General features: G+C 34.5%; 60 protein-coding genes and 5 pseudogenes (1 of these 65 running past the window's edge). 49 read left to right on the top strand and 16 right to left on the bottom strand.

Going from position 1 to position 57,671, the window contains the following annotated elements; all coding sequences use genetic code 11:
* Positions 1-134 carry the beginning of an arylamine N-acetyltransferase family protein gene (locus AC1DKZ_RS13985; RefSeq protein ID WP_476996470.1) on the bottom strand. It extends 658 nt beyond the left edge of the window, so only the first 134 of its 792 coding nucleotides appear in the window; the start codon lies at positions 132-134; its stop codon lies off the left edge, out of view.
* Between the two features lie 214 nt (positions 135-348).
* Between AC1DKZ_RS13985 and amyS the strand changes: the two genes are divergently transcribed.
* The 5 genes from amyS (at position 349) to AC1DKZ_RS13960 (ending at position 6,489) form a co-directional block, all read left to right on the top strand.
* Positions 349-1,890 carry an alpha-amylase gene (gene amyS / locus AC1DKZ_RS13980; RefSeq protein WP_476996469.1) on the top strand — a complete coding sequence of 514 codons (1,542 nt, stop codon included), beginning with the start codon at positions 349-351 and terminating at the stop codon, positions 1,888-1,890.
* Positions 1,891-2,422: 532 nt separating this feature from the next.
* Positions 2,423-4,324, top strand: a complete 1,902-nt coding sequence (locus AC1DKZ_RS13975) for an endonuclease MutS2 (RefSeq protein WP_476996468.1) — start codon at positions 2,423-2,425, stop codon at positions 4,322-4,324.
* Between the two features lie 6 nt (positions 4,325-4,330).
* Positions 4,331-4,855, top strand: a complete 525-nt coding sequence (locus AC1DKZ_RS13970) for a GNAT family N-acetyltransferase (RefSeq protein WP_002137597.1) — start codon at positions 4,331-4,333, stop codon at positions 4,853-4,855.
* 160 nt (positions 4,856-5,015) lie between these two features.
* Positions 5,016-5,726, top strand: coding sequence for a histidine phosphatase family protein (locus tag AC1DKZ_RS13965; protein ID WP_476996467.1), 711 nt, complete (start codon positions 5,016-5,018; stop codon positions 5,724-5,726).
* A gap of 310 nt (positions 5,727-6,036) precedes the next feature.
* Positions 6,037-6,489 carry a hypothetical protein gene (locus AC1DKZ_RS13960; RefSeq protein WP_476996466.1) on the top strand — a complete coding sequence of 151 codons (453 nt, stop codon included), beginning with the start codon at positions 6,037-6,039 and terminating at the stop codon, positions 6,487-6,489.
* Positions 6,490-6,565: 76 nt separating this feature from the next.
* Here the strand turns inward: AC1DKZ_RS13960 and AC1DKZ_RS13955 are convergent, their stop codons facing one another.
* Complete coding sequence (locus AC1DKZ_RS13955; protein WP_476996465.1) at positions 6,566-7,531, bottom strand: quinone oxidoreductase family protein; 966 nt, start codon at positions 7,529-7,531, stop codon at positions 6,566-6,568.
* A 123-nt stretch (positions 7,532-7,654) separates the two neighbouring features.
* Between AC1DKZ_RS13955 and AC1DKZ_RS13950 the strand changes: the two genes are divergently transcribed.
* Complete coding sequence (locus AC1DKZ_RS13950) at positions 7,655-8,542, top strand: LysR family transcriptional regulator (RefSeq protein ID WP_476996464.1); 888 nt, start codon at positions 7,655-7,657, stop codon at positions 8,540-8,542.
* A 287-nt stretch (positions 8,543-8,829) separates the two neighbouring features.
* Here AC1DKZ_RS13950 and AC1DKZ_RS13945 read toward each other — a convergent pair whose 3' ends face one another.
* Positions 8,830-9,318: a DinB family protein gene (locus AC1DKZ_RS13945; protein ID WP_476996463.1), complete on the bottom strand. Its 489-nt coding sequence runs from the start codon at positions 9,316-9,318 to the stop codon at positions 8,830-8,832.
* 217 nt (positions 9,319-9,535) lie between these two features.
* On the opposite strand from AC1DKZ_RS13945, the gene AC1DKZ_RS13940 reads away from it, so the two are divergent.
* On the top strand, positions 9,536-9,991 hold the full coding sequence (locus AC1DKZ_RS13940) for a DinB family protein (RefSeq protein WP_476996462.1): 456 nt from the start codon (positions 9,536-9,538) through the stop codon (positions 9,989-9,991).
* A 280-nt stretch (positions 9,992-10,271) separates the two neighbouring features.
* Positions 10,272-11,308, top strand: a pseudogene (locus AC1DKZ_RS13935) (DUF4003 domain-containing protein).
* 190 nt (positions 11,309-11,498) lie between these two features.
* On the opposite strand, the gene AC1DKZ_RS13930 reads toward AC1DKZ_RS13935, so the two are convergent.
* Positions 11,499-12,263 (bottom strand): DUF817 domain-containing protein, encoded by a 765-nt coding sequence (locus AC1DKZ_RS13930; RefSeq protein ID WP_219303234.1) that lies wholly within the window; start codon positions 12,261-12,263, stop codon positions 11,499-11,501.
* 276 nt (positions 12,264-12,539) lie between these two features.
* Between AC1DKZ_RS13930 and AC1DKZ_RS13925 the strand changes: the two genes are divergently transcribed.
* From AC1DKZ_RS13925 to AC1DKZ_RS13900, 6 genes are all read left to right on the top strand, one after another.
* Positions 12,540-13,574, top strand: coding sequence for a FecCD family ABC transporter permease (locus AC1DKZ_RS13925; protein ID WP_476996461.1), 1,035 nt, complete (start codon positions 12,540-12,542; stop codon positions 13,572-13,574).
* Positions 13,575-14,591, top strand: a complete 1,017-nt coding sequence (locus AC1DKZ_RS13920; RefSeq protein ID WP_476996460.1) for a FecCD family ABC transporter permease — start codon at positions 13,575-13,577, stop codon at positions 14,589-14,591.
* Positions 14,592-14,612: 21 nt separating this feature from the next.
* On the top strand, positions 14,613-15,521 hold the full coding sequence (locus tag AC1DKZ_RS13915; protein ID WP_219303231.1) for an iron-hydroxamate ABC transporter substrate-binding protein: 909 nt from the start codon (positions 14,613-14,615) through the stop codon (positions 15,519-15,521).
* A gap of 225 nt (positions 15,522-15,746) precedes the next feature.
* Complete coding sequence (locus AC1DKZ_RS13910; protein ID WP_476996459.1) at positions 15,747-16,295, top strand: GNAT family N-acetyltransferase; 549 nt, start codon at positions 15,747-15,749, stop codon at positions 16,293-16,295.
* 79 nt (positions 16,296-16,374) lie between these two features.
* Positions 16,375-16,734: a nuclear transport factor 2 family protein gene (locus tag AC1DKZ_RS13905; protein WP_002033457.1), complete on the top strand. Its 360-nt coding sequence runs from the start codon at positions 16,375-16,377 to the stop codon at positions 16,732-16,734.
* A gap of 386 nt (positions 16,735-17,120) precedes the next feature.
* The gene (locus AC1DKZ_RS13900) at positions 17,121-17,348 is read left to right on the top strand and encodes a coiled-coil domain-containing protein (RefSeq protein ID WP_002033458.1); all 228 of its coding nucleotides are present in this window, start codon (positions 17,121-17,123) and stop codon (positions 17,346-17,348) included.
* Between the two features lie 71 nt (positions 17,349-17,419).
* Here the strand turns inward: AC1DKZ_RS13900 and AC1DKZ_RS13895 are convergent, their stop codons facing one another.
* Complete coding sequence (locus AC1DKZ_RS13895; RefSeq protein ID WP_476996458.1) at positions 17,420-18,745, bottom strand: ArsB/NhaD family transporter; 1,326 nt, start codon at positions 18,743-18,745, stop codon at positions 17,420-17,422.
* 251 nt (positions 18,746-18,996) lie between these two features.
* Between AC1DKZ_RS13895 and AC1DKZ_RS13890 the strand changes: the two genes are divergently transcribed.
* Together AC1DKZ_RS13890 and bshB2 are read left to right on the top strand one after the other, a co-directional pair.
* Positions 18,997-19,347, top strand: coding sequence for a YojF family protein (locus AC1DKZ_RS13890; RefSeq protein ID WP_000407045.1), 351 nt, complete (start codon positions 18,997-18,999; stop codon positions 19,345-19,347).
* Positions 19,348-19,362: 15 nt separating this feature from the next.
* The gene (gene bshB2 / locus AC1DKZ_RS13885) at positions 19,363-20,025 is read left to right on the top strand and encodes a bacillithiol biosynthesis deacetylase BshB2 (RefSeq protein ID WP_219303228.1); all 663 of its coding nucleotides are present in this window, start codon (positions 19,363-19,365) and stop codon (positions 20,023-20,025) included.
* A 113-nt stretch (positions 20,026-20,138) separates the two neighbouring features.
* Here bshB2 and AC1DKZ_RS13880 read toward each other — a convergent pair whose 3' ends face one another.
* The gene (locus AC1DKZ_RS13880; protein WP_476996457.1) at positions 20,139-20,882 is read right to left on the bottom strand and encodes an SDR family NAD(P)-dependent oxidoreductase; all 744 of its coding nucleotides are present in this window, start codon (positions 20,880-20,882) and stop codon (positions 20,139-20,141) included.
* A 285-nt stretch (positions 20,883-21,167) separates the two neighbouring features.
* Between AC1DKZ_RS13880 and AC1DKZ_RS13875 the strand changes: the two genes are divergently transcribed.
* Positions 21,168-21,446, top strand: a complete 279-nt coding sequence (locus AC1DKZ_RS13875) for a hypothetical protein (RefSeq protein WP_002087631.1) — start codon at positions 21,168-21,170, stop codon at positions 21,444-21,446.
* Positions 21,447-21,856: 410 nt separating this feature from the next.
* A complete protein-coding gene (locus AC1DKZ_RS13870; protein WP_476996456.1) occupies positions 21,857-22,081 on the top strand; it encodes a hemolysin XhlA family protein in 225 nt (74 codons plus the stop codon).
* A gap of 66 nt (positions 22,082-22,147) precedes the next feature.
* Here the strand turns inward: AC1DKZ_RS13870 and AC1DKZ_RS13865 are convergent, their stop codons facing one another.
* Positions 22,148-22,714 carry a DUF5823 family protein gene (locus AC1DKZ_RS13865; protein ID WP_476996455.1) on the bottom strand — a complete coding sequence of 189 codons (567 nt, stop codon included), beginning with the start codon at positions 22,712-22,714 and terminating at the stop codon, positions 22,148-22,150.
* Positions 22,715-23,079: 365 nt separating this feature from the next.
* On the opposite strand from AC1DKZ_RS13865, the gene AC1DKZ_RS13860 reads away from it, so the two are divergent.
* The 3 genes from AC1DKZ_RS13860 (at position 23,080) to AC1DKZ_RS13850 (ending at position 26,892) form a co-directional block, all read left to right on the top strand.
* Entirely contained in the window at positions 23,080-24,279 is a 1,200-nt protein-coding gene (locus AC1DKZ_RS13860) for a multidrug effflux MFS transporter (protein ID WP_476996454.1), read from the top strand.
* A gap of 137 nt (positions 24,280-24,416) precedes the next feature.
* On the top strand, positions 24,417-24,965 hold the full coding sequence (locus AC1DKZ_RS13855; protein ID WP_476996453.1) for a hypothetical protein: 549 nt from the start codon (positions 24,417-24,419) through the stop codon (positions 24,963-24,965).
* 535 nt (positions 24,966-25,500) lie between these two features.
* The gene (locus AC1DKZ_RS13850; RefSeq protein WP_219303225.1) at positions 25,501-26,892 is read left to right on the top strand and encodes an amino acid permease; all 1,392 of its coding nucleotides are present in this window, start codon (positions 25,501-25,503) and stop codon (positions 26,890-26,892) included.
* Positions 26,893-26,940: 48 nt separating this feature from the next.
* On the opposite strand, the gene AC1DKZ_RS13845 is transcribed toward AC1DKZ_RS13850, so the two are convergent.
* On the bottom strand, positions 26,941-27,960 hold the full coding sequence (locus tag AC1DKZ_RS13845; RefSeq protein ID WP_476996452.1) for a zinc-binding alcohol dehydrogenase family protein: 1,020 nt from the start codon (positions 27,958-27,960) through the stop codon (positions 26,941-26,943).
* A gap of 307 nt (positions 27,961-28,267) precedes the next feature.
* Between AC1DKZ_RS13845 and AC1DKZ_RS13840 the strand changes: the two genes are divergently transcribed.
* The 4 genes from AC1DKZ_RS13840 to aiiA all read left to right on the top strand — a co-directional run bounded on the left by AC1DKZ_RS13840 (position 28,268) and on the right by aiiA (position 31,184).
* Entirely contained in the window at positions 28,268-28,597 is a 330-nt protein-coding gene (locus AC1DKZ_RS13840) for a PadR family transcriptional regulator (protein WP_002137567.1), read from the top strand.
* Positions 28,584-29,147 carry an HAAS signaling domain-containing protein gene (locus AC1DKZ_RS13835; protein WP_002137566.1) on the top strand — a complete coding sequence of 188 codons (564 nt, stop codon included), beginning with the start codon at positions 28,584-28,586 and terminating at the stop codon, positions 29,145-29,147. Before AC1DKZ_RS13840 ends, AC1DKZ_RS13835 begins: the two co-directional genes overlap by 14 nt.
* Positions 29,137-30,009, top strand: coding sequence for a DUF4097 family beta strand repeat-containing protein (locus AC1DKZ_RS13830; RefSeq protein WP_476996451.1), 873 nt, complete (start codon positions 29,137-29,139; stop codon positions 30,007-30,009). The genes AC1DKZ_RS13835 and AC1DKZ_RS13830 overlap by 11 nt, the downstream gene beginning before the upstream one ends.
* Before the next feature lie 422 nt (positions 30,010-30,431).
* Positions 30,432-31,184, top strand: coding sequence for a quorum-quenching N-acyl homoserine lactonase AiiA (gene aiiA / locus AC1DKZ_RS13825; RefSeq protein WP_476996450.1), 753 nt, complete (start codon positions 30,432-30,434; stop codon positions 31,182-31,184).
* 41 nt (positions 31,185-31,225) lie between these two features.
* On the opposite strand, the gene AC1DKZ_RS13820 is transcribed toward aiiA, so the two are convergent.
* The 3 genes from AC1DKZ_RS13820 to AC1DKZ_RS13810 form a co-directional block, all read right to left on the bottom strand.
* Positions 31,226-31,705 (bottom strand): hypothetical protein, encoded by a 480-nt coding sequence (locus tag AC1DKZ_RS13820; protein WP_002128384.1) that lies wholly within the window; start codon positions 31,703-31,705, stop codon positions 31,226-31,228.
* Between the two features lie 104 nt (positions 31,706-31,809).
* Complete coding sequence (locus AC1DKZ_RS13815) at positions 31,810-32,274, bottom strand: DMT family transporter (protein ID WP_016100928.1); 465 nt, start codon at positions 32,272-32,274, stop codon at positions 31,810-31,812.
* A 13-nt stretch (positions 32,275-32,287) separates the two neighbouring features.
* A complete protein-coding gene (locus AC1DKZ_RS13810) occupies positions 32,288-32,734 on the bottom strand; it encodes a DMT family transporter (protein WP_476996449.1) in 447 nt (148 codons plus the stop codon).
* A gap of 108 nt (positions 32,735-32,842) precedes the next feature.
* Here AC1DKZ_RS13810 and yeiL point away from each other — a divergent pair, with 108 nt between their 5' ends.
* Entirely contained in the window at positions 32,843-33,535 is a 693-nt protein-coding gene (yeiL, locus tag AC1DKZ_RS13805; RefSeq protein WP_476996448.1) for a transcriptional regulator YeiL, read from the top strand.
* Positions 33,536-34,123: 588 nt separating this feature from the next.
* Positions 34,124-34,372, top strand: a complete 249-nt coding sequence (locus AC1DKZ_RS13800; RefSeq protein ID WP_002087603.1) for a hypothetical protein — start codon at positions 34,124-34,126, stop codon at positions 34,370-34,372.
* A 48-nt stretch (positions 34,373-34,420) separates the two neighbouring features.
* Here AC1DKZ_RS13800 and AC1DKZ_RS13795 read toward each other — a convergent pair whose 3' ends face one another.
* Together AC1DKZ_RS13795 and AC1DKZ_RS13790 are read right to left on the bottom strand one after the other, a co-directional pair.
* Entirely contained in the window at positions 34,421-35,458 is a 1,038-nt protein-coding gene (locus tag AC1DKZ_RS13795) for a serine hydrolase domain-containing protein (protein ID WP_476996447.1), read from the bottom strand.
* Between the two features lie 152 nt (positions 35,459-35,610).
* Positions 35,611-35,814, bottom strand: a complete 204-nt coding sequence (locus tag AC1DKZ_RS13790) for a hypothetical protein (RefSeq protein WP_431183177.1) — start codon at positions 35,812-35,814, stop codon at positions 35,611-35,613.
* Positions 35,815-35,996: 182 nt separating this feature from the next.
* Between AC1DKZ_RS13790 and AC1DKZ_RS13785 the strand changes: the two genes are divergently transcribed.
* Positions 35,997-36,278, top strand: a complete 282-nt coding sequence (locus AC1DKZ_RS13785; protein ID WP_404444270.1) for a hypothetical protein — start codon at positions 35,997-35,999, stop codon at positions 36,276-36,278.
* A 28-nt stretch (positions 36,279-36,306) separates the two neighbouring features.
* Here AC1DKZ_RS13785 and AC1DKZ_RS13780 read toward each other — a convergent pair whose 3' ends face one another.
* Complete coding sequence (locus AC1DKZ_RS13780; protein WP_476996446.1) at positions 36,307-36,597, bottom strand: DUF3784 domain-containing protein; 291 nt, start codon at positions 36,595-36,597, stop codon at positions 36,307-36,309.
* A 122-nt stretch (positions 36,598-36,719) separates the two neighbouring features.
* On the opposite strand from AC1DKZ_RS13780, the gene AC1DKZ_RS13775 reads away from it, so the two are divergent.
* The 9 genes and pseudogenes from AC1DKZ_RS13775 (at position 36,720) to AC1DKZ_RS13735 (ending at position 45,236) form a co-directional block, all read left to right on the top strand.
* Entirely contained in the window at positions 36,720-37,001 is a 282-nt protein-coding gene (locus AC1DKZ_RS13775) for a MazG nucleotide pyrophosphohydrolase domain-containing protein (protein ID WP_219303217.1), read from the top strand.
* A 143-nt stretch (positions 37,002-37,144) separates the two neighbouring features.
* Entirely contained in the window at positions 37,145-37,918 is a 774-nt protein-coding gene (bla2, locus tag AC1DKZ_RS13770) for a BcII family subclass B1 metallo-beta-lactamase (protein ID WP_002137546.1), read from the top strand.
* A gap of 679 nt (positions 37,919-38,597) precedes the next feature.
* On the top strand, positions 38,598-39,884 hold the full coding sequence (hcp, locus tag AC1DKZ_RS13765; RefSeq protein ID WP_002087596.1) for a hydroxylamine reductase: 1,287 nt from the start codon (positions 38,598-38,600) through the stop codon (positions 39,882-39,884).
* Positions 39,885-40,340: 456 nt separating this feature from the next.
* The gene (locus AC1DKZ_RS13760) at positions 40,341-40,661 is read left to right on the top strand and encodes a PadR family transcriptional regulator (protein WP_002087595.1); all 321 of its coding nucleotides are present in this window, start codon (positions 40,341-40,343) and stop codon (positions 40,659-40,661) included.
* Between the two features lie 75 nt (positions 40,662-40,736).
* A complete protein-coding gene (locus tag AC1DKZ_RS13755; RefSeq protein ID WP_002014108.1) occupies positions 40,737-41,078 on the top strand; it encodes a DUF1048 domain-containing protein in 342 nt (113 codons plus the stop codon).
* Positions 41,079-41,247: 169 nt separating this feature from the next.
* Complete coding sequence (locus AC1DKZ_RS13750; RefSeq protein WP_476996445.1) at positions 41,248-42,009, top strand: ABC transporter ATP-binding protein; 762 nt, start codon at positions 41,248-41,250, stop codon at positions 42,007-42,009.
* Positions 42,010-42,759, top strand: coding sequence for an ABC transporter permease (locus tag AC1DKZ_RS13745; protein ID WP_002014105.1), 750 nt, complete (start codon positions 42,010-42,012; stop codon positions 42,757-42,759).
* Between the two features lie 54 nt (positions 42,760-42,813).
* Positions 42,814-43,009 (top strand): annotated as a pseudogene (locus tag AC1DKZ_RS13740) (PRK06770 family protein); the annotation flags it as partial.
* A gap of 907 nt (positions 43,010-43,916) precedes the next feature.
* Positions 43,917-45,236, top strand: a complete 1,320-nt coding sequence (locus tag AC1DKZ_RS13735) for an aromatic amino acid transport family protein (protein ID WP_016100936.1) — start codon at positions 43,917-43,919, stop codon at positions 45,234-45,236.
* Between the two features lie 291 nt (positions 45,237-45,527).
* On the opposite strand, the gene AC1DKZ_RS13730 is transcribed toward AC1DKZ_RS13735, so the two are convergent.
* Positions 45,528-46,490 carry a helix-turn-helix transcriptional regulator gene (locus AC1DKZ_RS13730; RefSeq protein WP_326997228.1) on the bottom strand — a complete coding sequence of 321 codons (963 nt, stop codon included), beginning with the start codon at positions 46,488-46,490 and terminating at the stop codon, positions 45,528-45,530.
* A 110-nt stretch (positions 46,491-46,600) separates the two neighbouring features.
* Here AC1DKZ_RS13730 and AC1DKZ_RS13725 point away from each other — a divergent pair, with 110 nt between their 5' ends.
* From AC1DKZ_RS13725 to AC1DKZ_RS13705, 5 genes are all read left to right on the top strand, one after another.
* Positions 46,601-47,080, top strand: coding sequence for a GyrI-like domain-containing protein (locus AC1DKZ_RS13725; RefSeq protein ID WP_088293827.1), 480 nt, complete (start codon positions 46,601-46,603; stop codon positions 47,078-47,080).
* Entirely contained in the window at positions 47,067-47,576 is a 510-nt protein-coding gene (locus AC1DKZ_RS13720; protein WP_476996540.1) for a phage tail protein, read from the top strand. Before AC1DKZ_RS13725 ends, AC1DKZ_RS13720 begins: the two co-directional genes overlap by 14 nt.
* A gap of 172 nt (positions 47,577-47,748) precedes the next feature.
* Entirely contained in the window at positions 47,749-48,381 is a 633-nt protein-coding gene (locus tag AC1DKZ_RS13715) for a LysE family translocator (protein WP_476996444.1), read from the top strand.
* Between the two features lie 262 nt (positions 48,382-48,643).
* Positions 48,644-49,243: a TetR/AcrR family transcriptional regulator gene (locus AC1DKZ_RS13710; protein WP_002066410.1), complete on the top strand. Its 600-nt coding sequence runs from the start codon at positions 48,644-48,646 to the stop codon at positions 49,241-49,243.
* A 4-nt stretch (positions 49,244-49,247) separates the two neighbouring features.
* On the top strand, positions 49,248-49,793 hold the full coding sequence (locus tag AC1DKZ_RS13705) for a hypothetical protein (RefSeq protein ID WP_002137530.1): 546 nt from the start codon (positions 49,248-49,250) through the stop codon (positions 49,791-49,793).
* A 268-nt stretch (positions 49,794-50,061) separates the two neighbouring features.
* Here the strand turns inward: AC1DKZ_RS13705 and AC1DKZ_RS13700 are convergent.
* Positions 50,062-50,600: pseudogene (locus AC1DKZ_RS13700) on the bottom strand (Tn3 family transposase); the annotation flags it as partial.
* A 956-nt stretch (positions 50,601-51,556) separates the two neighbouring features.
* Here AC1DKZ_RS13700 and AC1DKZ_RS13695 point away from each other — a divergent pair.
* The 7 genes and pseudogenes from AC1DKZ_RS13695 to AC1DKZ_RS13665 all read left to right on the top strand — a co-directional run.
* Complete coding sequence (locus tag AC1DKZ_RS13695; RefSeq protein ID WP_242310317.1) at positions 51,557-52,063, top strand: hypothetical protein; 507 nt, start codon at positions 51,557-51,559, stop codon at positions 52,061-52,063.
* Between the two features lie 246 nt (positions 52,064-52,309).
* Entirely contained in the window at positions 52,310-53,467 is a 1,158-nt protein-coding gene (locus tag AC1DKZ_RS13690) for a sensor histidine kinase (RefSeq protein ID WP_476996443.1), read from the top strand.
* Complete coding sequence (locus AC1DKZ_RS13685) at positions 53,464-54,132, top strand: response regulator (RefSeq protein ID WP_476996442.1); 669 nt, start codon at positions 53,464-53,466, stop codon at positions 54,130-54,132. Before AC1DKZ_RS13690 ends, AC1DKZ_RS13685 begins: the two co-directional genes overlap by 4 nt.
* 100 nt (positions 54,133-54,232) lie before the next feature.
* The gene (locus tag AC1DKZ_RS13680; protein ID WP_476996441.1) at positions 54,233-54,691 is read left to right on the top strand and encodes a CcdC protein domain-containing protein; all 459 of its coding nucleotides are present in this window, start codon (positions 54,233-54,235) and stop codon (positions 54,689-54,691) included.
* Between the two features lie 420 nt (positions 54,692-55,111).
* Positions 55,112-56,392 carry an isocitrate lyase gene (gene aceA / locus AC1DKZ_RS13675; RefSeq protein ID WP_476996440.1) on the top strand — a complete coding sequence of 427 codons (1,281 nt, stop codon included), beginning with the start codon at positions 55,112-55,114 and terminating at the stop codon, positions 56,390-56,392.
* A 623-nt stretch (positions 56,393-57,015) separates the two neighbouring features.
* A pseudogene (locus AC1DKZ_RS13670) lies at positions 57,016-57,294 on the top strand (hypothetical protein); the annotation flags it as partial.
* Positions 57,295-57,543: 249 nt separating this feature from the next.
* Positions 57,544-57,671, top strand: a pseudogene (locus tag AC1DKZ_RS13665) (histidine kinase); the annotation flags it as partial.

The following is a 57,671-nucleotide window of genomic DNA, read 5'->3' as shown; positions in this document are numbered from 1 at the left end:
TCGAGAATATTTAAGTTTTCAAAAGGGACAGATTGTGACATTGCGTACATAATGTTAGGTAAATCTTCAAATGAAACTGTTTCTTTTTCTTCTATATTTAATCGTGCGAAAAATTGTTTTTGAAAGTTTGTCATGAAAATCCCTCCGTTATGATTTTATAGGTAAATTGTAAACAATCTTGAATAAGATGTGAAATTTAAACTATGTGGGGGTACTTGTGGAATATGTGAAGTTACGTGAAAAATAATGTGAGAGATTAAAAGATTACTACTTTACTAACTGTAGAACGAATATTATAATAATTTTAATAAATTATGCAAACGTTTTCTTGAAGGGGATGGTGTAAATATGTTGAAAAGGATTATGGTAGTCTGTTTATTGTTTACTTTACTTTTTCCTAATATATATGAGGGGAATAAGGCAGAAGCAGCAACAGTGAACAATGGAACATTAATGCAGTATTTTGAGTGGTACGCTCCGAATGATGGGAATCATTGGAATCGTTTGCGTTCCGATGCTGAAAGTTTAGCTCATAAAGGAATCACATCTGTATGGATACCACCTGCATATAAAGGGACTTCGCAAAATGATGTAGGGTATGGGGCCTATGATTTATATGATTTAGGGGAGTTTAATCAAAAAGGAACGGTGCGGACGAAATATGGGACGAAAGCACAGTTGAAATCTGCAATTGACGCTTTACATAAGCAAAACATCGACGTATACGGTGATGTAGTTATGAATCATAAAGGTGGGGCTGATTATACTGAAACTGTAACAGCTGTTGAGGTAGACCGTAACAATCGAAATATTGAAGTATCAGGTGATTATCAAATTAGTGCATGGACGGGGTTTAATTTTCCAGGGCGCGGAGATGCTTATTCTAATTTCAAATGGAAATGGTATCATTTTGACGGAACGGATTGGGATGAAGGAAGGAAATTAAATCGAATTTATAAATTTAGGGGTGTAGGTAAAGCGTGGGACTCGGAAGTGTCTAGCGAGAATGGGAATTATGATTATTTGATGTATGCAGATCTTGATTTTGATCATCCTGATGTTGCGAATGAGATGAAAAATTGGGGAACATGGTATGCGAATGAATTAAATTTAGATGGCTTTCGTTTGGACGCTGTTAAACATATTGATCATGAATATTTACGCGATTGGGTAAATCATGCCAGACAGCAAACGGGGAAAGAAATGTTTACAGTAGCTGAATATTGGCAAAATGATGTTCAGGCTTTAAACAATTATTTAGCGAAAGTCAATTATAATCAATCTGTGTTTGATGCACCGCTTCATTACAATTTTCATTATGCTTCAAAAGGAAATGGGAATTATGATATGAGAAATATTTTAAATGGAACAGTAATGAAAAATCACCCTGCACTCGCAGTTACTCTCGTTGAGAATCATGATTCACAGCCTGGACAGTCATTGGAATCTGTAGTAAGCCCGTGGTTTAAACCGTTGGCATATGCATTTATTTTAACTCGTGCAGAGGGCTATCCTTCAGTTTTCTATGGTGATTACTATGGAACAAACGGAAATAGTAGTTATGAAATTCCAGCGTTAAAAGATAAAATTGATCCGATTTTGACGGCACGAAAAAACTTTGCATATGGTACGCAGCGTGATTATTTAGACCATCCAGATGTGATTGGCTGGACAAGAGAAGGTGATGGTGTACATGCTAATTCTGGTTTAGCGACATTACTCTCAGACGGACCAGGAGGATCAAAGTGGATGGATGTTGGAAAGAATAACGCTGGGGAAGTATGGTACGATATTACGGGTAATCAAACAAATACTGTAACAATTAATAAAGATGGATGGGGGCAGTTCCATGTAAATGGAGGCTCGGTTTCCATATATGTTCAGCAGTAAATTGGTGATGAAAAGAAGAGGTAGACTGAAATATAAGTTCTCCTCTTCTTTTTTACATTCTGCATAGTTATTAAAGTATGACACCTTTACTTCTTATAAAACATATAGTATGATGATTTCAATAAATTAGATTTCAATGAACATAAAATATAAATTAATGAGAGGTGCTTTTTGTGAGTGCGGTAGGTACTAAATAGGAAAAATTTAATGAAATAAATCGGATAAGACCAGGGGATTTTTATGTACATCATACCCCTAATTTTGTCATGGATTTATTTCGAAACCTATGAAGATACCTACAATACTTTATAAAGCGTGTAATAAGGGGATTGCCATCTGTTTTTTTATGGCTTATTTCCTCATATATTATTACACTTGCCTTGTAAATGTAAAAGCTGCGGTATTCCCGCAGCTTTTTTGTATATGTTTTTAATGTGTAAAAATGGTAATTGGATAATATAGAATTCATTGGAATCTAATGAGTAGGTATCTTCATTGATGATAGAAATCAATCATAGTGAGGAGAAACAAAATGAATACGATGACTTTTGAAAAGTTACAATATAACGAATTAATGGAAATAGTGAAATCATATTGTGTAAGTGGATTAGGTAAGGAATTATTAAATAAATTAGAGCCGAGTACGAGTATAAAAGTAGTGAGAAATCGCTTAAATGAAACGACAGAAGCACGAGCTATAGTAGATGCAGAAGGACATGTGCCTTTCTTCGGTATTTCAAATATTGCTAGTACAATTCAAAAATTAGAAAAAGGGATGATTTTAGACCCAGCAGAGTTAGTGAGCGTTTCAGACTTTTTACGTGGGTGCCGAAAGATTAAAAAGTTTATGCTAGATAAAGAATTTTTTGCGCCAGTATTAGCTTCTTATGCAAATTCAATGACTGAATTTAAAAGTATTGAAGAGGAAATTAACTTTTCAATTAAAGGAAATAGCATTGATGCAGCGGCTAGTAAAGAGTTAAAACGAATTCGAAATAACATTGATTCTGTAGACGGAAAAATAAAAGAGCGCTTAACGAAGTTTTTAAATAGTAGTGCAAATAAGAAGTATATTCAAGAGTTCTTTATTAGTAAGAAGGATGATAGGTATACAATTCCAATTAAATCTTCTTATAAAAATCAAGTTGCGGGAAGTATAGTTGAAGCGTCCGCTAAAGGCTCTACTGTATTTATAGAACCACATACGGTTACAAAGTTAAATGCGGAACTCGCAAGTTGGAAAGCAGAAGAAGCGATGGAGGAGTATCAAATTTTAGCGACATTATCAGGAATGGTATTAGAAAACATTTATCATATAAAAATTAATATGGAACTAATTAGCCAATATGATATGGTATTTGCGAAAGCGAAGTTTAGTAAATCAATCGATGGAATAGAGCCGAAGTTAAATGATCATGGCTACATTCATTTAGTAAATTGTAAGCATCCGCTTTTAAGTGGGAAAGTAGTACCGTTAAACTTTGAAATCGGTCAAGAATACCGTAGTTTAATTATTACAGGACCGAATGCAGGCGGAAAAACAATTGTGCTAAAAACAATAGGATTGTTAACATTAGCGACGATGTCAGGTTTGCACATCGCTGGAGATAAAGAAACGGAAATTGCTATTTTTGACAACGTATTTGTAGATATTGGTGATAATCAAAGTATTGAAAATGCACTAAGTACATTCTCATCGCATATGAAAAATCTATCCGAGATTATGAGGATGTCAAATAATAATACATTACTACTATTTGACGAAATAGGAAGCGGTACAGAACCGAATGAAGGTGCGGCGCTTGCGATATCTATTTTAGAAGAATTTTACCTTGCGGGATGTATTACAATTGCGAGTACGCATTACGGTGAAATTAAGCGTTTTTCAGAAATGCATGGTGATTTTATGAACGCAGCAATGCAATTTAATAGTGAAACACTAGAGCCACTTTATAAATTAGTGATCGGTAAATCAGGTGAAAGTAATGCACTTTGGATTGCGAATAAAATGAATGTGAGAGACCATGTACTGCAAAGAGCGAAAGAGTATATGGCAAATAAAGAATACGCTCTAGAAAAAGTGAATGAAAGTAAAATTAGAAAACCAAAATTCGTGCAAGAAAAAAGAGAAAATGACTATGAATATAAAATCGGTGACCGTGTGAATTTATTGGATCATGATGATTTTGGTATCATCTATAAGGAAAGAGATAATTTCTATAATGTCGTTGTATATTATAACGGTGAATTCGTTGAAGTGAATGTAAAACGTATTACTTTAGAGGTAGCGGCGAAAGAATTATACCCAGAAGGATATGATTTAAATACACTATTTGTCGATTATAAAGAAAGAAAAATGCAGCACGATATGGAGCGCGGATCGAAAAAAGCGCTTCGTAAAATTGAAAAAGAAATAAGAAAGAATAGAGGATAATATAGAATGGTAACGATTAGACAAGAACAACAAAATGATTGTAGTAAAACTGAAGAAGTTGTAAAACAAGCATTTTCAAATGAAGAATTTAGTGATAAAAAGGAACATGAACTTGTAAAACGTATTAGAGAATGTGACGCGTTTATTCCTGAATTATCAATCGTTGCAGTAGATGAGGAAATAGTCGGGCATATTATGTTATCAAAAATTAAGATAGAACAAGACGGAACTTCTGTAGAATCATTAGCACTCGCACCAGTTTCAGTTGCTAGGGGCCATCAGAAAAAAGGAATTGGCGGAAAACTTATCGTAGCTGCTTTAGAAAAAGCGAAAGAACTAGGATATGAATCTGTTGTGGTATTAGGACATCCAGAGTACTATCCGAAATTTGGATTTAAAAAAGCAAGTGATTGGAATATAAAAGCACCATTTGAAGTGCCAGATGAAGTGTTTATGGTGATGGAGTTAAGAGAGAATGCTCTTCAAGGTGTAGAAGGAGTTGTACAATATTCGAGTGCTTTTGCTGAGTAGGAGAATCGATTAAGAAATGTAATCATAAAAGATGCTATCTTTTTGTAGGGATATACAGAAAGATAGCTTTTTTTATTAAGCAGATCTACTTACGTATATTTTGCTCAATGAATAATTGAGATGGTAAAATTGATATAGAAATGTAAAGGGAGAGAATAGAATGAAGAAGCGAGAAACAGATAGCAATGAGAATGTAGTTACGTTATATGTTACAAGGCACGGTAAAACAATATTAAATGCGAATCATCGCGCGCAAGGTTGGGCAGACTCTCCGTTAGTAGAAAAAGGTGTGGAAGTTGCCTCTAATTTGGGAACGGGATTAAAAGATATTCATTTTATGAATGCGTATAGTAGTGATAGCGGCCGAGCGATTGAAACTGCTAATTTAGTATTAAAATATAGTGAGCAATCAAAATTGAAACTTGAGAAAAGAAAAGATTTACGAGAATTAAATTTTGGTATTTTTGAAGGTGAAAAACTTGAAAATATGTGGGATGTGGTTGGAAAAGCTGCGGGCGTTGCATCTCCAGAAGAACTCATGAAGTTTTCTATTCAAGAAGTGATTAATCTTATTAGAGCAGCAGACCCTACGAAACAGGCGGAAGATTGGGAATTATTTTCTACTCGCATAAAAACAGAGATTGATAAAATTAGTGAAGAAGCTGCTAAAAATGGAGGTGGCAACGTTTTAGTTGTCGTTCATGGGCTTTTGATTACTGCCTTAATAGAAATGTTAGACAGTGCCAAAACAAAACTTGGAGTGGAAAATGCAAGTGTGACGAAGATTGTATATCAAGATGGGAAGTACACAGTCGAATCAGTTGGGGATATGAGTTATGTTGAAAAAGGAAAAGAAAGTGTGGAAATATAATTAAATCTCAAATAGAAATAAGAAAAAGAAGCTAGAAAGATCTTAACGAGATCTCTTTAGGGTGAGTTTTACTCAAAATAACAAATAAGATCGTATGCCTTTTCGCATAAGCGGAAGGGTCTTTTTTTATTGATTTAAATCATATTTCGTTGACTTTGTACCAAAAACAGTACCACTTTCAACATAAAGTCAGAGTGCACAATGATTTATGTTACAGTTGATTAGAATAGGTGTATAAAATCTTGTTTGAGCAGTAATGTAAAGAGACTCGCAACTGTTTCAGATAGATTTTCAAAATGGGGGGGGAATAATGGATTTTCAAGATTTGATGGAATTTAAAGGATATATATATTTAAACAAATTGATTGAACCTGAAGGGAATTCACTGAGGGTACTTATTGATAGGTGCAAAGTTAACAAAACTAAGGGACTCATGAAAATTACAGGTGAGGTGGAAATAGAAGCATCATCCATTGATGTTGATGACAATCTGCCAATTGTGCAATTGGATTTTGAAACGTATGTTGCTTACTCCATTACTAATGAATCGTTTACTGTAATGGATGATTACGAAATTTCAGAAGGTAGAATTTTTAGGATTTACTCAAAATCAAGATATTTGGATTTCATTAAAACAGGAACAATTGCTGAATTTATATTTCCTGAAGAGCAGTTCGTTCACTATCAAATTCCTTGTTTGAACCATATAATCGACATTATTTCATATGATGAGCCGAAAATTACTGGAATAAAAAGAAACTAATAAAATTCCATAATAAAAGAGCATCGGAATCGATGCTCTTTTATATGCTTATCTTTTCTTTTTTTAAGTGGAACGATTACGGGATTAATAAAATCTTCCCAGTACTTTTACGGCTCTCTAATAATTCATGTGCAAGAGCACCATCTTGTAAAGCGAATGTAGTTGGACTCGCGATATTTAATTCTCCTGCAGTGATCCAATCAACTAATTGAGTAGAGCGTTGCTTGCGTTCTTCATACGTAGTAAGAACGTTCCAAAGGTCTCCGCCAGTTAAAGTTTTTGAAGTATCCATAAGCATACGTGGATCTACAGGCGCGGGATTCCCGCCAGCCATTCCATAGAATACAACGGTACCACCAACTTTAGTAGCTTTAAAACTTTCTTCTAAAGTAGAACCTACTGATTCATACACAACATTTACTCCGGCACCATTAGTTAATTCAAGTACTTTCGTATGCCATGCTTCAGTATATAAAAATACGTGATCAGCACCAGCTAACGTAGCTACTTGTGCTTTTTCTTTTGATGATGTAAGACCGATTACTGTTCCGCCCAGTAGTTTAATCATTTGAACGAGAAGTTGACCAACGCCACCAGCTGCAGCGTGTACTAAAGCTATATCGCCTTGTTTTATTTGATAGCTATCTTTCGTTAAATAATGTGCTGTTAATCCTTGTAATAAGACAGAAGCGGCTGTTTCAAAAGAAATAGAGTCTGGAAGTGTAATTGCTTTTTCAGATGGAACGGCAACTAATTCTGCATTTGAGAATGGAACGTCAGCAAATGCAATGTGGTCTCCGGGATTGATAGTAGTAACGTTAGCTCCTACTTTTTCAACAATACCAGCGCCTTCATAACCTAATATATAAGGCGGGTTACCAGCGAGGTGATAATCGCCGCGGCGTCTATAAATATCAGCGAAATTTAAACCGATTGCTTGCATGCGAACAAGAATTTCATTTGGATTTATGATTGGATCAGGTATTTCTTTATATTGTAGTACATCAGCGTCTCCGAATGTTTCGAAACAAAGTGCTTTCATATGGAATACCTCCATTTATATTGTTTGTCGATGTTCTTTATCATACAATACAAATATCAATAGACAAAGAGGATTATTTCGATGAAATCAATCGGAAATATCGATTGAAAAGAGGGATGATAAATGGAGATAAAACAATTAATTACATTTAAAGTGGCTGCAGAAAGCTTAAATTTTACACAAACTGCGAAGAAATTGAATTTTGCTCAGTCGAGCGTGACAGCGCAAATTAAAACGTTAGAGGCTGAGCTCGGTACGCCGTTATTTGAGAGATTAGGAAAACGTCTTTTCTTAACTGAAGCAGGAAAGAAGTTTCAACTATATGCCGATAAGATGATTGCGCTTAGTAACGAAGCAAAAATGGCTGTGAAAGATGATGAGGAAATAGCAGGCACGTTAATAATTGGTGCGCAAGAAAGTCAATGTACATATAGGCTTCCATCTATATTAAAGAAATTTAAAGCACAATTTCCGCAAATAAAACTTATATTTAAACCAGCACATTCCAATAAAGATGCGAAGGAACAATTGATGGAGGGGAAAGTAGACCTTGTATTTATTTTAGACGAATGTAAAACAGAAGATGTTTTACATGTGGAGCCACTTATGAAAGAAGAATTAAAAGTAGTAGCTGCTCCGGGGCATCGTTTACTTGAACAACCTTCCGTTTCTACAAAAGATTTAGAAAGTGAAACACTTTTACTAACAGAACTAGGCTGCTCGTATCGGACTTTATTTGAAGAGTTATTTCGTACAGAAGATGTATACCCAGCAAATAAGATTGAATTTGTTAGTGTAGAAGCAATTAAACAATGTGTCATTGCCGATTTAGGTATAGCAGTTTTGCCAGCAATAGTAGTAGAAAAAGATATACGAGAAGGAACGATAAAAGAGTTACATTTAGAAAATACAATTAGTCCGATTTATACACAAATCGCTTGGCATAAAGATAAATGGATGACATCGCCACTGCAGCAATTTATTGAGGTGACGAGGGAGTCTTTTAATTAACGGGTGTTATAAGTGAGGAAGTAATATAATAAACGATTAACTTATTTACGGAAAGAAAGAGCATGTTTTGAAAAAGGTTAATCAAAACGTGCTCTTTCTTTTTGTGTTTATCCCGCTATTTGTGGGCAGTAAGACTCCCACCTTAAAATTTGGCTGGAGCAAAGAAGTTAGGTGGGAGATCAACTGCCCGTAAACGCCCGATTGGTGAAGGCTAATAATCAGTGGAGGACGAACAAAGCCCCCACTGATTAAAGTTTCACTTTATTAAGTTCAGTTGCAGTAATTAACTAACTAAGGTCTGTGTCAGGAGGAGTGTATCCGAGGTGACGAGCCATTGATACAATTTGACCTTTATGATGAAATTCATGTGTTTCCACATGAGTTAAAAGCCATAGCGGAGTTGTGCTCCAAGGTTCTTTTTGCCATTTCACTTCATTTGCTATATTTTCGAGCCAACGGTCATTGTATTCATCTAAAAAACGCATTACAACCTCATCGACTAACTTAAATCTAGCACGAACTTTCTCGACATCTGCATGCTCAATTTCATAATCACTAGCGAATGAAAAATCTGCTCGTTTTTGCTTGAATGCGAATGATCCAAGCCAGTATCGGTAGCAATCAGCTACATGAATATGGGTTTTTAAAATGCTGCCACTTCCGAAATTAGGAACTATGCTGTGCAATTTTTCTCGTGGAATTTCTTCCAAAAATGTAAATAGATGTTCCCTTGTAGCACTAATAAGATTATATTGTTGTTTTAAAACATCTACCATGTAATTACACTCCTCTTTTGTTTACTAAAATATTTGCGCTGTAAGTAATTCTATATTTACGGGGGTTGTACCTTTTTAAAAAAACATATTTCCGAAGTGCGTTAAGCATATTAGATGTTTTTCTTAATTGTTTCTGATAGATTAAACAAGGTGAAACTTTAATAAGTTTAACATCCTTAGTTCATAATAAATTGTACATAAAAAAGGGGACGATAAAATGAATAGAATAATTGGTTTAAAACAATTTGAAATAACGCGTGGGGCATTACTTAAATTTATGGAAACGTTAGATGACAAAACTGCGGATACGCAGCCGGAGGGCTTTAACAATACAATTCGCTGGCATATCGGTCACGTGTTAACGGCGGCAGAAGTTTTCATGTTTGGAAAAGAATTCAAACAATTACCAACTGAATATCCAGGTATGTTTGGGTATGGATCAAAACCGTCTAAATGGAAAACAGAAGGGCCATCATTAGAAGTGTTAACGGTTCAATTAAAAGAACAAGCGAAGCGCATTCAAGAAATTCCAGCAGAAGTATTTGAAAATAAACTTCCAGAGCCATTTTTAGGGTTGGAAACAGTTGGAGAGCTTTACGGTATGATGCTTTATCATGAAGCAGACCATATTGGGCAAATGAAGGCGATGGAACGTATTATTAAGGCTCTTTAGTTTTTGGTAATGTTAAATAATATATAGACAAAAAAGGGGTAGATAATTTATTATCTATCCTTTTTTGTTGTTGAACTTCTTGAAGGATTAAGGATTATGAACGCTAATCATCGTGATGCTGATGAAGAAGGAAAGAAAACCAACCAATTAGGATAAAGAAACATCCTAAGTTTTATGGTAGTTATTATTTTTTCTGTATTACTTAATAGAAAAATATTGAAAATAATACAGAAGAAAGTATAAGGTTGCAAAATCTGTATGAAATAGGGTATTCCTAAATATGGAATATACGTATAATAAAAGAGAGGAACTAGAAAATGGGGGAATACTATGATTACATTGGAACAAAAGTTGGAGCAATACACACATATATATGCACAGTTAAAGGGAGAACTAAAATGGAAAACGAGTGATTCTCGAACAGGTATGATGATTGCCGCTATGTATGCAGGTAGTGATAAACTGTTTGATCTCGGACGTTTTTTAGAAATTAGTAGTTATATTAAGAATCAGGTAGGGATGTTTTCATACTTAAAGTCTTATCATCGCTTTGTGGTGGCCGCAACATTAGATATTCACTTTACAGATTACAAGGAAGCTTTTCGGAGGTTTTTAGATTTATATGAACAATTGGTCGCTGGTGGCTTTAGCCGGAGTATATTTACTTATCTCGCAGCAGCTGTGCTTTTAACAGAAGAAAATGAACAGCATGGCACGCACATTCAGCGTTCGATGCAAGTATATAAACGGATGAAAGAGGATCATCTTTTTCTTACAGGTACAAATGATTATCCACTCGCGGTTTTACTAGCAGGACAATCAGAGAATGTAGAAACACTTATGGACCGGGTAGAACGTCTTTATCAGAAACTAGCGAAAGCTGGTTTGCGTAAAGGGAATGATCTTCAGTTTTTAAGTCATATCCTCTCACTAAAGAAGGATGTCCGTGAAGAAATGTTAGTTGCAACATGTACAAACATATGGAATTTGTTAAAACAAGAAAAGGTAAAAGTGAAACAGATGCATTATCCAGCTATCGGGCTACTAGCGGTACTTGAGGATGGAGAAAAAGAGATTCATTCTATTAAAGCGTTGATTGAAAAATTGCAAGGGGAGAAATTTTTCCGTTGGCATACAGATACGAATATTCTTATTGCTATTCAACTGTTCGTAAGTCAGAAAGGTGAGGAAAGTAAAGCTACCAACGCAGGTTTACAAACAATGATAGAAGTCCTCATACAAGCACAACAAGCAGCTATGATAGCAACGATTGCCGCTTCATCTGCAGCAACCTCTTCTGCTAGTACTAGTTCATAATGTGTAACTGCTTATGCGCTTGTAAATTATGATGAACCTATAACCTCTTTGATGAGAACGGTTTAAAAAATATTAATAAAAAAGGCCCATCACTCTCTAATGAGTGATGGGCTAACTGTTTTTACAGAGTGGATTTTTTTATTGGGTAAGGAAGATAAGTTGTTATTTTAATGTTTTTACATAATTAGCATTATCTTTTCGACTGCTTAAAATGTTTGAGTTGTGTAACAATCATAATGCTAATAACAACGAGTAAAAACCATGAGCTAATTTTGCTTAGGTGAACGAGATTCCACGTTTCCTGTTGATTTGGATATTGCCATGCTCCGAAAAATGTTGCAATGTTCTCTGCAATCCAAATAAAGAAACCGATAAGGAAAAAGGAGAGAACGAGTGGCATTTTATATGTAATGCCTTGTAATGAAAATTCCACAAATGTGCGAAAGAATACAATGAATAAAAGTAAGGTTAATACCCATCTAAAGTCATATAGAAAATGATGTGTGAAAAAATTGAAGTAAATCATAGCTCCTAACGGTATTGCAAAAATAGCCCTCGGCCAATTATACATTTGTAAATGCAATCTTCTCCACGCTTGGCATATGTAACTAGCAACACTCGCATACATAAAACCGCTGTAAAGCGGAACTCCGAAAATTTTTGAATATGCCTCTTCAGGATAACTCCATGAACCGAAATGTACTTTATATATTTCTAGTAGAAGGCCGATGAGGTGAAAGACAGTAATTACTTTTAGTTCGTCTTTTGTTTCAAGACCAGTCTTGTACATAATCCACTGCATAAGAAGACATACGATGAGTATGAAATCATATCGGTACAGCCCTGGAATCGAAATGATTTTTGAAAGAGCAAGTGTTAAAAAAATAACGACAGGGAACAAACAGGATAATGCTTGTTCATAAGTAAAATAGAGTAGTTGTTTTACATAAAACATGTTTTCACCTTCAGGGTTATTATTTGAAAAATCAAAATAATAACTTAGTATACTACAAATTTGAAAATAAAACAGTACGTCATTTTGCATGTATTTGGAAGTTTTAGAAGGGAATTGTAATAAGTATTTTGATAGTTTAACAAAGTAAAAAAATAGTTTGCTATTTAAAAAAAGTGGAGATATAATATCTGAATGAAAATGATAATTATTATCAATAATGATTATAAATAAAAAATAATTATAAAAAAGAACTGAATATAAAGGATGAAATGAAACATGTTACATAAGTTTACTGTACATGCTGGCAATAATCGCTGGATACATATTAAGTTCGTATGTTTCATGAGCTTAACAATTTTATGTTTAATCGGATCTATATTTTTAGCTATTGCATTCGGGGCAAAGGATATTCATTTGCAAACGGTGTGGGCAGCGGTTTTTGATTATAATCCGAAATTAACACAGCATCAAATTATTTATGAATTAAGGCTCCCAAGGGTAATTGGCGCAGCAGTTGTAGGAGCTGCTTTTGCAGTCGCCGGAGCTGTTATGCAAGGGGTAACACGAAATCCTTTAGCTGATGCAGGTGTACTCGGAATAAATGCAGGTGCGATGTTTGTAGTAGCACTTAGTTTTGCTTTTTTCCCGCATATGCCGTATTCCTATTTAATGATTGTCTCCTTTATTGGAGCAGTTTTAAGTACAGTACTCATTTTTATTATTGGATCAGCAACATCAGGCGGTTTAACGCCGATGAGGTTAACGATTGCAGGGGCAGTTATGGCCGCGCTTTTACATTCGTTAAGTTCAGGTGTCGCGATTTATTATGACTTAAGCCAAGATTTAGCATTTTGGTATGCTGGTGGTGTTGCGGGGGTTAAGTGGGAATACTTGAAATTTTTAGTGCCTATTATTCTCATAACAATTGTTTTTGCGACAGCGCTAGGGCGATCTATTTCACTCATATCGATGGGGGATGATGTCGCTACAAATTTAGGTGTAAAAACGAACCGAACGAGAATACTTGGGATGATTATGGTAGTGATTCTAGCAGGTGTTTCTGTTTCAGCTGTTGGTTCCATTGGATTTGTAGGACTAGTCATTCCGCACATTGCTAGAAAATTAGTAGGTGTTAATTATCGACTAATTATTCCTATGTCAGCATTATTAGGAGCTATGTTATTAGTTTTAGCTGATTTAGGGGCAAGAACAGTAAATCCTCCTAAAGAACTTGCGATAGGGATTATGGTAGCTCTTGTTGGAGTTCCGTTCTTCCTCTATATAGCACGTAAAGTTGGGAGTGAGCTATAAGTGAAGAATCTTTTTAACACGGATAAAAAGAGGGCTATTACTGTAACTACAATTTTCGGATGTATAAGTATCGCTGTAATTTTGATTAGCTTAAATACGGGAACGTTGAGCATCGCGCCGCTCAAAGTAATTCAAACGCTTTTTGGCTATGGTGATTTTGAGAGTGCAACCGTGCTATACGATTATCGTATGCCAAGAATTATAATCACAATGTTAGCAGGTATTGGCCTTGGAGTTTCCGGTGCGATTTTGCAAGGGCTATCTCGTAATGCACTAGCAGATCCCGGTATTCTTGGATTACATTCGGGTGCTTCTTTCGGGCTTATTGTATTTGTTACTTTCTTTCATTCTATTAACGAGAGTGCATCGATTTTAATACCGTTATTTACATTTGGCGGAGGAGTGCTAGCTGCATTTCTTATTGTTTTGCTTGCGAGTGATCGGTCAAAAGGTTTACTTCCCATTAGACTTATTCTTGTTGGTATTGCAGTTTCAGCTGGTTTTAGTGCACTTTCGTTATTTTTCTCGCTCAAGTTAAATGATGAGACGTATACATTCGCTTCTAGGTGGTTAGTTGGTAACGTGTGGGGAAGAGATTGGATTCATGTCCTAGCATTATTACCTTGGATTTTGATACTAACTCCGTACGCATGGCTGAAATCCAAAACGTTAAATGCACTGTCACTAGGTGATAGTGTAGCAGCAGGACTTGGTGTATCTGTTCAAAAAGAACGGTTACTGCTTTTAGCTACAGCGGTAGGATTGTCTTGTGCAAGTGTATCAATGGCAGGGGGAATTGGCTTTATCGGCTTAGTTTCTCCGCATATCGCAAGAAAGTTAGTAGGTAGTACATATCAACATTTTCTTCCGTTAGCTGGCATAATTGGAATGATTATTTTAGTACTCGCGGATACGATAGGACGATCTTTATTTGAGCCAAACTCTATTCCAGCTGGCGTAGTAGTAGCGGCTTTAGGTGCGCCATATTTTCTTTATTTACTTACAAAAACAAAATAAATACTTCAAAGAGGAGAACATATGAAAAAGAAACTTACTATTTTATTTAGCATTATGTTTATTTTAGTATTATCAGCATGTGGTCAAACGAAATCTAGTGAAGAGGCAACTAAAAAAACTGAAAAAAGTAATGATCCAAAAATTGCTTCTATGTCTATTCATTTAACGAATAACTTACTTGCATTAGGAATTACACCGGTAGGTTCTGTAATTGGTGGAGATTTAAAAGATTTCTTACCTCACGTGAAAGAACAGTTGAAAGATACGAAGAAACTTGGCGTTGTAACAGATCCGAATATGGAAGCATTACTACAATTAAAGCCATCTGAAATTTATGTGGATGAAAAATATGCTGGCAAAGATTTAGCGAAATACGAAAAAATTGCAAAAACACATTCTTTTAATTTAGATGAAGGTACGTGGAGAGATCATTTAAAAGAAGTTGGTAAGCTTGTAAACCGTGAGAAAGAAGCAGATAAATATATTCAAGATTATGAAGAGCAATCAAAACGAGTAAAAAGTTTAATAGATAAAGAGCTAGGTAATAATGAGAAAGTAATGGCAATTCGCGTTACTGCAAAAGAATTACGTGTATTTAGTACGAAAAGACCGATGGGACCAATTTTATTCCAAGACTTAGGATTACAACCTGCAAATGGTGTAGAGAAAATTGATGGAGACCGTCCTTTCGAAGTCATTTCACAAGAAGTATTACCTGACTTTGATGCGGATGCTATTTTCGTTGTTGTAAACAGAGACGATAAAGCGAAAGCAGCATTTAAACAACTTCAAGAAACACCAATTTGGAAAGACTTAAAAGCTGTTAAAGGCAAGCACGTATACATTATCAATGACCAACCATGGCTTGACTATTCTGCTTTAGGCAACAAAATGGCAATGGATGAAGCGGAGAAAATGTTTACGAAATAATACAGTTTTACTATTAGGAAAGGCCCTCTAAATTTGGAGGGCCTTTTTATTGTTGTTATTGTTAGAATAAATGAAAAATTATACAATGAAGTTAATTCAATGCAAGGGAGATGTGCCAATGTCAGCGCTTATTGTGAGTATCCCGTTAATACAACAGTTCAAAGGACAAGGGGATAATAGGCCAGAATAATTGTCCCCGCTATTTTAAAAAAAGGGGAGTTTTAGATGACAATGAATCTTTTTCAAAATAAAACTATTAAATTATCAGCTATTAGAGAAACAGATGCTAAAGTAATGGCTATGTGGCAAGAGGATAGTGAGTATTTGAGAAATGTAGATACAGACTTAGCATTCCCGCAATCTTTACATGAAATAGAAAATGATGTATTAAAGGGACGGAGATCGAATAGTGTTTCTTTCATGGTAAGGACAGTTCAAGATGATCGCTTAATTGGTTTTGTTGCAATTCACGGCATAGAGTGGAATAACAGAACAGGTCTATTAGCAATTGGTATAGGAGAGGCAAATGATAGAGGGAAGGGATATGGGAAAGAAGCGATACATATTATTCTAAAGTATGCGTTCTATGAAATGAATTTACACCGCGTCGGTCTCGATGTTATTTCTTATAATAAAGCAGCCATTGCGTTGTATAAAAAGATGGGTTTTCAGATGGAAGGGTGTATGAGAGAAGCAGTTCAGCGAGACGGAAAGTGTTTTGATCGTATGATTATGGGGATATTGCGGGATGAATGGATAGAGCTGCAGAACTAGCAAAAACATACAGAATAATTGTGTAGTGTAGAGTGAAAAGTTGTAATATTTGGGTAATGATGAGCGGAGGAGTGTACTAATGGAAGGTTTATCTTCATTAAGAGAGTGTTTATATCAGCTAGAGGAACGATTACTTAAACCAGGGGTTCGCACATCTCAAAAGGAGCTTAAAAAGATACTTGCCGCTGATTTTTTTGAGTTTGGGAGTTCTGGTAAAGTTTTATATAAAAATGAGGATATCGATAAAAGTGGAATTGGTGTGGTAAAAATGACTTTGAGTGATTTCGAAGTACATCCATTATCCAAAGATGTAGCATTAACTACTTATCGAATATTCAATGAAATAAATAATCAACACTCGTTACGTAGTTCGATATGGAAATTTAGAGAAGGAAGATGGCAAATGTATTTTCATCAAGGTACACCTGCTAAATTTTAGTGAAGCTTTTTGTATGAAAAAGAAACTATAAAGAATAGAATTGTTGAATATATTAGTCCTTTATATATATAAAGAACTAATGAAAGTTGTCTTTTTAAAATATCTAAATTTGTTCTTAAAAGGGTCTTGTTAATAAAGGTACATTCCATATTATATATGTAGTATGCAGGAGATATAACGATAATTGGCGAAATTTTACAGTGAACTGATTGAATTTATCCCGCATTAACGGGCAGTAAAATTCCCACCTCAAAATTCAGGTGGAGCGAAGAAGTTAGGTGTGAGATCAACTGCCCGTAAACGCCCGATTGGTTCAACTAATAATCAGTGGGGGATGAACAAAATCCCCACTGATTAAAGTTTCACTTTATAAGGAGTTATGCGAGATGAACTTAGAAAAAAGTAAGCCAGTAAACGAAGAGGTCGCTGAATTAAAAGAACTAATTAAAGAACTACACGGAAGTGTACATCAACTTCAAAGTGAAGTGCAGCAACTAAGGCACGAAAGACCAGTTGTTGAAGTGAGAAAAGGTGTTCAACTATCACCAACAATCATCGGACAAATTGGTGGTATGATTTTAGGTGGATTAGCAATTATAGGTATATTTTGGTGATGAAAAAAGGTTTGTAGCATAGTGCTGCAAACCTTTTTTATTTGACGACATAATTTCATGCAATACAACTTCTACATTAAATAACGTAAATAAATGTAAGCATGTGATAACAATAGCGCAATGATCGTTAAGGGGAAACCGATTTTTAAGAAGTCCATATAAGAGAACCCATGTCCTTCACGTTTTGCAATACCAGCAACGACTACGTTTGCTGATGCTCCAATTAATGTTCCGTTGCCTCCTAGGCAAGCTCCAAGTGATAACGCCCACCATAGTACTTCAATTTGCGGAGAATCGACAGATAGTCCGAGTCCTGTAGCTAAATCTTGAATAAGTGGAATCATCGTTGCGACAAATGGGATGTTATCAATTGTCGCAGATGCGATGCCAGATACCCATAAGATAAGTATAGCAGCGAAACCGATATCGCCATTTGTTACGTCGAGTACTTCTTTTGCGAGTGAAGAAATAAGTCCGATATCAATTAATCCGCCAACGAGAACGAATAGTCCAGCGAAGAAGAAAATTGTTACCCATTCAACGTGGGCAAATACATCTTCAATATCATGTTCTTTCACACCGATTAACATAAGAAGTGTAGCACCTGTCATCGCAATAACGGCAGCGTCTACATGAATAATAGAATGAAGTACAAAGCCTAAAATAGTTAGTCCTAAAATCGTAATGGATTTTAAAAGGAGGCTCTGATCTTTAATATAATCTTTTTCATTTAATGCCATTAGCTTTTCGATTTGCTCAGGCGTTGTTTTTAGTTTGTTGCGATACATGAAGTAAATAATGCCAAGTGTAACGATAGAAATAATGATTACAATTGGAGCTAAGTTTAGTAAAAAGGCATTAAAGTCTAAATGCTTATTAGCTGATCCAATCATAATGTTCGGCGGGTCACCAATTAATGTTGCTGTTCCACCTATATTTGAAAATAGTACTTCTGAAATCAAATAAGGAACAGGATTTACTTTTAAAATACGTGTAATGGATAGTGTAACAGGTACGATTAATAATACGGTTGTTACGTTGTCCAAAAATGCAGAACCGACAGCGGTTAATAGGGATAGTAATAATAAAATGCGGATTGGTTTTCCGCCAGCTGTTTTTGCTGCTTTAATGGCTACAAATTCAAATACGCCTGATTGACTCGTAATATGTACGAGAATCATCATCCCAATTAAAAGGGTGATTGTTTCCCATTGAATATGTGATGTGAAAGCAGTATGTAAATCTACAATTCCAAAAATAATCATAATAGCAGCACCGAATAGTGCGATTACAGCACGATTCAATTTCTCAGAAATAATAAAACCGTACGTGACTAAAAATACGGCAATTGCAAAATAATATTGCCAATTTGCTACTTCATGTGCTGAATATTCCAAACATGTCACCTTCTTTAAAGTATGTATTCAATTGTAAAAATGCATCCCTCTGCGTAATTTATATTGTAGCAAATTCAAAAAAGAAAGAAAACCATTTAACAAAGTGAAGGAAAAAACATCAATTCTACATATGATATAAAAAAATAAAAAAACACAGTGCAAATTATTAGGAAAAGTGAGCGTTGTCCTCTAATATAGAGATAGCAATTTACATTATTTTTGCGTAAAATGGTTTAAAGAGGTGAATTCCGATGGAAATAGTAAAAGATAGTTCTCTTATTCAAAATGAAATCGAACGTTTTGTAAATAAAGATGTATATATTCATTTAGAAACGACAAACGGAGCGTATGCATCACACATAAATGAAAAGATGATGACAGTTGGAGCATTCATTCGAAATGCAATTATCCGTTTTGAGCGCGGGAAAATAACTGGAACAAACCCATACCGAGTTGGTCTAAAAATGGATCATGGCTGGGTATATGCTGAAGGTATTACGCATTGGGAAGTAGATGATCAAGAGCGTTTATTATTAGCTGGACATGATAATCTAGGCCGCCTAGCAGTTGCGCTTGAATTAAGCTTAACACCATTTAAGTAAGAAGGAGGGAAACTTATGGAGAGACATGTACTTGTTGTATTTCCACATCCAGATGATGAAGCATATGCTGCGGGAGGAACAATTCGCTTATTAACAGATCAAGGAGTACCTGTAACGTATGCATGTGGTACTCTTGGACAAATGGGACGTAATATGGGGAAAAACGTATTCGCTAACCGTGAAACGATTCCAAATATTCGCGAGAAAGAATTGAAAGAGGCTTGTGAAGCGATGGGCATTCAAGATTTAAGAATGCTTGGTTTCCATGATAAAACGTTAGAGTTTGAAGATGTTGATTTCGTTGCAGACAAAATTGAAGCAATCATTCAAGAAGTAAATCCATCTCGAATTATTACATTTTATCCTGAGCATGGCGTACATCCAGACCATAATGCATTTGGCCGTGCTGTCGTTCGCGCTGTATCACGTATGCCAAAAGAAGGGCGTCCAGTCATTCATGCAGTTGCAATTACGAAAAATCGTGAAGCAGTACTCGGTGAGCCGGATGTTGTAAATAATATTAGTGAAGTATTTGAACATAAGTTAACCGCACTAGGTGCGCATCGTTCACAAACAGAAGCGATGCTGGAAGACACGCATGCAAAAATAAAAAATAAAGATGCAGCAACATTAAAATGGCTGCAACTTGAACAGTTTTGGACTTATAAATGGGAGTAGGCTAGAAGGGTATCTTCTAGTAGCTCTTACATATAAAAAGCGCCGTCACTTGTGATGGCGCTTTTTCTGTTAAAGACTATATATTTCTTAGAGCCGTACTTCAAATTTTAAAATTAGCGTGCAGTATAGCCTCCATCAACAAGAAGTGTTGTACCATTAACAAAGCTAGCATCATCACTTGCTAAAAATAAGACAGCTTTGGCTACTTCTTTTGGTGTTCCAAGTCTGCCTTGGGGATGAAGTGAAGCTAAATATCCTTTCTGTTGAGGATTAACACTACCAAGTAAAGGGGTGTCAATATAGCCAGGGCAGACCGCATTAATACGTATTCCATATTTAGCGTAGGCAGTACATAAATTTTGAGTTAATAGTTTCACACCACCTTTTGCAGAGGAGTATGCTGTTGGGGTAGGTAATGAAACAAAACTATGAATCGAACCAGCGTTAACGATGACACCGCCTGTACCTTGTTTAAGAAATTGTTCAATCGAATATTTATCAGAAAGGAATACCCCAGACAAGTTAATATCAATGGTTCTTTTCCATTTTTCATAGGACAGTTCGTTTGCCGGTGCATCATCAGCAACGCCGGCATTGGCATACATAATATCTAATTTACCGTATTTACTTACTGTCTCATGGATTAGCTGTTTAATATCTGCTTCTTTTGTTACATCAGTTTTAATAAATAATGTATTATATCCATGTGCATTCAATTCATCTGATAGGCCTTTTCCACGTTCAGAAAAGTCAGCAATAACTACTTTTGCACCTTCTTCAATAAAAAGGCGAACAGTGGATTCACCAATTCCACTTGCACCACCAGTTATGATTGCTACTTTGTCTTTTAATTTCATATAAACCTCTCCATTCATCAATGAATTTAAGTCGAATTTTTTAATCTGGTTATATCACTATTAACCTTAAATAATAAGTAGATAGAAGAAAAAATTAGAGTTTACTTAATTGTGAGAGTACTAATTTTTTTCTTTATTTACTTTCTTTCTTTTTTGCACTTAATCCTTTTAGAAATGATATTTAGTAATAGTGTATAAGAAGCGTATATTTTGAATCATTTAATCAATATATATATATATATATTGATTAAATGATTTTAGTTTGTTAAAAATGGGGAAATCGATATGAAGATTAAATTTGCTGTAATAAAAGATGAAAATTTTGATTTTAGTCTATTAGAAACAAAATTATTGAAAACCTTTAAAGAAGTGGATAGTAAAGCTGATATTGTAAAAGTTGAGGATGAAATTTTTGAAAATAATGCTATTCAAACACATTTAGTGGAAATCAGCATTAATGTTCATGGGAAAAATATCGGATATAGATCTGCTTCAGCTAGTATATTTCTTGTACTAGAGAGTTTATCAATACAGCTAGTTCATATTAATATTAGTATACATTAAGTAGCTAAAAAAGATGATTTTTAAGAAGAGAATACTTACTATATTGAGTTTTAAATGTGAGAATGGTGATTTAAATAATAGTAATTATCGTAGGTGCTACCGCATGTTGGATTGCATCTTGTTTGTTGTTAAAAAAATAAAAAAGGCTTTAAATATGCTACAGGTCTTTATGAAACGGCATATAAAGAGTACTTAGAATACATTATTAAAGTGGGATAATGAGATTTCTTTTTATACCACATATTATCTAAACGAAGACTTATATATAGGAGAATGGAAACGTGTAAGTAATTCAATTAGATTGTACAAATAATTTGGTGTGCGGATATACGGAATGTATTCACAGGTAAGAGGGTTGTCTCATAATATATATAGTTTTTTCTATTGAGATGAACAGATGGTGTGAATATATGGAAGATGTTTACGCTAAAATTGACTGTCTCAAGGCGGAGCAAAAAGAAATTATGAGAGACATTCGTAATTTAGAAACGCGTACCACTATTAATGAGAAAGACATAGCAACAATCAATAAGCAATTGGAAAAAATAAGTACAAACATAACTTGGATTTTGCGAATTATTATAAGTGCAATAGTAATGTCAGTTTTGGGGTTGATATTAAAAGGGATGATTTAATCTTGTGAAATAGGACGATATAAAAGAAAGAGGGGAGCTTCCCCTTTCTTTTATGTAAATGAGAAGCTATAAATTTTCCGTTTCTTTTTTATCTGCATATTTTTCCTCTAAGGAAATTAATAGAGGAATTGATATAGTTACAAGAATGATTAAAGTGGTTATAAAAGATTTAGAAAGAGAAAAAGAACCTTCGATTAAAGGTGATAAAAACTTGAATGAAAGTATACTTGTTATTAAGGAAACTACTAAAAAGCTAAAAAGAGACACATTTTTATTTTTGATAGATGTTTCTATAAAATCTTTAAGACAGCTTATGACGACAAATATAGTTAATATAATAAGAGAAATAAAATAATGTGTTAAATTTGTCATACTAATAGTAGAGTCGTCTATTATGTAAGCAAGTAACTTAGATACTAACATACCTCCAAACAATAAAATAATAAAAGCAAGTAATCCTTCTGATATATAAGTGCTGAAATTATCTTTCTTGTTAAATAGTTTATAGTTTAGAGTAGATTGGATTATTTGAATTAGGAATAGGGTAATAATCCATACATAATATACAAGTGGTAATTCTCTTGAGAAGAGAGCAATTAGGAAATTTATTACTGTCCTTAAAATTTCAATCATTACAAAAGTCCTCCTGTTTGTAAGCTTTACGACATTACAAATATGCTAGTCTATCATGCAATAATTCGATCTATCAATTCAAACTATTCCTAATTATTCCATAAAATAGTGACGGTATCAAGTTATCCTTCTAACAAATCCTCCAAAGCTCAATACTAGAAAAAGAAACGCAATATGTAATATAATTGAAAAAGTATATTTTAAAATCAATGTTAATATTACCCTCCTATAAGTATTAACATACGTAATTGAGGTGTTTTGTTTGTTGTTTTATGATCGAATTTCTATAATGGCCCCTCCTGTTCCGTAGCTAAGGAAAGTCTATTCATTTCTGAGATTTTCAAAGTTATAGGAGGGTATTAAAAGTGAAAAAAGTCTCAGTACCATCACTTTGGTTAATGATTATTCTTGTGGCATTTCCACAAATTAGTGAAACAATTTACACACCGTCTTTACCAGATATTTCAAAGGCGTTGCACGTAAGTAATAATGAGGTACAGTTAACGCTTAGTGTTTATTTTGCTGGATTTGCTTTAGGTGTATTTTTTATTGGATGGTTATCAGATATAATTGGTCGTCGCCCAGCAATGTTATTTGGAATTGTAGTATATGGCGCTGGAAGTTTCTTATGCTATATTGCAAATTCTATTGAATTTTTATTGTTTAGTCGTTTTATTCAAGCATTTGGAGCGAGTGCTGGTTCAGTTGTGACACAAACGATTCTTCGTGAAAGTGTAGAGGGGCATAAACGTCATGTTATGTTTGCTCAAATTTCGGCAGTCATTGCTTTTACACCAGCGATAGGTCCACTAATTGGGGGCTTTCTTGATCAAATGTTTGGATTTAAAATAGTATTTTTGAGTTTAGTTGTTATGAGTGTTGGGATTTTGTTATATACGTTTGTTTCTCTTCCGGAAACAAAAACGGAATCAGTAACGGATAAAATAAATGTGTTTTCAGTAGCGAAAAGGTTGATTACAAATCCGAAAGTAGTAACGTATGGATTATTAATTGGAGGAGCAAATGGTGTTTTATTTAGCTACTATGCAGAAGCGCCGTTTATCTTTATTGAATACTTTCAGTTATCGCCTAGTATGTACGGATTTCTAGGAATTGTTGTTGCGTCTGCTTCTATTATTGGAGCGAAAGTTTCAAAGCGGTTACTTGCTACTTATAAACCAGAGAAAATTATATATATCGGTTGTCTTGTAATGGCAGGAGGAGCTATCCTCTTAACTGTTATTACTTCATTTGGATCAAATCCAAACATAATATATATGACCGGATTTTTAGTAGCGATGTTTATATTGCTATTAGGAATTGGGGTAGCATTACCTAACTGTTTAAGTTTAGCATTAGTAGATTTTCAAGATGTCATTGGTACAGCTGGAGCATTATTTAGCTTAGGGTACTATGTAATTGTAACAATGACAATTTTGGGAATGAGTCAGCTGCATACGGGCTCGTTGATGGTGATGCCACTTTATTTTCTTGTTATTGTAGTTATAATGATGGTGTTTACTAAGGTGTTTATTTTTGGTAAACAAACTTCAAAAATGATTTAAATATGAAATCGTAAAAGAGTCTCATTTTTTAATGAGACTCTTTTATATTTTATGAACATAACTATAGGTATGAATATGTAATTAATATTAAAATATAGCAAAGTTGTATAGTTATAGTTATTGGGGAGGGTGAAAATATGTTAATGAACCTAGTATGCGCTCTACTAATCATTTCCGGACTTAGTATAGTTGTAAGAAAAACTTTCATTTTAAATCATTATCTATGTAATTTAATTACATTCTTTTGTGCTTATATGACATCATCTACCTACGTATTAGAGCAACTTTCGTTAACAAAAACCATATTGATACTATGTTTGTTGCTGATAACTTTTATTCTTATATACTCACATTTCGAGATTAGAGGGCTCGATTTTAACGATTATACGGTATTTAATCTAGCTTCTAGCCGAGTGAATATATTAGTGAAAGACGGGTTAACCGAAGCGAACATAGAATTTACATTGGATAAAAATAATATATATTTATCAGGATCTCCTGTTAAAATTCGAATATTGAATAGACCATTACATACAACTAATATTTTATTTAGAAAATGCCCAGAGGATATAAAGACAAAAATTAAAGGTATTATTAAGGAGAAGATAAAAGCTGAGGAGAAGAGTTTTCCTCTTTCCGGTGTATTGTTGATTATTTTAAGTGCGGTTATATTTTTCTTAAAGTAGGAGATGGGAAAGAGAATTTTCAGCTGTGATAATGGGATAATTAAGAAAAGTAGAAGTTAGTGACTTTGTAGTTCTACTAATATATTAAATTTCTGCGTGATACGTTAATCGCATGTGTAAGCAATTACAGTACAAACTATAAAGAGTGAAGTATATACAGTATGAAACCGAGGCGGATATTTTCTCCTCGGTTATTTATATTGTAATAACATTCATACCGGAATCATATTGAATAGATGTATTTTATTGTTAATTTAGTTAAAAATTAATCAAACTAATATATAATAATTTACCGAAAAAATAATTGAACTTTTCAGATAAATGAATTAATATGAAGTGAGCAATTTTAAATTTTATAGAAAATAGGAAGATGAGGGGTTTTGGAAATTTTATAAGAGGCAAAATGAGATTTTAGGATAGCTTTAAAGTTAGTCTAAAATGACGTTTGTTTCATCATTTTCAGGGCCAAACAGGAATTAGGGTACACCATCTTACTTTAAATGCGGCTATGAATCATCTAAGAGGGGGAAATGAAGTGGCAAACAAAGAATTGAAACGAGGTTTAGAAGCACGTCATATTCAAATGATTGCTTTAGGCGGAACAATTGGTGTTGGTTTGTTTATGGGGTCAGCCAGCACGATTAAATGGACGGGTCCGTCAGTAATGCTTGCATATGCAATCGCAGGTGTTTTCATCTTCTTCATTATGCGTGCCATGGGAGAAATGTTGTATATGGAGCCAAGCACAGGTTCATTTGCGACATTTGGTCACAAATATATTCATCCGTTAGCTGGTTATATGACAGCGTGGAGTAACTGGTTTCAGTGGGTTATTGTTGGGATGTCAGAGATTATCGCAGTTGGAGCGTATATGAAATATTGGTTCCCGGATTTACCAGCTTGGATACCTGGTATTATCGCGATGGTTATTCTTGGTGCGGCTAACTTAATTTCTGTTAAGTCATTTGGTGAATTTGAATTTTGGTTTGCGATGATTAAAATCGTTACGATTCTATTAATGATTATTGCGGGATTTGGACTTATTTTCTTTGGAATTGGTAACGGCGGAGAAGCGATTGGCATATCTAATCTTTGGGCAAACGGCGGTTTCTTTACAGGTGGTTTTTCAGGATTCTTCTTTGCATTATCACTTGTAGTTGGAGCGTATCAAGGTGTGGAATTAATCGGGATTACTGCTGGTGAAGCGAAAGATCCGAAGAAGACACTTACTAGAGCAATTCAAAGTACAATTTGGCGTATTTTAATTTTCTATATTGGTGCTATTTTCGTTATTGTAACTGTTTATCCTTGGGATCAATTAAGTTCAATTGGTAGTCCGTTCGTAGCGACTTTTGCGAAAGTTGGTATTACGGCAGCTGCGGGACTTATTAACTTCGTTGTTATTACAGCCGCAATGTCTGGTTGTAACAGTGGTATTTATAGTGCTGGACGTATGCTTTATACACTAGGTGTAAATGGACAAGCACCGAAATACTTTACGAAGATCTCTAATAACGGTGTACCTTTATTCGGTACAGTTGGTGTAATTATCGGTTTAGCGGTTGGTGTTGTTTTAAGTTATATTGCACCGAAAAACTTATTCGTATATGTATATAGTGCGAGTGTACTTCCTGGTATGGTGCCATGGTTTGTCATTTTAATTAGTCAAATTCGTTTTAGAAAAGAAAAGGGAGCAGAGATGAAAGATCATCCATTCAAAATGCCATTTGCTCCTGTTACAAACTATTTGACGATAGCCTTTTTAATTATGGTATTAATCGGAATGTGGTTTAACGATGATACACGTATTTCACTAATTGTAGGTATTGTTTTCTTAGCTATCGTAACAATTAGTTTCTATGCTTTCGGAATAGGGAAACGAGCTCCGTTAGACGTTAAAAATGATCAAGAGATTTCAAGTAAATAAAGATAGTAAAAAGTCCGATTTCCCGTTTAGAAATCGGACTTTTTATTATTAAAATTTCTCTACAACGATCTTTCCAATTGTACGCCCACTTTCAAGTTGTGCATGTGCTTTCTTTATGTTTTCAGCGTTAATTGGTGTGAATGTTTCATTTAATGTAGTCTTTAAAATACCTTCATCTAATAGCTCGCTTACTTTATTTAATAGTTCGTGCTGCGTACTCATATCACCAGTTTCATACATCGCTTTTGTAAACATAAACTCCCAAACGAATGTAGCACTTTTACTTTTTAAAATTCCCATCTCAAGAGGGTGTTCATTTTCTACGATAGAGCAAATTTTACCTTGTGGTTTAATGATGTCACCCATCGCGTGCCAATGCTGATCAGTATTGTTTAAGCAGAAGATATAATCTACATCTTTTAGCCCAAATTCTAATATTTGATCTTTTAAAGGTTGGTGATGATTAACTATATAATCGGCACCGAATTTTTCCACCCAGTGTATAGTTTCGTTGCGGGATGCGGTTGCGATTGCGTTTAGTCCAGCCCATTTAGCTAACTGAATAGCAATCGAGCCAACACCACCAGCTCCGCCGATAATTAAAATGTTTTTAAATGAATTTTCATCTTTCTTATTATAATCAATCCCTAAACGTTCAAACAAACCTTCCCATGCGGTAATGGCTGTTAAAGGAAGTGCTGCAGATTCAGCATCACTTAACGTTTTTGGTTTTTTACCAACAATTCTTTCATCAACTAAATGGTATTCACTGTATGTACCTTGCCTTGTAATGCTTCCAGCGTAAAACACTTCATCGCCTTCTTTAAATAACGTACAACCATCGCCTGTTTGCACAACAACACCACTAGCATCCCAGCCAAGTATTTTTGCTATATCTTCTTTTTTATCTTTCGGAGATCGAACTTTTGTATCAACTGGATTAACGGAAATAGCGTTAATCTTTACAAGTATATCTCTTCCTGTGGCAACAGGTCTTTCAACTTCAATATCAATTAAACTGTTTTCTTCTTCAATAGGTAAGTATTCATGTAAACCAATTGCTTTCATTTTTATTCCCTCCATTAAAGTAAGAGTCTTTTTCTCTTTTATTATAGTAGGTAAAGTGTCATTATGTAAAAAAGTTGGGTCCTTTCCATTTTGTTAAAGGCTTGTTTCAACCTCATTTAGAACTTTGTAACTGGAGAGGAGCCATCGTTTTGATTTTATAAGCGTCGGATGAAAGGTATACTTATTTTTCCAGTGTACCTTGCAATGAACAATACCAAGTGTTATATTATACTTGTAGTTACTTATTATAAAACAGTACTAAACAATAAATAGTAGTAGATGCCAATTAGAATAGGGTGAATGAATATTGAATGTACAATTTAAAAAAGGAGTTTTAGAACTTTGTGTTCTTGTCTTACTTGATAAGCAAGACCGTTATGGGTATGAATTAGTTCGGAGTATTTCCAATCAAATTGAAATATCAGAAGGGTCTGTTTATCCTCTACTTCGTAGATTAACTAAAGAAGAATATTTTACAACGTATTTACAGGAGTCTTCAGAAGGGCCTTCAAGGAAGTATTATAAACTGACGGATAAAGGTAGAACGTATTTGTATCAACTTTTGGAGGAATGGAATGAGTTTTCACAAGGTGTCAATCAATTAATAAAAGAAGGTGTACGTAATGACGAAAAATAAATTTTTACAACAATTAAATGCATCTCTAAAAAGATTATCTGAAAAAGAGCGTGCAGATATTTTAAAAGATTATGAAGAACATTTTACTTTCGGATTAGAGGAAGGGAAAAGTGAAGAAGAAATTGTAGCTTCATTAGGTTCTCCAGCTCAAATCGCCAAAGAGTTATTAGCAGATTATCATATTGAGAAAGTAACAGCAAGTGCAACAACAGGAAATGTTTTTCGGGCAATTTGGGCAGTAATTGGATTAGGTTTTTTCAATTTGTTAATCGTGCTTGGACCTGCAATTACATTAGCGGCATTGATTTTTTCAGGATGGGTTCTAGGAATCTCATTTTTAGGTTCACCATTACTTGTTCTAGTTGATACTATTATACATCCAAATACATTCTTGTTATTTAATCTTTTCGTTTCTTTAGCACTTTGTGGACTTGGATATTTCATTGTAATTGCTATGTTATTTTTAACGAAGCTAGCAAAGAATGGATTTGTTCGTTATTTAAAGTTCAATATAGCACTAGTAAAAGGTGGTTTTAAGCATGATAAATAAAAAGAAACTTTCAATCATTGCAGGTATTATTTTCATTATTGGGATTGTGGGAAGTCTATTCACTTATCGTTCAATTGCCACAGTACCAATTTCAGAAGAAAAGGTCATTAACAATAATAATGTGTCAAGTGTCATTATCGATACGAATAACGTGCGTGTTAACATCAATCCTATAACAGAAAGTAACATGAAAGTAACATTAGATGGGGAAGTTAATCCTAACATAAAAAGAACATTAGCTACGGATGAAAAAGGTTCAACGCTTCTCATTTCTTACAAAGAAAAACAACAGAGTTGGTTCAACTTCAACATTTCTGAAGTATTGGTCCCATTAACATTAAATGTCTATCTGCCTGAAAAACAATATGATTCATTAAAAATTTCCAATAACAATGGTTACGTTTCTGCAAAACAACAAAATACAACGCATTTTGATATCAATACAAGCAATGGGCGTGTTGAATTAAGAGAGATCAATTCGCAAAAAATTAATGCGGAAACAAATAATGGAAGTATGGACTTTAAAGATATAACGGCGCAAAATATTCATGTGAAATCGAATAATGGACGAATAATGCTAGATCATGTTGAAGGTGAACTAGAAGGGCAATCTAAAAACGGAAGTCTTTCTCTTAAAACAAATGAACTTGATCGAAATCTCAATTTTACGACTCATAATGGCAAGATTAATATTGAAACTGAAAAAGAACCAACTAATGTTCAATTTAATGTCTCTGTCGACAATGGAAAAGCGAATATCCTGAATAAATATAATGGAAATGCCGTTATTGGGAAGGGAGAAAATCAAATTAAATTAAACACACATAACGGAAGTATTTCAGTGAAAAAGCATGGAAACTAAAGTAGCATATTACTCTTGAAAATTTTCGCTCATCACATATAAAGAGCATGCAAATCAATAATAAATAAGCAAAATAGCCGACTCCTTTTTTAAAACATGTAGGTAGTCGGTTATTTTATGTCCAAAATTCGTTTTAACGTCTTGGTTTCGACGACTCAATCAATTCCCTGAAAATATCAAATATATTCTGTTTTCAGGGAATTGTAGTGTTATTATAAGAAAAAGTGATACTTTTATCTTATATACTTAAAGGAGGATTGGATTTCTGCATAGGCTTTCCAGTATCACTGGATTTGGAATGAAAAGTTGTGAACAATTGAAAAGATAATAGTTGAAATAATGAAAGGTGAGAAGGAGTTTATTTCTCATAAGCGAAATATAGTATTGTTTTATCCTAAATTATTTGTAAAGGTGGATACATAATGACGGTAAAAAAGCTTTATTTCGTCTCAGCAGGTCGTTGTATGTTGGATCATTCGTCTGTTAACAGTACATTAACACCAGGAAAATTATTAGACTTACCGGTTTGGTGTTATCTTTTGGAGACTGAAGAAGGACCTATTTTAGTAGATACAGGTATGCCAGAAAGTGCGATTAATAATGAAGGCCTTTTTAACGGTACATTTGTTGAAGGACAGATTTTACCGAAAATGACTGAAGAAGATAGAATCGTGAATATTTTAAAACGCGTTGGTTATGAGCCGGAAGACCTTCTGTATATTATTAGTTCTCACTTACATTTTGATCATGCAGGAGGAAATGGTGCTTTTACAAATACACCGATTATTGTGCAGCGTGCTGAATATGAGGCGGCACAACATAGTGAAGAATATATGAAAGAATGTATATTGCCGAATTTGAAATACAAGATCATTGAAGGGGATTATGAAGTCGTACCAGGAGTTCAATTATTGTATACACCAGGACATACTCCGGGGCATCAGTCGCTATTCATTGAGACAGAGAACTCTGGCCCAGTGTTATTAACGATCGATGCATCGTATACGAAAGAAAATTTTGAAGATGAAGTGCGGTTCGCTGGATTTGATTCGGAATTAGCTTTATCTTCAATTAAACGTTTAAAAGAAGTTGTTAGGAAAGAGAACCCAATTGTTTTCTTTGGACATGATATAGAGCAGGAAAAGAGTTGTAAAGTGTTCCCTGAATATATATAAATAGAAAAAGTCATGGGCCTAGTAGCTCATGACTTTTTCTATTAAATAACCTTTTTAAATAAGTTATATACTTTTTTTGAATTACCTTCATTTAATTGATAATAAGTAAGGTCTACGTCATCAGGAGTGTTTTGATGGGCAATCATAACTTCACTACTGTTGTTATCTACTATCCAAATTAAATATTGTTTATAAGTTCCATCTTGGAAAGTAATCCACATGTTACAATCTACTAAATCAGAACCTTCTTCATCTAGCGTTAAATCGCCTTTTTTTGCTGTATCCATACTGTTAATGAATGTTTTTAATTCATCTGTTTTTGTAAGGAAGATAGATTTTTTTGTCTTAAGCGACTCTACATGTATATCTTTTATTTCCTGTTTTCCTAAAAAAACAGGAGGTGCATTTGGGTCTCTTTGAGTTGAAATAATAGTAGCTTTCTTCTTTGGTTTACTTGCTGTATAGAGATCTTGAATAGATTTTCCAGAGTTTAAAAACCATACGGTTCCAAAAACAATCAATGCGCTACCTATCAATAAAATGATTTTCTTAATAGGGTATTCTCCTCTCTATGGCTTCATGTGAAGAGCTTTTCYATTAATATATGATAGGTAAGCGTAAAGTATTATAGTTGAACGTGGTTATGCTTCACGGTTTTTATAGGGCGATCAACGAGTAAATTGTAAGTAAGCCCTATTAATACGAGAAATCCACCGATAATTTTTCCGGTTGATAGTTCGTGTGACAGGAAGAAATCGATGATAGTCCCCGTAAACAATTGTCCGATAAAGATGAGTAACGTTAAATAAAATGCTGATATTTTAGGAGTAATATAGTTTGATAATGAGATGACGATAACGCCTACTAATCCGCCTAAGTATACAGCAATAGGTATGGATTGTAGCGTATGACTAGAAATATACAACGAATCTGAACTGAAAATTAAAAATAACATGGAGAAAAATAATCCAGTAATATAATTGAAAAATGTGCCTTCCCAATTTCCAATTTCCTTTGCTAAATTCGCGTTAATAATTCTAGCAACAACGATAGAAACACCAGCTAAAATAGCGATACAAATATATAACATTTTCTTACCTCCATTAATAAATTGTCATGACTATAATTCCAGAAGAGATGAATAATAATCCAATTAATTTTTTCTTATCAAACTTCGAAACTTTCATTCCTAATAAACCGAAATGATCAATAACTATGGAAGCGATGGATTGACCAAGTAAGCTTAATGCAATCGTAATAGAGGCACCAAGAGCAGAGAAACTTATATTATTAAAAAGAACAGTGAATACTCCAATTGCCCCAGCGCTATATAAAAAAAGTGGAATACCTTTATCGAAGCGGATTTTATTTTTGTTTATGATTAAAACGAAAATAACTGCAATTAAACCGACAAGGTGAATGACAACGCTTGCTGTATACTTGCCAATTAACTCAGATAAAATCCCGTTCAAAGGAAGCATAATGGCGATAAGCACGCCAATAAAGACAGAAAAAAAGTTATACAATGTAATATCCCCTTTATATTTCATATTTGTAATGACTGTATCATGCTGAAATTGTCTATTACTATGACATATGTCATAGTGGAAGAAGAAAATTTTAATTACAATGGGGATAGTTGTAAAGGCGGGGGAACTATGAAGAAAGTATGTAATTCTAATAAATTAGCAGAGTATATGAAACAAAATGATATCGATTCATTTTTTAGTAGTGATATGAAACCGTATATGGAACTTATATTTTTTAAAAAGAATGAGTTTATTTGTAGAGAAAATGAAGAGATAGATTATTTATATTTTTTTGTTGAAGGAAAAGCGAAAGCGTTTAATACATTAAGTAACGGGAAATCTGTATTATTATGTTTTTATGATAGTTTACAGTTACTGGGGGATGTAGAAGTAATTCACTCTCAAAAAACTGCTTCAAACGTACAAGTCATGGCAGACTCGTATTGTGTTGGCCTACCTTTAGGAAAAGTGAGAAACCAATTATTTCATGATGCGAAATTTTTACGATGTATTTGCGGATCGTTAGCACATAAATTAAATCGTCTTTCAAAAAATAGTACAATTAATTTACTATATCCACTTGAAAATAGACTTGCGAGTTACATGTTAGCAGCAGGGGAACGAGCGGCTCAGCATGGAAATAGAATTGTATTTAGTGGGAATTTAACGGAAACAGCTGAATTGTTAGGAACGAGTTATCGGCATTTATTACGAACATTAAATACCTTTTGTGATAAAGGGATAATACAGAAAAACAATGGATGCTTTGAAGTGATGAATGTGGATGTTTTGCGGGAATTGGCGGCGGATGTTTATAAATAGAATAATATTTTATGAGGAACGGGTTTAGGATTAGAAGTACTAAAAAATCCTTTATTAGATTGGAAAGTTGAGTTAAGGACTTGGCGAATAAAATAAAGAACTACTCTTTTATATTTTGGAGATATATTGTGTAGCAAAAAAATAGATCAGTAGCAACAGCTACTGATCATCCATATGTACATGAATTAGGAGAGGTCAAACATTTCAAACGTTTATTAGCTTTAGTATAATAGATTTTCATGGAATAAAAAACTGAAAATTATATTTTTTTGTTGAGAAAGTTTTTTGTATCGAAATATATAAAAAAACGGGGATTTCTATTGAAAGAAAATATGATATTTATCCCGCATTAACGGACAGTAAGATCCCCACCTCAAAATTCGGCATATGCGAGGAAGTTAGGTGAGAGATCAACTGCCCGTAAAAGCCCGATTGGTGAGGGCTAATAATCAGAGGGACAAAAGTCCCTCTGATTAAAGTTTCACTTTATATTTTAGTAAAGTATGATATAGTCTATATAAGATTGATTTCCTTAAAATATCTTTTTTGTATAGTAATTACATTCACAGTTGGGAAGGGGAACAGATTGTGAAGTTTGATGATCAACGTCTACTAGGAATACGATTAGGTTCTGTACTCATAACAGAAGAAAATCAATATTTAGTAATTAAGAAGAAAGATCATTATGCACTATTAAACATACATAATTTAGAATGCACACATGTCGAAGTGCAGTTAGAGCATATTGAAGAACTGCTGCATGAAGATTTCCAAGAAAGTATAACTGAAATTATCGCACCAGAACATATTAAAATTGTGGTGAAAAATGTTATATAAAGAAAGAAGCTGGGAGAATCAGCTTCTTTCTTTGTTTTACTTCGTTAATTATAAGGATAACATTTTTAAAATCTCACCAATAATCCCATCCTTTTGATGAACACCTAAATCCGAGTTCGTCATAATAACAGCGCCATTACCTCGGTATGGATTACATACCATCATACATTGAAATCCAACACCCCAGCCAAGTGAATGAATTTGTAAGTCTTCATTAGAATACTCTAGAAAAAGACCTAACCCAGTCCATTTGGTGCATCCTTGAGGAGAAAACATATCTTGTACTGTTTTTTGAGAAAGTTCCAGTTTGCTATTTCCTTTTAAGGAATGAATGAGTCCGAGTACTAAAGTTGATAAGTCAGTTGGTGTTGTCCAAACGCCTGAAGCTGCTGCGAATGGATAAAATGGATACTTCTCATTTGTTACAGTTCCATTTTTATTATGCCCGCAAGCAAAAGTATCGGTTTTATCTATGTCTTCGGGAGAGAAGAGTGTGCTATTTTTCATTTGTAGTGGCTGAAAAATAAATTCTTCAAGTAAAAGGTTGAACGATTTTCCAGTAATATCTTCAAGTAGTTGTTCGATAATACAAAAATTTGCGTCAGAGTAGTGGAATTGGCTTTCTGGTGCATAAGTTACTTCTATAGGTACTGGGCAATATAATGTTTTACCAGCAAGAAGTTCAGGGATTTTAGGTATTCCTTGTGCAAGTGTATAATGTTCAAAACTATTGGGAGGATCAATGATTCCAGATTGGTGACTTAATAAGTTTCGCAGCGTGACTTTTTTCTGTGAAGTAAATAGATTGGTAGGGATGTTCCAAGATGTGAGCCTATCATTTACGTCTTCATCTAAATGTACGATTCCTTGATCTGATAACGTTAGTACAAGCATTGAAGTGATGAATTTGCTAATAGAACAAGAATTGAATATGGAATCCGTAGTGACAGTTCTAGTTGTTCCAGATTCAAGTGTTCCGAAAGCAGTGGCTTCATCAAGTTTACCGTCACGTATAATGGCAAAGCTTAACCCTGAAACAGAATATTGGTTCATTTTCTCATATATATTGTTACTTTTTAAGTTCATAGTGACTCCTTTCTTTTAAAAACAGAATATTGATTTTATTATACATTGTTAATCTATGAAAGGTGATGTAAATGGAAGTAAAAGTTAGTTTTTAATACAGGGAAAGAGAATAAAAAGAAAACACCTCATCATTTTTGATGAAGTGCCCTCTGTTATTTTACAGAAATTCGCATTATAAATTGAAGTAATTTATCTCTATACATATACATTAGCCATAGAGTTGATATGTAGGAAATAAGTGCTCCTTTGTTTTCAAAAGGAGCATTGAAAACAAGCCAGCCAACGATATCAAATAACAAATGTAGTGCAATTGAAAGAACTACAAATTGTAGTAACGTCTTAAAAAATCTTTTCATAAAGTGTCCCCCTAAAATAAAAGGTTTTATCCCGCATTAACGGGCAGTAAAACTCCCACTGATTAAAGTTTCACTTTATCAACAGTGTTGTATATTACTATTATACATTAAATGTGTCCTGTGGTAAAATTTACATAAGTTACTTAAATAAAACATATGAAAGCTAGTGAGGAGGAATAGTCATGGAATTTTGGATGATCATACCGATAGCGGTCTTTGGGCTTATTTATATCGTTGAAAAATTAAATAAAATCGAAAAGAAAACGGATGCGTGTTTAAAGCGGATGGAAGATAGATTACAGCTAATTACGAAAGAAATGGGAATTATAGATAGAGAACCCGAAATTAATAAAGAGTTGCGGCAGCTTATGGAAGAAGGAAAAACAGTTACGGCAGTTAAGAGAGTAAGAGAAGCATTTGGTTTTTCAATACTAGAAGCGAAGCAATATGTTGATAAGTTATAAAAAGGTCATCCATTTGGGTGATCTTTTTTCACTGCACCATACGTGTATTTACATAAGCAGCTATTATAAAGTGTCCAATTATAATGATAGGAAATACGATTTTTGCATTAGGGGTAGTGAAGACACTACCAATTGTGGCGATAACACCAGCGGTTAAATTATAAAGACCAACTATCTTCGATAACTTAACTTTATCTGACACACGGCGTTCATTGAATCCTGATAAGAGCCAAGTGTATTGTTTTACTCCGATGAAATAAGCTAATGCAAATGAAATGATTGCTAGTATGAATAATGATGGAGAAGCGAAGAGAGTCATTGAGAACACCTCCGTTAATGGACTATAAATAAATTATAGTATGAATGTTATAATTTAACAAAATACATTTTTGATTTTAAGTTTATTAAAAATGAGATATTTACGATGAAGGGAGATTACATATGAATATTTCGGAATTCCAGCAATATGTATCGAGTTTCAGTAAAGAAAAAGGATTTCAAGATACAACAATTGAAGAGCGTACGATGTATGCGATGGCAGAATTAGGTGAATTAGCGGAAGTTATATTAAGGCGTGATAAAATACAAGATTCGAAAAGAGAGATTGGTTTAGAAATGTTTGATGTAATTTGGAATGTATGTGATTTAGCAAACAAGTTAGAAATTGATTTAGAGAAGGCATTCGAAGAAAAAATGATGATTAATAAAAAACGTGAATGGTAAAAGGAAAGTTAAAAAGCGCACAAAATTTTGTGCGCTTTTTATTAATGGTATGAAAAATATGTAAAAAAAGATGGAACAAACATTTGAGATGAACTGTCTAATATAGGTAATAACTATTTAGTTTGAAAGAAAGGGTGGAGAAAATGAAAAAGAATACATTATTAAAATTAGGGGTATGTGTTAGTTTGCTAGGAACAACTCAATTTGTTAGCACAATTTCTTCTGTGAAAGCGGAACAAAAGCTAGAGCAAAAAGTAATAAAGAATGAGACAGGAACTATTTCAATTTCTCAGTTAAATAAAAATGTATGGGTTCATACTGAGCTAGGTTATTTTAATGGAGTAGCAGTTCCTTCGAGTGGTCTAGTTCTTACTACTTCTAATGGGTTAGTACTTGTCGATTCTTCTTGGGATGATAAGTTAACGAAGGAACTAATAGAGATGGTAGAAAAGAAATTTAAGAAGCGCGTAACGGATGTTATTATTACACATGCGCATGCTGATCGAATTGGCGGAATTAAAACGTTGAAAGAAAGAGGCATTAAAGCGCATAGTACAGCATTAACTGCGGAACTAGCAAAGAAAAATGGATATGAAGAGCCACTTGGAGACTTACAAACAATTACGAATATGAAGTTTGGAAATATAAAAGTAGAAACGTTCTATCCAGGGAAAGGGCATACAGAAGATAATATTGTCGTATGGTTACCGCAATACAACATTTTAGCTGGAGGCTGTTTAGTGAAATCTGCGGAAGCTAAAGATTTAGGGAATGTTGCTGATGCATATGTAAATGAATGGTCCACATCGATTGAGAATGTGTTGAACCGATATGGAAATATGAACTTAGTAGTGCCTGGTCATGGAGAAGTAGGGGACAGAGGATTACTTTTACATACATTGGATTTGTTGAAATAAGAAACTGTGGGAATATAAAAGCGAGGAGAAATAATTTTCTCCTCGCTTTCTTCTAACTATATTTAAATGCGAAGCTATCAATTATGCCTGCATAAGTTACTGAGATTTTAATTCCAAGTATACAAATACCAGTACCGTCATAATTGCTATAACAACGTAAGTAACATCAAGCATTATAAGTGTCTTTAAAGTTTCAGTCATCCTAATTCACCCCTGGTATGAAAATGTAACATAATCTCTTATCAATCAGTTAAGAGATTATAAAGATAACGATGTACATGAAATTTCTTAAGTAGTTTTTATATAAATATATCATATAAATAATGTAAAAAATGTTAAGATGGTGTAAATGTATTGTAAATAAAGAGGTTTCCTATAAAATCTTTAATCAAAAAATTGATAGTTCTTCAAAATGAAAAAACGCTATTCTTTCTGTTGAATGATAGAAAGAATAGCGTTTTTGTATGCTTATTAGTTGCTAATAGTTCTCTAAATCAATCATCTAGCTATTTGAAAGTATTAACAAAGGTGTCCGTTTTTTAGCGCCAATAAAAATATTATGTCAACAATATGAACTGTCACAAATTTATATATATTATTGTGATTCATATCACATCCTTTTTTCCTAATGGGTATTATGCTTGATTTGTAAGGAATGATTGGGAGAGGGTGGGATGATATGTTTTGTTATCAATGTGAACAAACGCCAACAGGCGGATGTAAAGTGATGGGTGTTTGTGGTAAGAATGAAACAATTGCAAGTTTACAAGATACGATTGTGTTTGGATTAAAAGGAATAGCGGCTTATCGTACACATGCTGCGCAGCTAGGGTATACAGATGCATTTGTAGATGCTACAACTCAAGAAGCGCTATATATGACATTAACAAATTCTAACTTTAATGAACAAGAACATATTGATATGGCTATGAAAGTAGGGAAATCGGCTTTACGAGTAATGGAGTTATTAGATGAGGCACATACGAATCACTTTGGTGTTCCGGAGCCTGTTCAAATTACACAAAACCATGTAGAAGGTAAGGCAATTGTAGTTACTGGTCATAATTTATTTGCATTAGAAGAGTTATTAAAGCAAACAGAAGGAAAAGAAATTAATATTTATACGCATTCTGAAATGTTACCAGCACACGGTTATCCGCAGCTGAAAAAATATAAGCATTTAAAAGGAAATATTGGTAAGGCATGGTATGATCAACGACGTCTTTTCGAAAAATTTACAGGTGCCATATTAGCGACAACGAACTGTGTTATGCCAATTAAAGGGTCATACTCTGATCGATTCTTTTCATATGATATTGCAGGCTTAGAGGGCGTACAAAAAATTGAAAATGACGATTTTACACCAGTGATTCAAAAAGCGCTAGAACTTCCAGAAGTACATATGGAGTCGGATGAACAGTTAGTAACAGGGTTTCATCATAATACCGTATTATCGTTAGCTCCAGAAATTATTGAGGCAGTAAAGGAAGGGAAAATAAAGCGTTTCTTTGTCATTGCAGGTTGTGATGCACCAGGAAAAGGCGGGGAATATTATCGTGAATTAGCAACGTCACTTCCGCCAGAAACGGTTATTTTAACAACTTCTTGTGGAAAATTCCGCTTTAATGATGTGAATTATGGGGTTGTACCTGGTACGGAGATTCCGCGTTACATTGACTTAGGACAATGTAATAATTCAATTTCGACAGTGAAAATAGCGGCCGCTTTAGCTGATGCTTTTCAATGTGAAGTGAATGAATTGCCAGTGAGTATTGTTCTATCATGGTTCGAACAAAAAGCGGTTGCCATTTTACTGGGGCTATTTAGTCTTGGTATTCAAGATATTCGTATTGGTCCAAAGGCACCTGAATTTATTTCGCCTGGTGTGCTTGATGTATTACAAGAAACATTCGGTTTAAAACTAATTACAACCGCAGCAGAAGACATGAATATGATGTTATCGTAACAAAAAGGATGTCCTATATGTAGAGTTGACTTTATAAAGAGTTTGTATGTATTCGCAAGCTCATGTATTAGATGCATAGGTGCATTAGTAGAAGAACAAAAAAATGATCCGTCTTTTTAATAAGGAAAGCTATCCACATTCATTAACTTCGGAATATTAAAACGCCCAAAATAAAAATGCGGAATTTTTGTTTTGGGTATTTCCTTTTCTTAGCTGGATAGGTATGTGGTGAGATTTCTTAAGAAAAAAATAGGCAGTATCCAATAGATAATAGCGGATTTAAGAAAAAATTTAAAAATCGAGTTGACATTCTATCTACATAGTCATACAATGTAGTTGTAATAAGTAATACTGAATAGTGAGGCTTCTCAAAAGCTATTCAGTAAAAATCAGCCTTAGTACTCTGTGATACTGAATATAAGTCAGACAGAATAGGGGGTAAAGGAGGATAAGAATATGGAAAATTTAACTGAAATGCTGAAAGGTTCGTTGGAAGGATGTGTTCTGGAAATCATTAGCCGCCGTGAAACTTATGGCTATGAGATTACCCGCCACCTTAATGATCTTGGGTTTACTGAAGTCGTGGAAGGAACGGTCTATACCATCCTTGTGCGATTAGAGAAGAAAAAACTTGTGAATATTGAAAAGAAACCGTCAGACATGGGGCCGCCTCGCAAGTTTTATTCACTAAATGAGGATGGCCGTCAGGAGCTTGAATTGTTTTGGAGAAAATGGGATTTTGTATCATCAAAAATTAACGTCTTGAAGTCAAACTAGCCTCATAAGATTAAATATTCGGCCGATATTTTGGGAGTTTCTTGTTCTGCTTTATAAAAAAGGAGGAAAAATAATATGTTGGAAATGTTCAAAAAATTAATTGGTGATAAAAAAGAGTACAAAATGATGATGGCACGGGTTGGAGCTCTGCCAGAGGACTATCAGTTTGTGTTTAAGAAAATTCAAAACTACATGTGGAATTTCTCAGCTGGTAACGGGATGGATATGCTACACATACAGTATGAACTAATCGATTTGTTTGAAGCCGGTGCGGCGGAAGGCAGACAAGTGCTAGAAATAACTGGGGAGGACGTGGCATCCTTTGCTGACGAACTAGTGGCAAATGCTAAAACTTATGTTTCCAAGTATCGTGAAGATTTGAACGAAAGTATCATGAAGCAATTGAGAAAAAAATAAATGCAACAGGTAATACCGACTGATTAGCTGGTTACAAATGTGAATTGCCACCATCGCTATTCAGTTATATTTTTAAACCAGTACTAAGTAATACAGATTATCAGTAATACTAAATAGAGGAGTGCAGGCAGTCTAACTTTACAAAACATTTTTCAAGGAGGAAAAAAGCATGAGCAACACAGCGATTTCTGTAAAAGGGTTAAAAAAATCCTTTAAAGATAAGGAAGTGTTAAAAGGGGTGGATTTTGAAGTGCAGCGTGGCGAAATTTTCGCGCTGCTGGGCTCAAATGGAGCGGGCAAGACGACGATAGTCAGTATCCTCTCGACGCTGATGAAGCAAGATGGCGGCGAAGTAGGTATTTGTGGTTTTGACGTTCAGCGTCAACCGGATCATGTTCGTCAAAGTATCAGTCTGACAGGGCAGTTCGCAGCTTTAGACGGTATGCTCACGGGGAGAGAAAACTTGATAATGATTGCCAAGTTGCGTGAAGTTTCTAGTCCCGCTCAAGTCGCTGACAATTTGCTTGCAAGATTCAGCCTGACTGATGCAGCCAACCAGAGGGCAGACCAGTACTCAGGTGGGATGAAGCGCAGGCTTGACATCGCGATGAGTTTGATTGGGACGCCAGCAGTCATTTTTCTCGATGAACCGACGACAGGGCTTGACCCCGAAGCGCGGATTGAAGTGTGGGATACCGTCAAGGAACTTGCCGGCGGAGGCACAACCATCTTGCTGACAACTCAGTACTTGGAGGAAGCCGAACAACTGGCGGACCGTATCGCTATCTTGCATGGTGGAAAAATTATTACGACTGGTACTCTTACAGAACTTAAAGAGATGTTCCCGCCAACAAAAGTGGAGTATATCGAGAAGCAGCCGACATTGGAAGAAATTTTCCTTGCGATCATTGGCAAAAAGGAGGAGATGTAAATGAAGAGCAAAACAGGGGTATTATTAGGGCGTTTAATGCGCAACATTATGCGCAGTCCGGATACAATTATTACGGTAGCGATTACGCCGATTATGATGATGCTGTTGTTTGTCTACGTATTTGGCGGCGCCATAAAGACAGGAACGGATAACTACGTCAATTATTTATTGCCGGGAATCTTGCTGATGGCTATCGCATCCGGTGTCGCTTACACTTCCGTACGGTTGTTTACGGATGTAAAGAGCGGGCTGATGGCACGTTTCATTACTATGCCTATCAAGCGTTCGTCGGTATTATGGGCTCACGTATTAACATCACTTGTTGCTAATGTGCTTACTATCGTGGTGGTTATCCTTGTTGCGCTCTTAATGGGCTTCCGTTCCAGTGCTAATATTCTGGATTGGCTCGCGGTAGCTGGAATACTCGGGATGTTTACGCTGGCGCTGACATGGTTGGCTATCATTCCTGGGTTGACAGCGAAGTCTATGGAAGGGGCGACAGCCTACTCGTACCCACTAATTTTTCTGCCCTTTATTAGTTCGGCCTTTGTTCCTACCGAAACTATGCCAAAAATTGTTCGTGCGTTCGCTGAAAACCAGCCTGTGACTTCAATCGTGAATGCGATTCGTGCCCTCTTATATGAAGGGACTGTTGGCAACGATATTTGGATTGCACTTGCTTGGTGCGTTGGCATTATGGTTATCGCTTACTTCTTCGCTGGTAAAGCATTTAAACGTCAGTTAGGGTAAAACCATCAGTTCCGTGTTCTATTGCAACTAAATCTTCTGAAATAATATATATGTTTGGAAAAGTGGATTAAAATCACATCAATCTTAGTTAATGCTATAGTTGTTGGTATTTTTACTGGTTGCGTAGTTGGTACGTAAGTAGGATCAGACGTTGAGAAAAAGCAGACTGAGAGAGTTAAAAGGGAAGAGATAATATTTTGACCTCAATTCTAATTGCCATATAATAAATGCAATTTTTATACATGAAAAGCCCACCTATTTCCGTAGGTGGGCTATATCTTTACTACACAATTCGAAAGTATACTCTCCTTTTCTAAATATGTAATTATGCATATTTAGAAAAAACTACACTTAATAAATATTACATATAGTAAATGGAAACTTATGGTGTAATTCTTTTAACAGGCTTAACATGATAACCATTATATAAGGTGCGTAGGCTCCTTCGGAAAAGTTCTTCTTTTCTGAAAAATGAATATTAATTCGTTATATGTAATAAAAATTCGTGAAAATAATTTTATGTTTTCTAAATTTATTCCTTTACATCAATGTGTATTATTTATTACAACAGCTTCATGTCAAAGATAAGATGTGAAAGCAAAGGGAAATATAAGTATCTTTATAACGAGTTCCTAATATAATCAATGTGTTAACGAAAGGAACTCTGTATTATGTTTATTTTTCTATTAACTAATACAGCTTCAAAAAATAGACACAATTGATACATACCAATTGTAATTTATTATCTATTCATAATTCTGTTTATTCTGTCTTTCTAAAAATAAAAAAATATTAGACTCGCAAATATAAACGTTATAATGAGGGCGTCGAGAGGTAACCGATTACCTACGAAGAAAATATCAAACATTTTAAAATTGGACAGACTGAAACGATTAATTACAGAAAGGTGTGTGACCAGAAGGGGGATTTCTTCAAAATAGTTTAGTAGCAGTGGACATCGTATTAGCTGGTGTAAACAATATCATCAATGGAAGTATAGGGTTGGAGGATAAATGCCTCGCACATTAAGAGAGACAGCTTTAGGTGGAATCGTTTACAATATGGTGCATCAAGTAAGCGGTTCATTTTTTAAGAATGGTCTATATTCTTAAGCCTAAAAAGAGACGTAAAAATAGGATACAAGGGGGATTTATTATATGAATGGGAATACTGCAAAAAAAATAGAATTTCAAGCTGAAAATACTGCAGTGAAAAATGAGAAATATCTAGATCCTAAAAAGTGGCATAAACAAGATACTACCTGGGCATTGAGCCTTTTTGGAACAGCAATTGGAGCAGGGGTGCTCTTTTTACCGATTAATGCAGGTTCAGGTGGTTTATTATCATTACTACTAATTACATTGCTTGCATATCCAGTTATGTATTACTCACATAGGGCACTTGCTAAAATGATTTACACTTCTAATTCTGCTGATGAGGGGATTACAGGCACAATAAGAGAGTATTTCGGAAATAAGGCAAGTATCATTTTTAACATCGTATATTTCGGCTCAATTTATACAATCGTATTGATGTATTCGGTTGCGCTTACAAATACCGCAAGTAGTTTTATCGTGCATCAATTGCACATGCCGGAGCCTCCAAGGGCCATTTTATCTCTTGTATTAGTGCTCGGCCTTATTGCTATACTAAATTTTGGTCAAGATATTACTGTGAAAATCATGAGTATGCTCGTATATCCTTTCATAGCTTCTCTACTTTTCATCGCAATATCTTTAATTCCACAGTGGAATACGTCAATGCTTAGCTTTTCAAGTGTTTCTACTGCTTCAACAGGAACAGGATATTTTGGAACGATATTAATGATTTTACCAATCATCGTATTCTCATTTAATCATTCACCTATGATTTCATCATTTGTTGTGAAACAGAAGGCTACGTATGGAATAGAAGCTACTGATGCTAAATGTGCACAAATACAAAAAGTTTGTTATATCATGACATTCGTTGTAGTTATGTTCTTCGTTTGGAGTAGTACACTGAGTTTGACTCCAGAGGATTTAAAAATGGCAAAAGAGCAAAACTTATCAATCCTTTCATATCTTGCTAATGAGCTTAATTCACCAGTAATCACTATTGCAGCTCCAATCATTGCTTTTGTGGCTATTACAAAGTCTTTCCTTGGCCATTATATAGGAGCATTTGAGGTAATGCGTGACGTGATTATGAAGTTCGGTAAAACACGTGGAAAAGTTATTGAAGAAAAAACAATTAAGACAATGATCCTTACTTTTGTTGTATTAACATGCTGGTTTGTCGCTTATACAAATCCAAGTATTCTTGGAATTATTGATTCTCTGAGCGGTCCATTAGTTGCTGCTATCTTATGTCTATTACCGATGTATGCGATTAGTAAAGTACCAGTACTAGCTAAATACAAAGGGAAAATGAGCAATGTATTTGTTATTGTTGTAGGTATACTTACTGTCCTAGCAAGTATTAAGTCATTATTCTAATTCGCTATTGTTAGTTCAAGTGCTAAAATAGTGGGATATGAAAAAAATGAAAGAGATTATGGATAAGATACGTCCATATTCGAATTTTAAACAAGCTGTTTTATGAGGGTTAAACTCTAATATAAAAAGACATGAACAAAGATTAGTTCATGTCTTTTTTTGTGTTGGCGTTATTCTTAGAAGAGCGTTTAAAGTAGCGGTAGAGAATAAAATGTTTTTACTAGGTATTTAAATAGAGGTAACTGGCATCTAGTCAAACTCAATATTATTTTGGGTTTAACTGGCCACTGCTTATGGGCAGTATAAGCATAATCTCTCTTTTAAACCTTCTAACACTTCTTCAGGAACTTCCCTGATTTTGATATCTTTACCTAGGAAAAGTAGCCAATTTGTTATTTCTATCAATTCATCGAGATTGTTAACATTGATAAAAGTTTTTAGAATGGCTGTGGATTGGTAAGGATTTGTATAGGAAATAGAAATTTTTATAGGATGGTATTTTTTGAACTGGGTAATCGCTTTTGGACCAAGTTCAAGTACAAGGTTGATTGCTTCGTCCTTCTTACTTAGTTTTTCTGAAATTTTTTTCTTACTTAATCTATTTTTCGTCGTATAGGGTTCGACATTAATGAGATGATCGACAAGAAACATCTTCTTTTGTTCTTCTTTTATGTCAAAGCCTTCAATTATCCAATGGCTTTTTTCTTGATAAAGGTGTAGTAGATAAATTGGATAAGACTTGGTTTCCTCCTCTTCTTTTACGGTAATCAATAAATGGCTATCCAAAAGAAGGATTTGGATGAGTTTTTCTAACATAGGGTGGGGGAGGTCGGAAAGCTCAAGTAGGTCAGGATTATGAGGGTTAGTCCCTTCAAAAAGCAAGATTTGATTTAAAAGAACAAGGTCATCCTGCTGGATTTCTGAGATGAGTCCTAGTAATTTTTCGGCTAAAGACTGACGACTCTTTAGATAGGGAAGTTGTTGATTTCTTGTGGCCATAAAGGCAATAAAAAGAGCTTTGACCTCATTATCAGTAAAGCGAACAACGGGCAGGATAGAGTTATGCATGACAAAATATCCTCCATCCCTGCCAACTTCAGCGACGAGCGGCATCCCCATGGCTTCAATTTCTCTAATGTCTCTAATAGCTGTCGATCGTGAGATGTTAAATTCTCGTATGATTTCAGAAATTGTAAAGTGGGAGCGGTTGTTAATGTACCGCATGATCGTATTAATCCGTTCAACTTTTTTCATGTTGGTCTCCTAAACAGTATCATTTTTTGACATGATTTAAAGATATTATAAACTCATCAAGTGAAAAGATAAATCGTTTGATTAATTTAAAAGTGAGGAAGGTTTTAAATATGAAAAATTATACAATAGAAGAAAAAGATAGCTTTATCGTGTTAGGTATTGGAACTGAACTTAAGAGCCACTATACAGACTTTGCGGGCATAAACAAGGAAAAGGCAGACTTTTGGCTGGCCGTCGAACAAGATGGAAGGTTGGACACTTTAAAAGCTTTAGCTACAAATGATTACATTTTTTCTGTGAGTGAAGCGGTGAATAACAAGATGATGTATTACGCTGGTGTCATGACAGAGGCAACGATACAAGAAGAATCTAGAGTTATCCAGTTTCCGAGGGGAGAATACCTAGTAGTTAAAGGTGAAGGCAATACAGCTGAGGAGCTAAGTAATAAGCTTACTGGTATTGCATTTGGTCAAGCATTAGCAGAAGAAAAAGATTTTTCCTATGTTGGTGGGCCAAATACAACAGTTGAGATGGGGCAGCGAAACGGCTTAGTATTTGGTGAAATATGGATTCCAGTTGTTAGGAAGTAAAGTGTTAAAAGGAGAGATGGAATTGTCCGATATCGTTGATTTTAAAAACGTAACTACAGCTGGCATGGAGTCTTCACCTGTAGCAGAAGCACTTGCTGGTTTACGTGCCCATGAAGCACGTTACTTTATGAATAAATACAAGCATGAATTTACGGTTGTACCAGCTAGTGAAAGCGAGAAGACTCTTGATTATGTGAACCGCATTTTGAAAGAAGAACGTGATATTGAGTTTGCGGCAAAACCTTTAGAAACATCGTGTTTTCAAGTGGAAAATATTAAATTTGCCTATGTCTTCTATGAGGATGGTCTTGCAGTCAACGTCATGTATACGCTGGATAACCCAAAGAAGCGGGCTGTTGGATTTAAGCTTTCTGAGGGAATGGAGATACCAACGAAGTTAGTAGAGAAGTTTAAGTTTGCTAGACAGAAGTCTAAACTTGCTGGAACAATTCGAGGTTCGTTTTTTGTGATAAAAGGAGAATATAGTGTAAGTTGAAGAATCATTCATTTGTCATATTGAGTTATTTTTTAAAAGGCGCGATTAAGGCTAACGATCTTGAATTGTTAGCCTTTTTTTACATAAGTAAATAATATTTACAGTCTGCTACACACTACGTTCTGATAAAATAAACGATAAGAAATTTATGTAAGATAAAGGGGGAAGATTCATGGTCAGCTTTAGTACTGTGCTAGCTTTTGCAATTGTTTCACTTAGCATGGTTTGTTCACCTGGGCCTAACATGATTTATCTCATTTCTCGCTCGATTACGCAGGGGCGTATGGCAGGATTTATTTCTCTTTTGGGTATCATGCTTGGCTTCATAATCTATATAATCGCAACAATGTTCGGACTTACAGCCCTTTTCCTTGCTGTTCCCGCTATCTATGAAGCAGTTAAGTGGGCAGGTGCTGCTTACTTACTCTGGCTCGCATGGAATTCGATTAAGCCTGGTGCTACATCTATTATGGAACCTCGTACTATTGCTATTGAGCCGCCACGGAAATTATTTTTAATGGGACTTATGACGAATCTGCTGAATCCTAAGATTGCTATTTTGTATGTGTCACTTCTACCTCAATTTGAAGATCCTGAGAAAGGATCGTTGCTTCTACAGGGTGCAGTTCTGGGCTTTACACAAATAACGGTTAGCTTTATAGTCAACCTCCTAATTGTATTTACAGCAAGTAGAGATGCCAAATGGTTTGGCACACGCCCAACGTGGCTGCGAGTGCAGCGTTGGCTTATGGCAAGCGTCTTGACAGGTCTTGCTGTACGTCTTGCTTTTGAACGTCGACAGTAAGAGTCTTCTTGTGGAAAGTTACTATCTTTTTGGAACGATTGTAAGGGGAATAAGAATGATATTAAAAATAAAGCCAGCTACTGTATGTTCTTAATTTTACCTAACGTTTTTTCAAAAATGCTAGTAGATGCTGTTTCTTTTTTTAGAGGATACGGTAGGAATACCGTATTTTTTATTATAGGGGAATTTTGTTTTGTTAGCTTGAGAGCAATGTGAAACCTAAAATAATATGATCATATTATAAAAAGGGAGGAGGATATGAGTGCCTAAAATTGTTGATCAAATACAAAGGAAGAATCAGATAGCCACTGCTACTTGGCGTGTAATATTAGAAAAAGGTATTGATAAAGCTTCTATACAGCAAATCGCTGACGAGGCAAACATTTCGGTTGGACTTGTTCAGCATCATTTTTCGTCTAAAAATGAATTAATTCATTATGCAATGAATTTAGTATTGAATCGAATGGAAGAACGGGCAAACACTCGTACAAGTGAATTTAAGGGAACGAAAGAAGAAGCACTTAGAAGATTAATGAAATTTATTATTCCTTCTAATAAAGAAGAAATGTTGGAAGGGAAGGTTTGGATTACATTTCTGGGTATATCCTTTAGTTCTCCAGAACTTATTGAACTTCGGAAGAAAATGGATGACCATACGAGGTATCTTATGGGAATAATTCTAGATTTAATGAGGGATCTAGGATACGTCACACCAGGTCACAATAGAGAATTTGAATTAGAGATACTGTACGGATTTATTGATGGGCTAGTAATTCATGTCCTTCAAACACCAGAATCATATCCAGAAGAAAAAGTAAATCAACTTATTGAGTATTATTTAAAAGAAAAAAAGAGGGATTAATCGCATGAATAAAGTTTTCATTATTATTCTTGTAGTCGTTATTGTATTGATTATTAGGCAGCTTATCCCGAAGAAAGTAGATAGCTTCGATCTTCTTGGTATACCAATCATGGCTATAATCAGAACTTATATGGGTCTTCCAAATAGATTGGACTATATTATTACAATTGAATTAATTAGCTTGCTTATATTAGGAGCGATAGTTGGTTATTGGCAAGCTAAGAGGGTGAAAGTTTTTCATCATAATAATCAATTATGTAGTGTTGGAGGCTATACGTATATTATCGGATGGATTATTATGCTTTTGGGCAGGATTGTTATTTTATTGTTGTTCAATCTTAACTCGCTCGTATCGACATTTCAAGCGGGACAGGAACAGTTTACGAGTGAAATAATTAAAGTTCTTTCTCATGCTGGAGATTGGTTAATATGGTCTACTATTCTTGCATCTTCCATCATGTATACCGTTACCTTATATAAAGATCACCCGGATATCAAGAAATTAATACATGATCGTTTTAAAGAAATAAAACAACGAATAAAATATTAATTTAACTAATTGTTGTTATATGGGCCATTGCCACATGCCCATCAACTTAAGAAAACAAATCAGCCCCAAAACGAAAAAATGAGCTTTTTTATTACAAATTAGCACAAAATCTCGTTCTGGGGATAGCTGTATTTTCTTAGCTTAATAGCGATGTGACTCTCCCCCTGTTAGGGGGTCCTGACGTCAAAACGTGGATATTATACGCTAAGACATTTTTTGAGAAAAAAGACCCTGATTTCCTTACACTAAGCAGGAAATCAGGGTCTTTTTATGTTCTTAAAGGACGGAACGAATGATAATTGCTGACAGTAAAGTTGTACTCACCTAGAAAATTAATATGCTCCCAACCAAGAGGTGAGATATGAGGAAGCAACTCTTCTCGATGTTTTCCAATCTTTTTCATATGTTCAATAGCTTGAGATAGATACATAGTATTCCAGATACTGAGTGCATTGATAATTAGATTTAATGCACTGGCGCGCTGTAATTGGTCTTGTAGTGCCCGTTCTCGAAGTTCACCGTGTTTCCCGAAAAAAATTGCGCGTGCTAATGCATTCATAGCTTCTCCTTTATTCAACCCCTTTGAATCCGCCGGCGTAAAGTTTCGCTAGAAATATAGTCTAGGATAAACAGTGTTTTTTCAATACGTCCCATCTCTCTTAGTGCTGTTGCAAGACTGTTTTGCCGGGAGTAAGAGCTCATTTTGCTCATGACAAGGGAAGCTGATGATGTTCCTTCGCGAATGGAATGTGCCAATCGAAGGACATCGTCATAATTATCTCGAATGACTTTTGTAGGGGTTCGACCGAGATACATGTAATTTCGGGTCATATCCTGTATTTTATTTCCAATAACCATATTTTATTATAACAAAAAGGTTTGAAATCAATAATGTTATGAATTATTTTTGATACAGTATTTTGTTACAGCCAGTTCAACAGTTAGGAAGTTTCGTATTTTTAAATACAAAACGTAACAAAAATGAACGTTTATGTTACAAATATCTCCGAAAAATAACATCTAGGAAAAAATGTATCGCTACGACCTATTTTTACACCTATCTCGGCCGAACCCCACTATGATTTCACTTATTGATAAAGAAAAAATCAATGATGCTAAAAAGATGTTACATCGAGGGTTACGAACTACAAAAAACAAATATCCTAAATTATACTGTTTATTTTCCTATCAAAATCATTTATATTTTGACAAAATAAATTTTAAAAAATTTCTCAAAAAAACAGCCATTCCCTTTTTCAAAAATGAAAATAATAATAAACAATTATCCATATTTTATATTGACTTAGCGACCTGTTATCAAAAGGAAAATCAATTCGAAAAAGCTTGTTTATATTACCAAAAAGGCATCTCTTGTATAAGGATAGTCAAAAGTTTAAATCTCATATCATCTCATCTCATAAAAATATTTAGTTACAATTTTAATAAGAAAACATATTCAAAACTCCTATTTTTCACATAGCAAATAACATTTTTCCATGTGCTGTTGTTGTATCTACCGTAATAATAATTGGCTTTTGGTTAAAATATTTCGGTTGATGAAGATACGCTGCTGTCCCATATATCCAGTTATATATATTCAAGTGGCTTTTTTCACAAAAGAATCATAAAAAACTCTATCTATAGATAGAGGGTATTCAAAAAAAATCATCTTTCAGATAGATGTTCTAAAATAGTAGGGATGTTACAATCCTCCAGTAAGTAAGCAAATAAACAATAAATTTATACTTTATGGGGGTTTTAATTTGAATACTCAAGCTTGGATAATGATTGGTGCATTTTTAACAATTGTATTATTAACACAAATCGGAAGAAAAGTATTTACAACCACAAAGGCTGTATTGCCATTTATTCTTTGTGGTATAAGTATTTATTTATTCGTCGAGGAAATACCTACCTCAGGTTCAAATATGACCGCACTCATAATCATGACAATGGTCGGCATGATCATGGGAGGGCTAATGCTTTTTACAGTGAAAGTAGAATATGGTTCTGACAATAAAGCGTACGTAACTGCTGGTATTCCTTATTTATGTTTATGGATTATTGGACTTGGATGGCGTGTCGTATTAGCTTATGTAGCGACAGACTGGTATCCACAACAATTTATAGATTTCATGGTATCGAATCACTTGGATTTTAATGTTATAGCCCCTGCTTTCGTATTTTTTACAATTGCGATGGTAGTTATTCGTACTATTGGAATTGTGATTAGGATACAAAGATATAGAAAAAATCTAAAAGCAAATTAAAGAAATAGGTTAAGAAAAACAACTTCTTTTGTCTAATGAAGTAGGTAAAACAAACACACTATAATAACTACTTCATTATTCTTTTAATTTCAGATTTTAGATGATATGCATTAAAGGAATTTAACTCGACTATGAACTATTATAATTGGGAGTTGTAAATTTCCAGCCTTTAAATCAAGAAATGGATGTTCATCTATAGCCAAGAAATATAGAAACTAAACAGTAAGGTTGCGAGGGAATAAGTACATGGAAAAAGTATTTTTAAAAATGATTGATAGTCATGCAGGAAATGCGATAGGAAGCATCTTAATATGCGTATTTTTTTATAAAGGTTTCGCACCTCATGGTACCTTTGCAATATGGGTTTGTAGCGTTTTTGTAACAATTTATCTATGGATGTTGTATTCACCAAAATCTTGGTGGAATGCAAGGAAGTACGCTTTATTTACGAGTATATTAATAAGCATATCATGTGTAATATATTTTTCTCATCCGAATTTTCCAAATTATGCGTTATGGCCACTCATAGTTTTTCTTGCCGCTGCAGAACCAAGGTGGACACGAGTAACGTCAATTTTAGCTGCTATAACGGGGATAGTTATTATTCTATTTATACATGCGAATACGTTTCCTTATCAAGAAACATTAATTATTATCGGCCTCTATGTCTCGATCCGAAGTACATCCAAGCTAAGAGACGCATATCAAAAAAATCAAAAACAACTAAAAGAATTAGACGAAGCACATGCTGAACTACAAGAAACAACGGTATTTTCTATGCGATATGCAGCTTTTACGGAAAGAACAAAATTAGCAAGAGAGATTCATGATGGACTTGGACATCAAATGACCTCACTTATTATTCAATTACAGGTTCTTAAGATTATCTTAAGGAAAAATCCTGCTGATGCCCAAGATCATGTTGAAGAACTTTTAAAGGTGGCACGAAAAGGAATGGAAGAAATCCGCGTCGCTGTTAAGGAATGGACAAGTGATGAAAAAGATCTCGGGCTTACTTCATTAAAAGGATTGATTTCACAGGTTCAAGCGAATTCTTTATTACAAATTGAGTTCATTCAAGCTGGAAATATAACAGAGTGGACGATGGAGGAAAGTACAATTCTGTATCGCATTCTACAAGAGTCTTTAACTAATGTCTTACGACATTCTAATGCAGATTCTGTTATTGTAAACGTAACAGAAATAGACGGAGTAGTAAAACTCACAATTGATGATAATGGTATATATACAGGGGATAAGCCATTAAAATATGGCTTTGGACTCAATGGTATGATAAAACGCTGTAAATCAGTTGGAGGTAATTGTTCCTTTTTTCTAAATGAACCAAAAGGACTTCGAGTTGAAGCCACTATTCCAATTCAGAAAAATGGAGGAGAAGTATGACAGAAAAGATCCGTATTGTGCTAGCTGATGATGAACCATTTGTTCGAAAAGGCCTATGCTATATTATTGAAATGCAAGATGACATGGAGATAGTAGGGGAATGTAAAGACGGTAAGGAAGCAATTAAAGTGGCTTTAGAAACTGCACCAGATATGGTAATTATGGACATTCAAATGCCTGATTTATCAGGCATTTTGGCTACTAAAAACATTATGAGTATATTACCAAACACAAAGGTTGTCCTATTAACAACATTTGATGTACAACAATATGTCTTAGATGGTATTCGAGCTGGTGCAGTGGGTTATATATTAAAAGATACTGAAACGGAGGAAATGCTAGATAGTATTCGATCTATGAATAGAGGGGCAATGATTTATAATAGCACGACAGCAAATCAAGCTTTTACACAATTTATAAAACTCGATAATAATGATTATAATTTAGCTGGCGAAGAACTTGAATATACGGAAAATCTAACTAAGCGGGAGATTGATGTTTTACAATTATTAGCTTATGGAAAACAAAACCATGAAATAGCTAAAATCCTTTATGTTTCCGAAGGGACAGTCAAAACTCATATCCACAATATTCTTCAAAAACTAGATGTAACAGATCGTACACAAGCAGCTGTAATGGCAATTCGAAAAAAAATTGTAAAGTGATATCTGCTGTATGTAGTAAAAAGAATAAAATTTTAAATTAACATAGTGTTTTTCTAATTGAAATTAAACAGATCATAATAAAAAAGAAAGAGAGTATAGCATGGATAATACAACTGGTCTTATTATTTTAATTCTTATAATTCTCCTTCAACTAAAAGAAAGGGAATTGAAAGTTCAACGAATGTGGATTGCTCCTGTATTAATCGCATACTATACATTTACTCATGTATTTAACGATCTCGTATTAATAGAAACAGGTCTATTTGTAGTATTACTTGCTCTTGGAGGAATTGTAGGAGCTGTGCGTGGTTCTACAACTATAATACGAATCGATAAAAATAATGGGAAGGTTTATGCTAAAAATTCTTATATCGCCTTAGGTATATGGATTGTTGTATTTATTTTACGTTTTATTGTAACGTATATTTTTAAAGGTTCAAGTCAGTATGCGCTAGGTTTAGTAACGAATGGTATTTTTTGCTTTATTGCGGCGAGTGAGTGTATAAGAAAAGTGATTCTATACTTAAAAGCAAAAAGTTTGATACATTCCAAGCATTAAGTATTGCTAAGGGTAATTTTTGTAGTATAGCAAATTTCAGTGTTTTTCTAACATCAACACATTGCCATCAAGTTAAGAAACTCATTGTTCCCCCAAAATGAAAAAATGTTATGCTCTCTGTATATTCCTACAGAGAGCATAACATTTTTTATGACTCTTTTTATTCAAAATGAACTACAATTGTTTACTGAGAAATTCCCCCGACATATGTCATCACATATCTTGGATAAATTAGCTAGAGAAATAGGATTTGTTCAACAGGAAAATAAATATTAGCATCTTTCTTCCAAGAACAAATAAAAGAAAGCGTTGATTCTTATCTTCATTATCCAGGAATATACTCAGGCGGCCAAGAAAATATTTAGTGCAATAGTTACTCGGAAGAATAACTGAAAAATAACATACGAGGAGATGGAAGAAATGAAAAACGAAAGAATTCAACAATTACAAGGAAATTGGGAGTTAGATAAACGTTGGAAAGGGGTAAAACGCCCGTATTGTGCCGAAGATGTTATTCGTCTTCGAGGATCTATCGATATTGAACATACACTAGCACGCCACGGTGCAGAGAAACTTTGGCAATCGCTTCATATAGAAGACTACATCAATGCGCTTGGTGCATTAACAGGAAATCAAGCAATGCAGCAAGTGAAAGCAGGCTTAAAAGCAATTTGTGTAAGTGGTTGGCAAGTAGCTGCTGATGCCAATTTATCTGGACATATGTATCCAGACCAAAGTTTATATCCAGTGAATAGTGTGCCCTCTGTTGTAAAAAGAATCAATCAAACGTTGCAACGTGCTGATCAAATTCAGCATATGGAAGGTGGCAGTGATATAGATTATTTCGTACCAATTGTTGCAGATGCAGAAGCTGGTTTTGGTGGGCAATTAAACGTATTTGAATTAATGAAAGGAATGATTGAAGCAGGTGCAGCAGGTGTACATTTTGAAGATCAGTTGTCTTCAGAAAAGAAATGCGGACATTTAGGTGGAAAAGTATTATTACCGACACAAACGGCGGTACGTAATTTAATTTCTGCTCGTTTAGCTGCGGATGTTATGGGCGTGCCGACAGTAATCGTGGCAAGAACAGATGCAGATGCAGCAGATTTAATTACGAGCGACATTGATCCAATTGATCAAGAATTTATTACAGGAGAAAGAACAACGGAAGGTTTTTATCGTACAAAAGCGGGGCTCAATCAAGCAATTGCACGTGGCCTAGCATATGCACCGTACGCAGATCTTATTTGGTGTGAAACGTCTGAACCAAATTTAGAAGATGCGAAGCGTTTTGCAGAAGCAATTCATAAGAGATACCCAGGAAAGTTACTCGCATATAACTGTTCACCGTCGTTTAATTGGAAACAAAAATTAGGTCAAAAAACAATTGAAAACTTTCAAAAAGAACTGGCATCATATGGTTACAAACTCCAATTTGTAACACTTGCAGGATTCCATTCGTTAAACCACAGTATGTTCGAATTAGCACGCGGCTATAAAGAACGTGGTATGGCAGCGTATTCTGAATTACAACAGGCCGAATTTGCAGCAGAAGAGCATGGTTATTCTGCTATGCGTCATCAACGAGAAGTCGGAACAGGTTACTTTGACGAAGTAGCACAAGTGATTACGGGTGGAACTTCATCTACGACAGCGCTGAAAGGTTCTACGGAAGAATTGCAGTTTAAAGATAATTAATTCAGTTATTGTGGAGAAAGTCTTAAATAACATTGGCATTTTGAACAAAAATTGCATGAGAAACACATATAAAATATTCTATTTATTTTTAATTTTCTCAATGTTTTTGTTGCATTTTTAAATTATAATATAAGTAACTCTTTTTATTGCTATATATCTGTCATTTCTTGTTACAGAATCCTTATTATAAGGATTCTGTTTTTTTGCATTAAATTTCTACAAACAAAAAAGATAAGATCGGAGAATTCAATCTTATCTTTAGTACAAGGAGTAAACATAAGGAATAATCATCATATTTTTATCACGCTTTATTTTTAAATTTTGAAACTATAAATAACAAGTATATCTATATTGAGAAATTTATTGCAAATTTAGTTGTAAATGTTTCAAATTAGAAAAGGTTAGCTCCTCACTTCACCCCAGCCAAAAACCTTACACCCAAAAACGAAGGGTAACTCAATTATCAAACTCATATTAAGTTTCAATCTTGCCTAAGCATCCATTAGGATATACAACTGATCATCTATTTTTCTTTACATAATCTCCAGATACAGTCCATATCAACTATAGATTCTTGTCTTATGCTAAATGTAGTTCCAAACAAAACAAGGAGGTAATGAAAAATGATTAAAACATTATTAGCAGGAGCACTTTTAAGTACAGGATTGGTAGCGGGGGGTGCAGTAGGTGCAGATGATGCGAAAATGGACAATTTAAAATCAAATGAAGATAGTTCAAATCAAGTAATTACACGGAGTGCAGATGGAACAACGTCTTTCTCACAAAACTTTGATGTACCTAAAGATGCAGTGCCAGCAACTCCTAAAGGAGATGCAAAAACTGTTGAAAGAACAGAAGGTACAGGTTCTCAAGAAGGAAAAATGGTACCAACAAAAGAAGGAAATTAAATAATATATAGTTATAACGAAGAGCATCCAAAAAGTGGTGCTCTTTTTATATTATAGGGATCAACTGGTTTTACTCAATATAGAACTGTAGTGGGAATTCAAGCTAGAATATGGGTTACTGTCTCTTCAAATCAGGGTGTTTGAAGCACTAGTTTTGATGGTAACGTTACAACATAAACATTTTATTAGAGATTTTTTAAATTTACATACACTCTAGATAAGCTACATATCAACTTCAGATACTTGTTTTATGATACAAGTAATCAAACAAAAGGAGGGCAATACAAAATGATTACAACAGTATTAACAGGGCACTCTTTTAAGTACAGGAGATTATTGACAGGTGGAGAAAATGTTGAAGATGTACAGAC

The sequence above is a fragment of the Bacillus sp. 05T21 genome (assembly GCF_056396785.1).
Note: the sequence above shows the minus strand (reverse complement) of the source record. Positions and strands in the feature narration are given on the sequence as shown.

Coding starts and splice junctions, on each gene's coding strand:
- AC1DKZ_RS13790 (WP_431183177.1), bottom strand. CDS start 35,814: ATGAAAAGATTTTTTAAGACGTTACTACAATTTGTAGTTCTTTCAATT.
- AC1DKZ_RS13725 (WP_088293827.1), top strand. CDS start 46,601: ATGAAAAATTATACAATAGAAGAAAAAGATAGCTTTATCGTGTTAGGT.
- AC1DKZ_RS13845 (WP_476996452.1), bottom strand. CDS start 27,960: ATGAAAGCAATTGGTTTACATGAATACTTACCTATTGAAGAAGAAAAC.
- aceA (WP_476996440.1), top strand. CDS start 55,112: ATGAAAAACGAAAGAATTCAACAATTACAAGGAAATTGGGAGTTAGAT.
- AC1DKZ_RS13810 (WP_476996449.1), bottom strand. CDS start 32,734: ATGAAATATAAAGGGGATATTACATTGTATAACTTTTTTTCTGTCTTT.
- AC1DKZ_RS13890 (WP_000407045.1), top strand. CDS start 18,997: ATGGAAATAGTAAAAGATAGTTCTCTTATTCAAAATGAAATCGAACGT.
- aiiA (WP_476996450.1), top strand. CDS start 30,432: ATGACGGTAAAAAAGCTTTATTTCGTCTCAGCAGGTCGTTGTATGTTG.
- AC1DKZ_RS13760 (WP_002087595.1), top strand. CDS start 40,341: ATGGAAAATTTAACTGAAATGCTGAAAGGTTCGTTGGAAGGATGTGTT.
- AC1DKZ_RS13680 (WP_476996441.1), top strand. CDS start 54,233: ATGGATAATACAACTGGTCTTATTATTTTAATTCTTATAATTCTCCTT.
- AC1DKZ_RS13975 (WP_476996468.1), top strand. CDS start 2,423: ATGAATACGATGACTTTTGAAAAGTTACAATATAACGAATTAATGGAA.
- amyS (WP_476996469.1), top strand. CDS start 349: ATGTTGAAAAGGATTATGGTAGTCTGTTTATTGTTTACTTTACTTTTT.
- bla2 (WP_002137546.1), top strand. CDS start 37,145: ATGAAAAAGAATACATTATTAAAATTAGGGGTATGTGTTAGTTTGCTA.
- AC1DKZ_RS13835 (WP_002137566.1), top strand. CDS start 28,584: ATGACGAAAAATAAATTTTTACAACAATTAAATGCATCTCTAAAAAGA.
- AC1DKZ_RS13970 (WP_002137597.1), top strand. CDS start 4,331: ATGGTAACGATTAGACAAGAACAACAAAATGATTGTAGTAAAACTGAA.
- AC1DKZ_RS13960 (WP_476996466.1), top strand. CDS start 6,037: ATGGATTTTCAAGATTTGATGGAATTTAAAGGATATATATATTTAAAC.
- yeiL (WP_476996448.1), top strand. CDS start 32,843: ATGAAGAAAGTATGTAATTCTAATAAATTAGCAGAGTATATGAAACAA.
- AC1DKZ_RS13865 (WP_476996455.1), bottom strand. CDS start 22,714: ATGATTGAAATTTTAAGGACAGTAATAAATTTCCTAATTGCTCTCTTC.
- AC1DKZ_RS13870 (WP_476996456.1), top strand. CDS start 21,857: ATGGAAGATGTTTACGCTAAAATTGACTGTCTCAAGGCGGAGCAAAAA.
- AC1DKZ_RS13815 (WP_016100928.1), bottom strand. CDS start 32,274: ATGTTATATATTTGTATCGCTATTTTAGCTGGTGTTTCTATCGTTGTT.
- AC1DKZ_RS13715 (WP_476996444.1), top strand. CDS start 47,749: ATGGTCAGCTTTAGTACTGTGCTAGCTTTTGCAATTGTTTCACTTAGC.
- AC1DKZ_RS13775 (WP_219303217.1), top strand. CDS start 36,720: ATGAATATTTCGGAATTCCAGCAATATGTATCGAGTTTCAGTAAAGAA.
- AC1DKZ_RS13965 (WP_476996467.1), top strand. CDS start 5,016: ATGAAGAAGCGAGAAACAGATAGCAATGAGAATGTAGTTACGTTATAT.
- AC1DKZ_RS13915 (WP_219303231.1), top strand. CDS start 14,613: ATGAAAAAGAAACTTACTATTTTATTTAGCATTATGTTTATTTTAGTA.
- AC1DKZ_RS13900 (WP_002033458.1), top strand. CDS start 17,121: ATGAACTTAGAAAAAAGTAAGCCAGTAAACGAAGAGGTCGCTGAATTA.
- hcp (WP_002087596.1), top strand. CDS start 38,598: ATGTTTTGTTATCAATGTGAACAAACGCCAACAGGCGGATGTAAAGTG.
- AC1DKZ_RS13755 (WP_002014108.1), top strand. CDS start 40,737: ATGTTGGAAATGTTCAAAAAATTAATTGGTGATAAAAAAGAGTACAAA.
- AC1DKZ_RS13735 (WP_016100936.1), top strand. CDS start 43,917: ATGAATGGGAATACTGCAAAAAAAATAGAATTTCAAGCTGAAAATACT.
- AC1DKZ_RS13945 (WP_476996463.1), bottom strand. CDS start 9,318: ATGGTAGATGTTTTAAAACAACAATATAATCTTATTAGTGCTACAAGG.
- AC1DKZ_RS13685 (WP_476996442.1), top strand. CDS start 53,464: ATGACAGAAAAGATCCGTATTGTGCTAGCTGATGATGAACCATTTGTT.
- AC1DKZ_RS13955 (WP_476996465.1), bottom strand. CDS start 7,531: ATGAAAGCACTTTGTTTCGAAACATTCGGAGACGCTGATGTACTACAA.
- AC1DKZ_RS13730 (WP_326997228.1), bottom strand. CDS start 46,490: ATGAAAAAAGTTGAACGGATTAATACGATCATGCGGTACATTAACAAC.
- AC1DKZ_RS13745 (WP_002014105.1), top strand. CDS start 42,010: ATGAAGAGCAAAACAGGGGTATTATTAGGGCGTTTAATGCGCAACATT.
- AC1DKZ_RS13930 (WP_219303234.1), bottom strand. CDS start 12,263: ATGTTTTATGTAAAACAACTACTCTATTTTACTTATGAACAAGCATTA.
- AC1DKZ_RS13785 (WP_404444270.1), top strand. CDS start 35,997: ATGGAATTTTGGATGATCATACCGATAGCGGTCTTTGGGCTTATTTAT.
- AC1DKZ_RS13910 (WP_476996459.1), top strand. CDS start 15,747: ATGACAATGAATCTTTTTCAAAATAAAACTATTAAATTATCAGCTATT.
- AC1DKZ_RS13690 (WP_476996443.1), top strand. CDS start 52,310: ATGGAAAAAGTATTTTTAAAAATGATTGATAGTCATGCAGGAAATGCG.
- AC1DKZ_RS13875 (WP_002087631.1), top strand. CDS start 21,168: ATGAAGATTAAATTTGCTGTAATAAAAGATGAAAATTTTGATTTTAGT.
- AC1DKZ_RS13795 (WP_476996447.1), bottom strand. CDS start 35,458: ATGAACTTAAAAAGTAACAATATATATGAGAAAATGAACCAATATTCT.
- AC1DKZ_RS13950 (WP_476996464.1), top strand. CDS start 7,655: ATGGAGATAAAACAATTAATTACATTTAAAGTGGCTGCAGAAAGCTTA.
- AC1DKZ_RS13750 (WP_476996445.1), top strand. CDS start 41,248: ATGAGCAACACAGCGATTTCTGTAAAAGGGTTAAAAAAATCCTTTAAA.
- AC1DKZ_RS13880 (WP_476996457.1), bottom strand. CDS start 20,882: ATGAAATTAAAAGACAAAGTAGCAATCATAACTGGTGGTGCAAGTGGA.
- AC1DKZ_RS13855 (WP_476996453.1), top strand. CDS start 24,417: ATGTTAATGAACCTAGTATGCGCTCTACTAATCATTTCCGGACTTAGT.
- AC1DKZ_RS13705 (WP_002137530.1), top strand. CDS start 49,248: ATGAATAAAGTTTTCATTATTATTCTTGTAGTCGTTATTGTATTGATT.
- bshB2 (WP_219303228.1), top strand. CDS start 19,363: ATGGAGAGACATGTACTTGTTGTATTTCCACATCCAGATGATGAAGCA.
- AC1DKZ_RS13830 (WP_476996451.1), top strand. CDS start 29,137: ATGATAAATAAAAAGAAACTTTCAATCATTGCAGGTATTATTTTCATT.
- AC1DKZ_RS13780 (WP_476996446.1), bottom strand. CDS start 36,597: ATGACTCTCTTCGCTTCTCCATCATTATTCATACTAGCAATCATTTCA.
- AC1DKZ_RS13905 (WP_002033457.1), top strand. CDS start 16,375: ATGGAAGGTTTATCTTCATTAAGAGAGTGTTTATATCAGCTAGAGGAA.
- AC1DKZ_RS13940 (WP_476996462.1), top strand. CDS start 9,536: ATGAATAGAATAATTGGTTTAAAACAATTTGAAATAACGCGTGGGGCA.
- AC1DKZ_RS13925 (WP_476996461.1), top strand. CDS start 12,540: ATGTTACATAAGTTTACTGTACATGCTGGCAATAATCGCTGGATACAT.